This window comes from Microcoleus vaginatus PCC 9802 (assembly GCA_022701275.1).
GTDB lineage: Bacteria > Cyanobacteriota > Cyanobacteriia > Cyanobacteriales > Microcoleaceae > Microcoleus > Microcoleus vaginatus_A.
Genome location: CP031740.1, coordinates 5,611,715 through 5,669,385 on the forward strand (window position 1 = coordinate 5,611,715; position 57,671 = coordinate 5,669,385).

Below are 57,671 nucleotides of genomic sequence, written 5' to 3' on the forward strand. Positions count from 1 at the left end.
TGATGCAAAATCATTTTTAGAAATACGACAAATTTTTTCACCCCCACGCCTTCCGAAATGAATAACACTATCATCGCCACAGTCGATACCGTGATGAGTGTATCCAACGTGTTGAATGTAGATATGATCGCCTTTTGCCATACCTTGTAACTAGGTGAGGTTCAATAAGTATTGAATATCACAGATAACCAGGCTCAGTCAATACGGGAAAACACTTAGACCCTCTGCAAGAAGTTAAAAATAGTGGCAACAATGATTCAAGATTTATTTAGTGGCATCCTAGCGAAATTTTTGAGAGAAAATGCAATTATTTCGCTCGCACTTTTTGAAAGTGATGCAATCCTTGGGACGGCGTTCATTAATTGAAAAAATCCCGAAGGGCGATCGCACATTTTTCACTCTTGCACCGATACTAAAAGAGTATGTGAAAACTAACTATTCCCGCCCAAACATAGAAAAAGAAGCCCGATCGCCCTTTTAGTTAAATTGGGGTTTTAGCCGTTCGCACTTAAATTTGATAGAATTAGGTATCTGCCAAACATCTGAACGATCGCTCAATGCACGTTATCAGCCGCAAAAAATTAAGAGACTACTGCCAAAATCATGCTGATTCCTGCGAAGCCCTCGATGATTCGTACAAGATTGCTAGTCAAGCCAACTAAACTAAACTTATTGAAGTTCCAACTATTTATCCTCAAGCTGAAGCAGTTGGAAATTTTACAATTTTCAACATCAAAGGAAATAAATATCGCTTAACCGTAAGTCTTAACTATCAAAAGTAGATTGTTTATATCAAGTACATTTAGACTCAGGCAGAATATGACAAAGACAACTGGAAAAATGACGCTTACTTTTGACTCCGACAGGTACAGCAGCCTGCTATCTCAATATCAACCTCGACTTATTAAAAATGAAGATGAAAACGAGACTTTTTTAGAAATAGTTGAAAAGTTGCTCTCTCGGAAAAATCTAACTCCCGAAGAAGATACTCTGTTAGAACTTTTAGTCAAACTAATTGAGGATTATGAAGAAACTCACTATCAACTGAATGCTTCAAATCGCCACTCAAGACTTCTTCATTTGATGGAGGCTAGAAGTTTAGAACCAGCAGATTTAGTAGAAATTATTGGCACAGTTGAGACGGTAACTGAAATCGTTAACGGTCAGCTAGAAATTAGCAAAAAACAAGCTGAGGCTTTGGGAAATTTTTTTCGTGTAAATCCGGGTTTGTTTCTGTTTGATTAATCGTAAACCATTATATAATACGTTGAAACTTGTTACGATCGCCCTTTATCCCCCTATCATGCTTCAAATCCGCCGCCGTCCCCCCAGCACATCAGTCTCCGTCCTCTACCTCAGCTACCAAATCGCCGTACCCGACGCCGAACCCCAGCACATCCTCGAAGAAATCGTCTGGCAAAAAGAAGCGGAAGTGGCCCAAAAGCGCGATCGCACCCCGTTAGCCGATCTTCACAAAAAACTCCCCTTTGCACCGCCAACTCGCGACTTTCTTGCCGCCCTCAAAAACGGTAAAACCACACCCGCTATCATCGCCGAAGTTAAAAAAGCTTCCCCCAGCAAAGGCGTAATTCGCGAAGATTTCGACCCGGTGGCGATCGCCCTAGCTTACGAACAAAACGGCGCCAGTTGCATCTCTGTACTTACCGATGAAAAGTTCTTTCAAGGCAGCTTCGACAACCTAGCTAAAATCCGTGCCGCCGTCGATTTACCCTTACTTTGCAAAGAGTTTATTATCTATCCCTACCAAATCTATCTCGCCCGGATTCACGGCGCCGATGCTGTATTGTTAATCGCAGCTATTCTATCTGACAAAGACTTACAATACTTTGTAAAAATTGTCAAGACTTTGGGCATGACAGCTTTAATAGAAGTTCACACTCTCGAAGAACTCGATCGAGTATTAACCCTACAAGGCGTCAACCTAATCGGCATCAACAACCGCAACCTAGAAGACTTTTCCGTCAGCTTAGAAACCACCAGCCAACTATTAGCCGATCGACAAACCGAAATCCAAGCAAAAGGCATCCTCATCGTCAGCGAGTCAGGAATCCACACTCCCGACGACCTAGCTAAAGTGGCCAGCGCCGGCGCCCAAGCCGTCCTCATAGGCGAATCTCTAGTCAAACAGCCCGATCCGGGTGCTGCTTTAGCCTCGCTTGCCGATCGCCCTCCCAGCCTGTGAAAGGCGAGACCGCTTGACAAACCACCCTTAATTCTGATAAAAAATGATTAAGTAGGTAAATAATGAGAATTTCTAGCCTGCATCGACTCAAGCGCTTGACTGTAAAAAAAATAGCACTCAAAGCTATATTGCATAGAAATATTTTGCCAGAAAGCAATTAAATCTATTCTGTAAGCCTGTCGATCGCAAAATTTAGCGTTTCCAACGCACCCAGCCCCGAATATTCGATCGGCAAAGCAGGGGTTGCTGTACGGTTAGAAAACAAATAAAAAATCGGGCATCTAATGTTCACCTGTGATGCCTCATGCAATTGCCATGGGGTGTCGGTTCGCTGAGGTATATTAGCTTTCATGGAGCCAATTCCCCTTCCTTCGTACATTCATTATGAATTGCTACTTCAATTGTTAGAACGCAAAACGATGTTTGCTGTCAGTCCACAATCGCCGCAGCAGCAACAAGTTCACCAACTTATTATTACACTGCGTAAAGCCCTGGCCATTCAAAAGCAATTAGAACAAAGCTGCGAGCGATCGAACTTAGCGGTAGAACATCGCTGGTCTCTCAATGAAATTAACCAGAAGGGAGTTAAAAGTTAAAAAAGTTAGAGTAGCGACGTGACGTATCGTATTTGATTTATTCTATATAACTCCCACAGAAAAACTTAGGACAATATCATGGACAACAAATTAATGCTGATGATTCCCGGCCCGACGCCGGTACCTGAAGCGGCCTTGTTAGCGATGGCAAAACACCCGATGGGCCACCGCAGCAAGGAATTTGACGGGATTTTTGCAGAATGTACCGAAAATTTGAAATGGCTGCACCAAACTAAAAGTGACGTGCTGAGTTTAACCGTTTCCGGTACCGGGGCGATGGAAGCTGGGATAATTAATTTCCTGAGTGCGGGCGATCGAGTTTTAATCGGTACCAACGGCAAATTTGGCGAACGCTGGGCTGAAGTGGCCGAAGCTTACGGTTTAAATGTCGAAATCATCAAAGCCGAGTGGGGCCAACCTTTAGACCCCGAAAACTTCCGCGAAAAACTCGAAGCAGATACAGAGAAGCAAATCAAAGCTGTCATCATCACCCACTCGGAAACCTCTACCGGCGTCCTCAACGACCTCGAAACCATCAACCGCCACGTTAAAGCCCACGGTGAAGCTTTAATTATGGTCGATGCTGTCACTAGCTTAGGCGCAGTCAATATTCCGATGGACGCTTGGGGAATCGATGTCATTGCTTCGGGTTCTCAGAAAGCTTACATGATTCCTCCAGGTTTGGGTTTTGTGGCCGTCAGTCCCAAAGCTTGGGAAGCTTACAAAACTGCGAAACTGCCCCGCTATTATTTGGATTTGGGTAAATATAGCAAAGACGCTGCCAAAAATACCACTCCTTTTACTCCACCGGTAAATATGTTTTTTGCCCTGCAAGCATCGCTGCAGATGATGAAAACAGAAGGGTTGGAAAATGTTTTCGCAAGGCACAAACGCTTAATGACAACTACTCGCGCTGCAGTAAAAGCTTTAGGTTTGCCGTTGTTTGCCGCTGACGAAGCCGCGAGTCCTGCGATTACTTCGGTTATGCCACCAGAATCCGTAGATGCTCAAAAAGTGCGGACTTTGATGCGAAAGAGATTTGACATTGCTCTCGCCGACGGACAAGACCATTTGAAAGGTAAAATCTTCCGAATCGGCCATTTGGGCTTTGTGTCCGATCGCGATATTCTAGCAGCAATTTCCTCTTTAGAAGTGGTGTTGCGAGAATTGGGTCATGAAGGCTACACTCCTGGTGCCGGCGTTGCCGCTGCTGCGAAGCATTTGGCTGAATCTTAATCCCAGTTATGAAAGGATTTTGGATTTTTGATTATTTATATCTAAAATCTAAAATCCTTTTAATATGCTTGGGATAACCAATCAAAGATTTTATCCAATTGGTCGAGAGTGACTAAACCGTACTGCCACAGAACCATCGGCAAGGAATTCGGGTCTTGATAGCGCTGCCGCTGTTTGTCACCACCGACACGTTCGGCGACAGCAATTGACGCGGGAGAAATTGCCAAATCTTCTTGTAAAAATCGAATTAATCGAGTGTATGTAGCGGGTGCCATGTGATTTCACCTGTAAGTATAGGACACCATTTTCTGATGTGAACCTGATGTTTTTGATGAGTAATAAGCCAGTTTTAAATTTGTCTTGTAACCGTCGATAGCTGTGAAAACAGTATTAGCGGTTAAACTGCCAAACAGAATGCTGAGTGCGACTGTAAAGCGAACCTTTCCCAAAAAGTGAAAGGTTTTGCAATTTTGGTGATTTCTGCCCGAGCGACTTGCGATCGCGATCGAACCTAAACTGAATACCTCGGCATCTTTGCAGTGCGAATCAGAATTTATTCTGCTACCTAAAACTACTAAACCAGGTTCAGAGTTTAACTTCATCTGCCGAAATGCAGAATCCGCAAATCTACTTCGGCAAAATTAGTTAGATATTTCGATCAAACCCGAAACTGCTACCAGAAGTTAAGTTTGCCAAGTACCGCCAATTAACTTGGCTCGTAGCATATTACTTTAGATAGGGTTAGTAGATTTAGCTCGATCGCCAGAATTTCCAGAGAATTTCTTTTCGTGTTGCTACCTCTTGAGGCTGAGTATCGTCTCTCAGGATTGGTAACGAGTCGCTGACTCGTCTCATACCTGCGACCAACAATCAACAGCTTCCGGAAACAAGCTCAAGTCCAGACTGGCTGAGATCGACATCGTAGCAAATCTTTCGGTGTTTGTACTGAATGTTACATTAATATTTTAACGGATTTTATCAATTTTTGTAAAGTTTCTAAATTTTCTCCGGTCTTCCGAAGGCAGGGGGCAGTTCGCCAACCGATTCCGTAACGGATGTAAGGGATGGTAAAAAGAAGGAACAAGGAAACCGGGGGATTGTTTATTGATGCAGGTTTTCGTTCAAAAACTCTATTTCAACACGATCGCCCACTTTGAGACCGAGTTCAGCAGCCCGCCCGCCCCGGAGTTCAATAACTCGATCGACAGCAGTATTGGGCCCGTAGGTAGGACAAGGATCGGCAGTACAAGGAGGTGCAGAAACTTCGATCGCCTCAACCACCCCATCCCGCAGAAAAATCATATCCAGAGAAATCTTGCAATTTTTCATCCAAAAATTGACCTGCCGCGCCGCTTTAAACTCAAACAGCATTCCTCTGTCATCCGGCAAAGAAGTTCTGTACATTAAACCCATAGCCTGCTGTTCCACTGTTTTCGCCACTTCGAGTTCGATTGGGCGATCGCCTATCCGAGCTCTAGCAGAAACAGGCAGCACCTGACCCGAGGTTGTCGCCGTCGGAGACTGAGCCGCCACAATACCAGTAGCACCAGCATTCGCGACAGGTAAAGTCGGCGAACATCCCAGCAAAAATATACTTACTCCAATACCGAGCAAAGTAGCTAAATAATTCATATTGATTTTAGATTTTAGATTTTAGATTTTAGATTGGTAATTGACCATTGGACATTGGACATTGGAACTAGCCAACAGTCAACAGTCAACAGTCAACTGACTGCTTCAAGCTTCCCGCATCACATAGCCAACACCACGCACCGTTTGAATCAAACGCTTTTCGCCCTCATCTTCAATCTTGAGGCGCAGATAGCGGATGTAAACCTCAATTACATTCGACTCGCCCAAAAAGTCGTAACCCCAAACATTTTCGAGAATTTGTTCCCGAGTCAAAACCTCGCGGGGATGTTCCATCAAATACTTTAGCAGCTCAAATTCCTTCATCGTCAGGTCGATCGCCCGTCCGTTCCGCAGGGCCCGCCTAGAGGCCAAATCCAAAACTAAATCGCCAAACCTCAATTGTTCGTTGCTGCTGTTATCCGGCTGCAAATACAAGCGCACCAACTGCAAAAACTCCTCAGTGCGGTAAGGTTTAAGAAAATAATCATCCGCCCCAGCTTCCAGACAAGCTACGCGATCGTCAACTGTATCACGGCCGACGAGTAGCAGCACCGGCACCCGATTGCCAATACTTCTGAGGTAAGAACACAGTGACAGCCCCGACTCAGCGCCAAGTATCCGGTCAATTACAATCAAAGCAGGCTGCAATTCATGAGCTAAATTTTGGCCGGTGGCGGTGTTAGAAGCTACTACGGGTTCATAGCCGGAGGATTTTAAGTCTAGACTCAAGTGTCCGGCGAGAACTTCGTCTGTTTCAACTAGCAGGACACAGGGATTGCGATCGAGAGTAATTGCTGCCATTGAATTGACCTGTGAAGACCATAACTGTTCTAGCACGTCTTAAGGAAGAGAGGGAGAGGGGGAGAGAGGGAGAGGGGGAAAGTGGGAGAATGGGAGAATTACCAATTACCAATTAAGCTATTTGGCATTTAAATTGAAGCTTGCTCGCGCCGGGCTATCCTGCCCGCCCCACAAGAGTTTAAGTAAAAAGTAGTTTACAAATTAAATGCGCTACAGCTTACCAATTACCAAATTGAATAATTTATGAGCATCATTGTATTCGGCAGTATCAACATCGACCTAGCAGCAAAAACTCCCCGGTTGCCGCAGCCAGGGGAAACAATCATCGGTAGCAATTTTTTCACAGCAGGCGGCGGCAAAGGAGCAAATCAAGCCGTCGCCGCCGCCCGTCTCGGCACTTCTACCCACATCATCGGCCGCGTCGGCAACGATAAATTTGCTGAAGAATTATTGACAAATTTACAATCTTATGGTTTAAGTACAGACAATGTATTAATAGACCAAAACACTCATTCAGGAGTGGCAATTATCGCCGTAGACGAGACAGGTCAAAATAATATTATTGTGATTCCGGGCGCGAATAACAATGTCGGTGAAGCAGATCTAGAACGTCTCCAAAAACTGTTAACACCAGCTACATCCTTGCTGTTACAGTTAGAAATTCCCCTGGAAATTGTCCAAAAAGCTGCGAAAGCTGCTCGTCAAGCGGGGGTGCGAGTTATTCTCGATCCAGCACCGGCTAGGGCGGATTTGCCGATCGAACTTTATCCGCTAATTGACATTATCACGCCGAATGAAGTGGAAGCGGGTCAGTTAGTCGGTTTTCGGGTGAATGACACGGAAACAGCGATTGTAGCTGCCAAACAGTTGCAGGAGCGCGGTGTCAAGAATGTTATTGTCAAATTGGGCGATCGCGGGGCTGTTGCTGTTACGGCGGATGAAACCTTTTTTGTACCGGCTTTTGCTGTGGAGGCGATCGACACTGTGGCTGCTGGCGATGCTTTTAACGGCGGGTTAGCCTCTGCATTAGATGCCGGTCTGTCCTTGTCAGAGGCGGTGCGGTGGGGCGCAGCAGCGGGCGCTTTGTGCACAACTAAAGTGGGTGCTCAAGTTGCTATGCCCGATCGGGCAACTTTTGATAAATTTTTGCAGAATTTAATTTGAATTTGTAAGGTGCGCCGCAGAGCACCCTACTTTAACTATGTTTATTTAATCGTCGTCTTTGAATTCTTTGGCTAAGCGATCGAGTCTGTCGTTCGTTTCTTTAGTAAACTTGAGTAACCCAACGCTGACAATATTTGATGTTAATCCGCCAGCGGTGGCAACTGAGCCTTCTGTGACTTTTCCAGAAAACAACAGTCCGATGCCTAAAATACTGATGGAGGCACTTACTATTGTTAACCCAAGAATCACGTTAACAGTGAATTTAGCTTGACGCAAACGTTCTTGCATGACATCCCGCTTCATTTCTGGGTAATCATCCGAAGGGAATGGTTGGTTGGTATTGGACTTATTAAGAAGCATTTCATTTCTTTAAACTCTACAATGTCTATCTTCCACCTACTGAAACAGCTTTGGAACGATTCTGAAGACGATAGGCAGGAACTTTGTAGATTTTGAGTAATTAACTTTGCCATCTCAGTTCCAGCTAGCTTTTCAGCTTGGAAGGCTGAGATCCGAGCAAACTTGGTTTACTGGCTTAAGTTCATATAAACTATTACTATCTTCCTTAAGTTCGGGAATATCGTCACCCGAACGTTAAACTTCGCCAACTTATGAATTCACGGACGCTGCCGCGCGCTCGCGGTGTGATACTGACACCCACAGGACAGCAGAAACTTCAGGCTGAGATACATCGGTTAGGTATCCGCAGTCAAAAAAATGCCGTCAGTAAGATAGTTGAAAAAATTCAACTTGAGCTCAAGGATGAAACGTTAGGTTCTGATACAGTCAGGAAAATAGTGCACGGTGAAGGAGTCCAAAAAAGCTCTCTTGAACTTGTTTTTAGGGCGCTTCGGCTAAAACTGGAGGAGGGCGACTGTGATTTTGCTCCTAAAAATCAACTGCAAAATGCAGAAGATAGCGAAACTTCCTCGTTTGTAACTGGCACTCCCATCACCCATCCGCACCACTTTTTCGGGCGGCAGAAAGAACTCAAACGCCTATTCGACTTACTGAAACGTCGTCCCCTGCAAAATGCTGCGATTATCGGCAAGAGGCGCAGTGGCAAGACTTCTTTGCTGCAATACTTGAAAAATATTACCACCACCCCAACAGAACAGTTGCGTCCCGGTCAAAAATCTGACTGGTTGCCCCATCCAGAAAACTATCGCTGGATTTTCGTAGATTTTCAAGATCCGCGACTGCAGAGTCGGGAAGGGCTGCTGCGCTACATTTTAGAATGCCTAAAAATGTCAGTACCTAACCCTTGCGACTTAGAGAGATTTATGGATGTGGTTAGCAGTAATTTACGTCAGCGTACAGTCATCCTATTAGATGAAATTGGTGTAGGTTTACAGGGCTGTCCCGAATTAGATGATCGGTTTTGGGAGAGTTTGCGCTCTTTGGCGACTAACCAAACCAATGGGAATTTAGGCTTTATCTTGGCAACTCCAGAATCGCCGATCGAATTAGCGCGTAGCACCGGACATAGTTCGCCTTTTTTCAATATCTTTGGATATACCGCAACTCTGGCTGCTTTGACTGAAGCTGAAGCGCGCGAGTTGATAGCCAGTTCGCCCACTCCTTTTCCGGCTGAGGATATCGAGTGGATTTTGACTCAAAGTAAATGCTGGCCTCTGCTGCTGCAAATCCTTTGTCGAGAACGATTATTTAGTCTGGAACATGGGGAAATGGGGGATGATTGGCAGGAAGAAGGGTTACAACAGATGCAGCCCTTCACTCATTTATTGGAGAAACTTGTCTAGCGCTCGTTATATTTATGAAACAACTCAAAATTAAGTACCTAAAGCAATTTGATCGCAAGCCCTGGCATTTATCTGTGGGCTCAATCTAAAATCTAAAATCTAAAATCTAAAATCGGATGACCTCACCCAACGTGCCGCCCAACGCCTACACCGATTCACCGGAACAGCATCCCAACCTAATTCTTGGTAGCCTGCAACTGCTGTTTTGGATTTTCTTTCGTCCCTCAGCATTGCTTAATCATGCAGAGCGGATTGACCTCGATTTAAACTCTAACTCAGCTAGACGGAGGCCTTTACAGTGGGAGAGTCCAAAATTGTGGCGGTTCAGGCTCCAGACCTACTTGGTTCTGCCTTTATTAATTACTTTGTCGCTAGCTTTGGTGGTGTGGATATTGGGCCCGTTTATTCAAAAGACTATATTTCGCGTGGCGATCGGCTTTGCATATGGCTTGGCGCTATTCATACCATTTCAGTTAGTTAACAAAACACTCTATGTTGTCTTTTCTGTATTGCAAATCGGTGCGATTACCATCGAGCTAGTAACAATTTTCGGCTGGAAAGTTCTGTTCGGAGTCGGGGTGGCGCTAGCCCTAATGTGTTGTATTTTGTGTTGGATTTATGCAGGTTTTCTGTTCATGAATGATCAAGGAGAAGGGGTGAAGGCCAACCAGGGCAAACAATTAATAATGAACTCCGTTATCGCTATCATCTTTCTGCTATTCTGTACCGCCATCATCTCTCTCCTATTATACGCACGAATAATGTACGCAGTGACACCCAGAACAGAGGTTGCGGTACATTACATGAAAGTTCTGTTCGGAGCCGGGGTGGTGCTAGCCCTAATGTGTTTGATTTATGGAGGCTTTCTCTACCTAACAGATGGAGATAAGGGCCCAGAGCGCGGCAAAAACATAATAATCAACTCCGTTATCGCTATCATCTTTCTCCTATTCTGTACCGCCATCATCTCTCTCCTCTTATACCTAATAGTGTACGTAGTGACACCCATAACAGAGGTTGCGGTACATTACATGAAAGTTCTGTTCGCAGTCGGGGTGGCGCTACCCCTAATGTTTTTGATTTATGGAGGCTTTCTCTACCTAACAGGTGGAGATAAGGGCCCAGAGCGCGGCAAAAAAATAATAATCAACTCCGTTATCGCTATCATCTTTCTCCTAGCCTGTACCGCGATCATCTGTGTCGTATTATACCCAATAATGTACGCACTGACACCCATAATAGAGGTTGCGGTACATTACATGGCTGAAATCGTTGGGTTTAGCGTAGCCTTAATCTTGAATTTGTGGCTACCTGTGGTACTTTATCCCTTTCTGATAATATGGAATACCCTGCTTTATCAACTAGACAAAGGACGCACAGCTACTAAACCCAGTTTCTTACGTTGGCATTCTGCTTTTTGGGATGAGCGGCAGCGCCTTCCCCTACAAGGTTTAGACCAGCACGTTCTCTTAGTAATGGAGCGTAACCCAGAAGAGGGCAAAGCCGCACTCAACTATTTAAGTACCAGTCGTCAGCGTTGGGCTGCACAAGCTGTACAAATTGAACTTGATGTACAGGAATTAGAAGGTTGTACGGATGTAGCTGCTATCGGTAACGCCTACCGCAATCTAGCCCTTGGAGGACTGAATAGTCCAGTTAGTTTCCTCCTAACTAGCTTTAGTCGCATCAGCGAGGATGTAGCAGCAGCCCTCAACCAAAATAGTGCTTACAACCAGCGTTTAGCCCTCAGTGCTGTAGCAGAAAGATTAAATGGTTTAATTCGAGAATTGACCCGCAGTGGTGACAAATATGCAGTACGTTTTCGCCCTATTGCATATAGTTGGTATGAAATTGTCACTGACTATGTGCGGGAACTAGCAGAAGTTGTCGAACTGCGACAAGAAATCGACAACCCTTATATAATCGGCGTACCCCTGACAGAACAACAGGAAATCTTTGTCAAACCCGTTGACTTAAGTGGAACTTACATCAGTACGCGCATCGAGCAATTACTGCTAGACCGCCGCCGCCTTCCCTTGCTACTCTACGGACAGCGGCGCATGGGCAAAACATCCCTCCTCAACAATTTGGGACGCTTGCTACCCAGCACTATCATTCCCATGTTTGTAGACTTACAAGGGCCAGTTTCATCAGCCAGTGATTATGCTGGTTTTCTCTACAATATCGCCAGGAGTATGGCAAACTCATCCCAGCGCCAAAGCGCCTTCACTCTCCCATCTCTTAACCGCGAAACACTACAAGATGACCCTTTTACCCGCTTTGATGAATGGCTGGACGAAGTAGAACAAGCGCTACAACAAAATATTGCCCTGCTTGCCTTGGATGAATTCGAGGCGCTAGATAATGCCATCACAAAAGGACGCTTTGATCAGGAGGATGTTCTGGGAATGTTGCGTCACCTGATTCAACATCGTCCCCGCTTCAAAGTGCTGCTAGCCGGTTCCCATACAATAGAAGAATTTCAGCGTTGGGCTAGCTATTTAATCAATGTCCAAGTCGTTCATATCAGCTACCTGAAACAAGCCGAAGCGCGTCAACTAATTGAGCAACCAGTCCAAGATTTTACCCTCCGTTACGAACTCAATGCGGTCGATCGAGTTTTGCAACTCACCCGCTGTCACCCTTTCCTAATACAACTCCTCTGCGCTGAAATTATCGCCCTAAAAAACGAGCAAGATCCATCTATCCGCCGACTGGCAACTTTAGCCGATGTAGAAGCAGCAATACCAGAGGCTTTAAGTGTTGGCAGTTTCTTTTTTGCCGATATTCAAAGCAATCAAGCAGATGCAGCAGGATTAGCTCTTTTGCAGTTTTTGGCAGCACAAGGAGAAGGGGCAATAGTCAGCAGATTAGCTATTTTGCAACACTTTCCCGATAAATCCGATGCTCTCAATTTACTTCTGCAACGCGAATTGATTGAGGAAGTTAGTGAAGGCTACCGTTTCCAAGTAGAATTAATTCGCCGCTGGTTTGCATCATCTCTGTCTGTCATTTAGTCTAGGGCGAGATAAAGAAGATATTGCCTGTAGGGACACAACAGTGTTGTGTCCTTCATAACTTTAACTACTTTAGCTTTAACCCTGCGGCCGCTGAATAATTGTTTCAGCTACCCGCCGCTTGACTTTTGGATCGATACCAATCAGCCGCACGTATTGGCCGCCGTGTTCGGCCAAACAAGTTTCTAAAGATGCAACCACATCTTTTTCCTGTGCATTGTTAATCGTCGCGCAACTTTGCCAAGAACCAGTCTTAAATCGGCGATTATCTGCATATTCCATGCCAATTTTGCAGCCTCTTGCTAATAACTGTTTTACTTGTTCCAATACCTCGGAACTCAGCCGCGCCGCATGACCGTTACCACCTTCAGAACTTGGCTCAACGTAAGCCTTATAATATTTGGAGGACGGGTCGTTTAATTCACTTTGCGTGGGCGCAGCAGCAGGGGCCTTGGGAGTTCCTTGAACGTTAAACAGGCGCGATTGGTTGTATTCATCTACTAAGCGCATTTCCTGAATCCGCTTTTGTTGACCCACCATCAAACTGCCCATTTCTAATAAATGAGCGAGGCTGAAATTCGGGTTCTGGAAATCTGGCGCTGCTTCCAAAGTGTTTACCAAACGCTTGGAAACTCGCTCAATTCCTATTTTGTGAATGAATTCGCGGATTTGTTCGTCGTAAATGCGCGATCGCAAAGCACTAAAAAAGTCGATCGCCTGATCGGGAAAATTATCAACCAACCCCACAATCTCGGTTTTTGACAATTTGTCCGACTCAAAAATTCCTCCAACAATCCCAATTTTATCATCCCGGCTGGGTTCCCAATAAAACTTTTCCATCCGCCCGTCGCGAATCAGCGGCGCGTACAGGGTAGAAAAATCATTTCCGGTGACAATAATCGGCACTCGATCCAGAGGCGTACTGTCATAACTTCCCGGTAACTGCACATTAGTTGGATTATCAGCAATATTCATCAGAGTGGCATTGACCATCTGAGTATTGACAGTATATTGAGTAGTCGAATCGAACCTGCCAGCACCAGCATCCAAATCGTTAATAAAGATGGCGCACATCTCGCCGCGCACGCGAATTTGCTCCGCAGCTTCCCGGTAGCGCAAGCGAATTAAACGCGCCGGATCTCCAGCATCCGGGCTTTCTAATTCCCCGCCAGATATCATCACCGGTTCAAAGCCCATCCGCCGAAAAACCAGTTCGGTTTGAAAAGTTTTGCCTTCTCCTTTGCGGCCATGAATTCCCAAAATTAGGGGGACTCTTACTCCGGGCAAATTTAAAAAGTTTTTAGTGATGTGCACCGCAACTTTATCGAGAAAGTTAGGAGAAATGTAATAACTCATCAGTAGATTTGTGAGGGATTAATTGAGTTTACTGTTATGATTTTATGACAAAACTAACAGCCTGCACCGCTAACCTGGATTTTTACCGTACAATCGAGGTCTGCATATTATGTGTTAAGGAGCGATTCGTGAGTCCAGAAACCTTACTAAAAGAACCAAACGTGCAAGCCGAAGCCAGTCCCTTCAGTTCTGAGAGCTTCGACAGCTATGTAATGACAACTTACGGGCGTTTTGCGATCGCCCTAGAACGGGGCCTTGGCTGCCGCGTTTGGGATACCGAGGGCCGCGAATATCTCGATTTTGTGGCTGGTATTGCTACCTGCACTCTGGGACACGCCCACCCGGCAATGATTGCAGCGGTAACTCAGCAAATTCAGACCCTACACCACGTTTCTAATCTTTATTACATCCCCGTACAGGGCGAGCTGGCGAAGTGGCTTGTAGACCATTCTTGCGCGGACAGAGCCTTCTTTTGCAACTCCGGCGCGGAAGCGAATGAAGCGGCAATTAAACTCGCCCGCAAGTACGCCCACGAAAAATTAAATATCTCGAATCCGACAATCATTACCGCCGTTGCGAGTTTCCACGGGCGGACTTTAGCGACAATTACGGCAACCGGACAGCCTAAATACCAAAAGGGTTTTAGCCCTTTGGTGCCGGGATTTCACTATGTGCCCTACAACGATATTAGTGCGATCGAAAGTGCGATCGAGCAACTCGACAAAGACGAACGCCAAGTAGCAGCAATTATGCTCGAAGCGCTGCAAGGCGAAGGCGGAGTTCGCCCCGGAGAGCTCGCCTACTTCCAGCGCATTCGGGAAATCTGCGACGAAAAAGGCATTTTGCTCATTCTCGACGAAGTGCAAGTCGGGATGGGACGCAGCGGCAAATACTGGGGCTACGAAAACCTTGGCATTGAACCCGATATCTTTACGTCTGCCAAAGGATTGGGCGGCGGTATCCCGATCGGCGCTATGCTGTGCAAATCTTTCTGCGATGTATTTGAACCGGGAAGTCACGCCAGCACTTTCGGCGGCAATCCTTTTGCTTGCGCTGTAGCTTTGTGCGTTTGCCAAACTTTAGAACGGGAAAACCTTCTAGAAAACGTGCAGCAGCGCGGGGAACAGTTGAAAGCAGGCCTCAACAAGTTGGCGGCCGCATATCCGCATTTAATTGCTGAGGTGCGCGGCTGGGGTTTGATTGTCGGGATGGAATTGCAAGCTGACATCGAACTGACATCGGGCGATATCGTCAAATCTGCCATCGCCGCAGGAGTGCTCTTGGTTCCCGCAGGGCCGAAAGTGCTGAGATTTGTCCCGCCGCTGATTGTCACCGCCGCAGAAGTCGATCGAGCTCTGCTGGCAGTGGAGTCAGCGTTGGGCTCTCAAGCGGTACAGTAAAATCTACTGAAAAATCTACTGAGTTGATTTTTGTTAGCTGTAGCGCTGAAGCTCGCCCAATATCCTAAACTCACTTAGTCTAGGACACACTCTTCCTCAGAAACCGGGTTTATTTCGAGATTTCTCGTTACTAAACCCCATAGTTTCCCAGAAACCGGGTTTCTTAGCCTAAGTCCGATCGGGGTAAAATTAAACCCGTCCCGCTGCAAATCTGTCGGGGCGGGTTTGTCAAGTTTAGAACTGTCTGTGAAACCCGCTCCGACAGACACACGGCGCCTTTAAGCGATTGTAGGTGCTACTTTCGCTATCTGCGTGTCTGTTGGGACTTGTGAATCCTGGTTTAACTATTTCGCGCCCTTCCCACTAAACGAAGTACCGTTATAGTGGGAAGGGCGGGTGACGACGAGCGCATCTTTGAGCAGTTTTTGGGACAGCTTTCAAGACATACAAGATGCAATCGTCATCACCCAATTTTTCCCTAATGCTGTGCTCGTCAACTGTATATTGTGAGAGAATAGAAGAACCAAGGAGGTGATGTTGAGTGCTACACAGGGCTATCCAAGTTCGTTTGTATCCTACCCAAAAGCAACAAATACAATTAGCTCCCGCTTTGGGTTGTGCGCGTTGGTGCTCTAATTATGGTCTAAATAAATCAATTGAATTTTATAAAAAAACTGGTAAGAAACTTGGCTGCTCCGAACTCAACACACTTTTACCCGATCTCAAAAAATCATATAGAAGTGCATGGCTAGGTGAGTGTTACAGCCAAGTTTTGCAAGCTACTACGCTCAAGTTAACCACTGCCTACAAAATTATTTTTCATAAACTTGTTGGGTTTCCTAAGTTCAAAATGCAGCCTAAAAAACAGTCTGTTCAGTATCGTCAAAACGTCAAAATTCTTGAGGATAGTGTCACAGTTGGTCGCAATAGTGGAATAGCTAAACCCAAAATATCTAGATTAATTGAGGGTAAAAATAAGAGTGTAATTATTAGGAAAAATTATTCCAAAAAATCTCTGGCATCTATTATCCTGAATGAAATTGAGTGTGAGAACCAGACAACAAAAGAAGGTAGGATTTATGGCATTGATTTAGGAGTGAAACACTTTGCTATTGTCACCGAGGGGGAAAAAAAATCTAAATATGACAAGGCTAAGCATTTTGGCCAGCACGAGAAGAACTTGAAGCGCCAGCCGCAAAAGTTAAGGCGCCAGCAGACAATAAATAATTCTTGGTACAAATATAGAAAAGTTGTTGCCAAGCTATACGAACAGTTTAGGAATTCGCGGCAATATTTTCTACATAAACTTAGTTATAAGTGGGTCAGCGATCGCCTCGCGGTCATAGTAGAAAACTTTCATTTCTGGAACAGGAGTCGCAATCAAAATGTGGCGAAAGCAAGATCGGATGAGGTTTGGGAAAGTTTTACCAACTTCTTAGCCTACAAGTTGGAACGCAAAGGCGGGAACTTAGTCGAGATTGATAGAGGGGTTTCCAGTTCCAAACTTTGTTCTAATTGTTTCCATCAAATGACCGAGATGCAATTAGATATGAGGGAAGGGACTTGTCCTCACTGTGCTACCGATCGCGATCGGGAGCGCGAGAAGAAAGCAGGGATAAAGATAAAAGCAGAAGGTATCAAAATACTAAAGGCGGAAGGTTCAGCCGTTTCTGCTTTAGGATGCGAGGTAATACCCAAGCAGGGACGAAAGTCTAAGCTAAGGCACTCGCCTATGAGTACAGAAGCCCCTACTATATTCGGTACTACGATTTAGCGGTGGGTAGTTCACTTGGTTGCACGGAAGCAGCGCTCCTATGGTTAATAGTTTGGCGGAATGCACGATGGACGAACAGCGTCGCAAAACTGATGTTAATATGCTCCAAGCGCTGCTGGAAAATCCTGGCGACTCAGGAATAGATTTGATTTTGAGGACGAACCCAAAGTCGATCGACTTTGGGTTCGTGCAAACGCTTTATTTGGAAGAAGTGGCACTGACGCGAGAAAGCTTGCTGAAAGCTGCAAAATTTTTCCAAAGGGCGATCGCACCCTTAGAATCTGCAAAGGGCACTTCTAAACTGCCCGCAACCGGGGCAGCCTATCTGGCTTTTTTAGCAGAAGTATTGCAGGCAGTGGCGCGCGGCGCTGATTCGCAGCACCTGTACTCGCTGCTGAGAAACAATTTAGACAAACTCGACCAGAATTTCGCACAACTGCTGCGCGGATGGGCAACTTTGGTGTTTTCTGCAGCCAAAGAATCGGAAACTAGGCGCATTGCAGCCCTGATCGGCAATCTGAGCAACAAAATTGGGCGGTTTCCCCTCGGCAGCAAGGCTAATAACTTGGAAATCGAAATTGCCGGTTACGAAACAGTGGCTAAGGTGTTTACCCGCAAAGACTTTCCCCAAGAATGGGCGGTGATGCAAAACAATCTGGGCAACGCTTATAGCGATCGCCCCAAAGGTGATAAGGCTCAAAATATCGAACAGGCGATCGCTTGCTTTGAAAATGCCCTACAAGTACGCACGCCCGAACAGTACCCGGAACAGTGGGCGACGCTGCAAAACAATCTAGGCAACGCTTATAGCGAGCGTCTCAGGGGAGATCCGGCAGACAATTTAGAACAGGCGATCGCCTGCTATCAAAACGCACTGCGAGTTCGCAGCCGCGAGGCTTTCGGGCAAGAGTGGGCGAGCACTCAAAACAATCTAGGCCGCGCTTACAGTCGCCGACTGCGGGGCAACCGAGCTGAAAATCTGGAACTGGCAGTCGCTTGCTACCAAAATGCTTTGCAAGTCTACAACCGCAAGGTGTTTCCCCGGCGTTGGGCTACAACTCAAAATAATTTGGCAAATGCTTACTGCGAGTTGCTGCGGGGCAACCGAGCTGAAAATCTCGAATACGCGGTTACGTGCTATCAGAGAGCTTTGCAGGTGCGGACTCGGGAAGCTTTTCCGCAGCAGTGGGCGACTACTCAAAGGAATTTGGGTCGGGTGTTTGTCGATCGCATCAAAGGCGATCCGGTGGAAAATTTGGAAATGGCGATCGCCTGCTATCAAAATGCTTTACAAGTCTACACCCGCATCAAATTTCCCGAAGCCTGGGCTTCGATCCAAACTTACCTCGGTAGGATCTACAGTCGGCGGGTGAAAGGGGAAAAAGCCGAAAATATGGAAATGGCGATCGCCTGCTATCAAAATGCTTTGCTGTTTTGCAACCGCCAAAAAACTCCCGAACGCTGGGCGATGCTGTGTGCCTACCTCGGCCGCGCTTTCTGCGAACACCTGAAAGGGGAAAAAAACCGCAACCTCAAAAGCGCGATCGCCTGCTATCAAAATGCGGGCGAAGTCTACACCAGGCAGGCCTATCCCAACCGCTGGGCAATGCTGCAAATTTATCTCGGCAGGGCTTATTCGCAACTGACGGAGGCGGAAAACTTGTCCCACATGGAAAGTGCGATCGGCTGCTATCACAGCGCCTGTCAAGTCTACACTCGCGAAACCTATCCCCACCGCTGGGCTGAAATTTTATTTTATTTGGGTCAAGCTTACCGAGTTCGAGGCGACTTGCTTCGCGCCTACGGAGTTTTTACTGCTGCGGTCGATACTGTTGAATTCTTGCGTTGCGAAGTTGGGGTTGATACAGTCGATTTTGGCGATCAGACGAGTACCGCAAAAGTCAAATTAACCCGCACTTGGGCTGGACTCTATAAATGCCTGGTGCAAGTTTGCCTGGAGCTCGGCGCTAGCCAACCTGAATATTACGCTAAGGCTCTGGAATACGCCGAACGCCACAAAAATCGGAATTTGGTAGAACTGCTGGTTAAATGCCACTTGACTCCGAAAGCCGAAATTCCTGCAGCGGTGCGAAGCGAGTTGGAGTCGCTGCGACTGGAAATAGCGGGGGAACAGCGGCACCAAGAACAGGGAGAACCTGAGCCGAACACGACCTTGATTTCTGAGGGCGATAGCCAAGGTTGGAACAGCGGTTCTCTGCTGCCGAACTCGGACTTCATGCACTTAAATCGATTGTGGAAGCAGTTTGATAGGTTGATTGCGCGGGAGGTGCAGGCAAACGATCCTTTCTTCAGCCTAGCTCACAAAGTTGAACCGATCGCTTTCGAGCAAATCCGCCAATTGTTACCTGATGACAATTGCGCTGCTGTGGTGTGGGCGAGTTTGGGGGAGTTGCTGGTTGCTTTTGTGGTGGTAAAGAGTGCACAATATCCCGCCGTTCACCTGTGTTCCCCGCAAAATGCTTTGGCTGCCGAAACTTGGGCCCAGGAGTACCTCAGCGCTTATTCTGAACAAAAAGGTCGCTGGATCAATCATCTCCCGGCTCGCCTCAAACGCTTGGCTACGATGCTGGAAATCGATCGAGTGGTGGCGCTGATTCCCGATAATTGCGATCGGCTGATTTTTGTGCCGCACCGATTTTTGCACGCTTTGCCACTCCACGCTTTGCCTGTGGGGGGGAGAGACGGGTTTGAGGACGGTGGGGGAATTTTTAGGTCTGGGTGGAGCGATCGCAGCGGTTTTGATGTGGAAACCTACAGCCTTTCCGATTTTTCTCAAAGTTCGTCTTTTGGCGACGTTGCAGCGCCTGCTGCTTATTTGAGCGATCGATTTGCCGGAGGAATTCGCTATGCTCCTAGCTGTCAGCTATTGCTATTGAGACAAAGTGCGCGCGGAGCAGCTATTGGTCGGTACAGACCCCGTTTGGATCACCTTTTGGCAATTCCAACTTTCACCAGAGATGCGTTCTACAGCAACATTGAAATCGGCAATATTTCCCAGTATTTTTCCAGTGCAGAAGTGGTGCGCCATAAGCCGGCAATTAAAGAGGCTTTTTCCCAAGAAATGTCTGCTAATAATGGGAATTTGCCCCAGCAAATAGGGCAGTTGCAGCAGAAAAAATGCGCTCACTTTGCTTGTTTGAGTTTGCTTAATTTGGCTTGGCCTCTGAAATCCGCCGTGTTTTTGAGGAATGATTCTCTGAGTTTGGAGGAAATTTTTAATCTGGATTTTAGACAATATTTTTTAGTTACTTTATCGGGTTGCGAAATTGCCGCTGGCGGAGTTAGTGGTGCTGGAGGAGATTTTGTGGGTTTGTCGGCGGGTTTGTTGTATGCTGGCACCTCTAGTGTGGTTAGCAGTCTTTGGAAGGTGAACGATGTTTCTACGCTGCTGCTGACGAGCAAGTTTTATGAAAATCTGGGACGGTTTTCTCGGTTGCAGGTGGGAGATGTGGCGATCGCGCTGGGGGACGCTCAAAGGTGGCTGCGGGATTTGACTAGCGAGGAATTGGAGGTGTTGCTGGCGGATTTTCAACCTCAAATTTCGCAAATGTTCGATCGGCTTTCTCAAAGTTCTCGCCTGATTGCTGAGGCATCTTTGCAGCAAATTCGCAACCGCAAACCCTATCCTTTTGCCAATCCTTATTATTGGGCCGCTTTTACGGCTGCTGGGGTTTAGTGATTAGTTATTAGTTATTATTCATTAGTCATTTAAAAACCCGACACTGACAACTTATTTAAAATTGTCAGTGTCGGGTACAAATTCAACAAATTACAGCAAAAGTTTAGGATTTTTTGCCGAAAACTTGTTCTTTCAAGGCTTGAATTTCTTGACCTAATTGTTGCCGGTTGGACGATCGCAGCAAATAGCGGTAGACAAACCACCCGGTGTATCCGATACCAATTAGCTCGAATGTGGGTGCTAGCAGGGGGATGTCGTTGAGTTCATCTATTATCCCCAAAAGCACTTTCAAAGAGATAATCGACGCTACAATTACACCGATAACAGTCAGGGGACTTTTGTACTGCTCGTAAAAGCTGCCGATGTAAGCCGGAAACTCGGACAAAATTGAGAGAATTTGTTCTTTGATCTGCTGGGTCTGACTTGGCGGTTCGTCGGTAATTATGACTTGTGTTGTACCCATCGAACTTTCTGCTTCATTTCCGGCAGGAATTTCGGTGATGATAACGGTTGTTTCTGGTTCGTTTGATGAAGTCATTTCTCCACTCGCAATAGTTTTTTGCTGGTTGGCGGCAGGTATTTCAACTGCTGCTGCGGCTGTTTCAGGAGTCGATATATCGACTGCTGAAACCTCGGTTCCGACTGTTTCCACAGGCGATATTTCGACTGCTGCGGCCTCCGTTGGGAATATTTCGGCAGTCGGTATTTCGACTGCTGAAACCGATGCGGAGATTGCTTCGGTCGTCGGTATTTCGACTGCTGAAACCGAAGCTGCGACTGTTTCTGGAGTCGGTATTTCGACTGTTTCTGGAACCGGTATTTCGACTGCTGTCACCTCGGGCGCTGCTGTTTCAACAGTCGGTGTTTCGACTGCTGGCTGTTCTGTAGCAGGAGTTTCGGCAACTGTTTCTGCGTTTGGTTGTTCTGGGGTAGGAGTTTCGGCTGCGACACCAACAGCCGGCAAATTCAAGTTGCTAATGGCATCAAGCAAGCGGGTTTTAGCCGTCCCCCGCTGATGAAGGATTACCCACGATTCTATCAGGTCGGGGCCGTGCATTGCACCTGTCAGAGCGGCTCTGAGCGATCGCATAATTAGCCCTTTGTTAAGAGTTTTCTCTTTACTGAGCTTTTTAGTGATTTTCTGAGCTTCCGCTGATGTCAGGGACGAATGACTTTCCATCGCTTCTACAACTGCTTGTAAAGCCTGTGCAGCCCCTTTTTGCTGCAACTGTGCGAGTGCTTCTTCTTCGTATTCCACCGTGGTGGAGAAGAATACCTTACACATATCCACAGCATCGGTTAAGCGAACGAGACTCGGGCCGATTAAAGCAGCTATTTGTTCGAGCCAGGGGCGGTCTGCCTCCAAGTCAAACTCATAACCGCCTTTCTGCCACCAATAAGGTATCAGCAAATCTGTCAATTGCGGCACTGGCATTTTGTGCAGGTATTGACTGTTTAGCCAATTGAGTTTATCCCAATCAAATTTTGCACCAGCTTTGTTGACTCGATAGAATGTAAATAATTCTGCTGCTTCCGACAGTGTAAATATTTCCTGCGTTGAATCCGGCGGAGTCCAGCCCAGCAAAGTCATGTAATTAACTAGAGCTTCGGGGACGTAACCCATATCTTTGAAGTCAGAAATCGAGGTTACGCCGTCGCGTTTAGAAAGCTTTTGCCCTTGCGTGTTTAAAATCAGTGGCGTGTGGGCAAATTCTGGGATTGTCGCGCCCAAAGCTTCGTAGAGCAATATTTGTTTCGGAGTATTGCCGATGTGATCTTCGCCGCGGATGACGTGGGTGATGCCCATGTCGATGTCATCGACAACTACGGCGAGGTTGTAGAGTGGTTGGCCGATGACGCCGCCGCTGGATGCCCTGGCAATTACCATGTCGCCGCCGAGGTCGCTACCTTTCCAGGTTACGGTGTCGCGCACCATGTCGTTCCAAGAAATTGTGCGATCGTCGTCAATGATAAACCGAATCACAGCTTGTCGCCCTTCGCCTTCAAAAGCTGCGCGCTGTTTGCTTGTCAAGTTGCGGTGCCGGTTGTCGTAGCGGGGGGCTTGTTTGTTGGCTTTTTGTGCTTCCCGCATTTCGTCGAGTTCTTCCGACGTGGTGTAGCAGCGGTAGGCGAGTCCATTGTCTAGAAGGGTTTGGACTGCTTGGCGGTATATTTCCAGACGTTGGGACTGAAAACTCGGGCCTTCGTCCCAGTTCATCCCCAGCCATGTGAGTCCTTCGAGGATGTTATCGGTGTATTCGCTTTTAGAACGTTCTACGTCTGTGTCTTCTACCCGCAGGATGAATTGGCCGCCTTGGTTGCGGGCAAACAGCCAGTTGAATACGGCGGTTCTGGCGGTACCGATGTGTAGGTTTCCGGTGGGACTGGGGGCTAGACGGACTCTGACATTCATGTAGATTTTTGCTTTTAGATTGGGCGATTTACGGGTTGGGGGAATAGCTGATGTTTAAGACTTCAAATTTTATTATATTTTGTTGTCGACTTAAAATTTGTGCTTGGCAGGTGCTTTGCCTCGAATTGCTTGATAATACGCGATCCTCTTCGAGGGCTGTCCTTCGGATCGCGGAGTTAACGAGCTATCGGGCGAAAGTCTCCGGCAAGGCACTAGAAGGCATCTTGATGATATTAGCATTGCGGGCGGCCAAGACTGGATTCACCTTTGGGACTATTTTTCACACCACAAATAACTGCTTTAGGAGTACCCAAGGCGCACCTGATAACTATGGATGCTTGTAAAATGTTTGTGTGCGATCGACGACATTAAAATATATTTCCCTATGTCTGCTGCTAAAACTGAGTTTTCCGAATCTGTTGCGCCCTCACCCGAGTCTGTTGCGCCTGCTTGGCAGATTGAGTTGCTGTACGACGGTGAATGTCCTCTGTGCGTGCGGGAGGTTAATTTATTGAAAAAACGCGACGCGGGGCGAGGTTTAGTGTCGTTTGTGGATATTGCGGATGATGGCTACAACCCGAAGACTCACGGCGGAATTGACTACGAAACGGCGATGGGCCGGATTCACGCGGTGTTACCCGACGGTACGACGGTTAAAAATGTAGAGGTTTTTCGCCGCACCTACGAGATTTTAGGTATGGGCTGGGTTTATGCTGTGACTAAGTTACCAGCGATCGGGGCGATCGCCAATTGGCTGTACGGAATTTGGGCTGACTGGCGGCTGAAGCTGACGGGAAGGCCGGATTTAGCAACAATTATGAGCTCACGAACTCAGCGGATCGAGTGCGAAAGTCAAGGCCGCTGCCGACCCAACTCGAAATGAGTCATATTTAATAAGTGCGATCGACCTATTAGAAGATGTCACCAGAAACAGACTGCAACTAACATTCAAGATGGACTACTATTAAAGGTCAAAAAAAATGCAAGATGCAGGCTATACAGTCTTCATGGGCTTCGGTGGTCTCTGGATACTTATGGGAATTGCTGCTGTGATTTTCCTGTTCAAATCCGACGGTCAAAAACTTAGGTTTGGCAAATGGGGACTGCTAGTTGCTATTCCGATTCTCGTGCCTATAGTCCTGGTTCTGACATATCAGATCGCCAGACCCTTTATTTCCTCGCACCTTTGAGCGCTGCTGGGAGTCGCTCGTAACTGTAAGCAGGAGTTTTTTGGCCCGCCTTTTCGGGTAAACTTTACCGCGTAGTAGTTAGTTTACCTAAAACACTTTCTCCATCGAATTCCTAAGCCAAGTAAGCCGACAACTAAAGCTCCGACTGTACTCGATCTCTTCTGCGGTGCAGGTGGGATGAGTTTAGGTTTTCAAAATGCCGGCTGTGAGATTCTAGGGGGTATTGATAAAAATCCCCATGCCATCAGAACTCATCATAGAAACTTCCCTAACTGCCAGCTCAAGCTTGATGCCCAACCGATAGAATCTCTGATTAACTTGAGTCAACTAGATATTCAGCCGGGAGAAGTTAATATTTTAATTGGTGGGCCGCCTTGTCACGTATTTTCATTAGTTGGTAAAGCCAAAATGAGGTCTTTAGGCAAACAGATAGAAAGCGATATTAGAAATTTTTTATACGAACAGTTCATCCGCTTTGTAGAATATTACAAAGCGCTATTTTTTGTAATTGAAAATGTTAATCATCCCCGCAACCACTGGATATTCCATACTTTGATAGGAGATTTGGAAAAAAGATTGCATAACACAACAAATTGCAATTATCCACGCTATAATATTAGCAAACTTTCCCAGAGCGCTTTGTATTTGACGCACCTATGACTAGGAGGTGGGAGTTAGTTGGGAATTCTGTGCCGCCTCTTTTAGCACAGGCGATCGCCGTCAAGTAGCTGAAGTAGTAATAAATGACTTTAGGAAAGCGTTGGACACGAGATGAACTCATTATCGCAATGAATTTATACTGCAAGCTACCATTTGGACAGCTAGATCGTCGCACGCCAATTATTATTGAAGTAGCTCAAAAGCTGGGAAGAACACCAAGCAGCCTATCAATGAAGCTTTGTAATTTAGCTTCATTCGATCCTGTACTGCAAGCCCGTGACATTAAAGGCCTTCGCGGTGCAAGTAACGCGGATCGCGGCATTTGGCAAGAGTTTTATACAAATTGGGAAGAACTAGGAGTTAAAAGCGAAGAACTATTACAAGAACTATTTGATAATGTAATACCTGAAGAGTATCAGCTACCCCGACAACCAAAATCTCAAAATGTCAGGGAAATCAAAATACCTAAAAGTCAGCCAACTGGCGATACCGAAGTAGAAGCTAGTGTAAAAGCACGAATCGGACAAAGTTTTTTTCGCCAAACTATTCTAGCTAACTACAATAGCCGTTGCTGTATTACTGGTAATCCAATTCCACAACTTTTGATCGCGAGCCATATACTACCTTGGGGCGATTACCCAGAACATCGACTCGATCCTCATAATGGTTTGTGCCTTGCTCGTACTCAGGATGCAGCTTTTGATGGGGGAATGATTACATTTGATGAAGATTATCGACTGGTTCTTAGTTCATATCTTGAAAGTTTCTTGCCGGAAGATGTATTAGAGCATGACTTTGTTGCCTATCACGGGAAGCAAATGCGTTTACCTGAAAAATTTCAACCTAATCCTAACTTTCTCCGCCGTCATAGAGAAGAAATTTTCCTTGACAATTAAATTAACAGGTAGACTTGCACATTTTTTGCATACCCTTGACAAACAAGATTATTATTTTTTTCTGCGACTGCTTGCCCGCGATCGAATGCGCCTTGTACCTCGCTCTCAACTTGGTCTTCTGGGGGACTGCGGGTTGGCAGTTCAATTTGTGATCGCCTGTCAGCCCAGGCACCAGAACAAACCGAATCCAAGTCGGTTTATTAATTTTACTCAAATATGTTGCGAGAATTAGTGTTGGTTCGATATCGAGGCTGATGACATTCCGATACGTTGCAGGAGCCAAAGATTTAATATCGAGTAGAAAGAGCTAGGTAAATTCTAAAACGGGTTTAGCTGCCTGCAAGTCGCAGTATCCAGAGCTATCTAATCCCGTGTGAATTCCTAATGTTAGACAACGCTTAAAAATTTAGGTGACGAAGTGAGCTTGAAACAATGCCTCACCTCCACTAATGGTAACTCGACCTCCCGAATAATTCATGTAAGACCTGTATTTCTGAATTTCTTCGATTAGTTCATCAACACTGACCTTTTTAAGGTTTTCTAGATATCGGCAATGTGGATTAGAACAGTAAAGGCCACGTAGCAGACAGCCTGCTGTTTACCTTCTGAGGTTGATCTAGGCTTTGTAAAACAAACGCTTGTACTGTGCTAACTCAGTACAAGCGGTTATTTTTCAGCATATCGCCTTTTTCAGCAATCTGAACATTTTCTATTTTGAACGGGACAGACGGGGCTCGAACCCGCAACTTCCGCCGTGACAGGGCGGTGCTCTAACCAATTGAACTACTGTCCCTCGTTTTGCCGTTTTTTCAGGCACAATTTCTATTATGCCTATAACTTCACCTTTTGTCAAGAGGTTTTTTGAACTTTTATTTGGAAGCCCAAAATTTGAGTCTCTTGCAGGGGACTGAAGTTGTTGTCGCTCACCAAAATCAGACCTCTGCTAGCATCCGCCAGGGCGGGGCCAAATGTCAACCCCTCAATGTTGTCTAGGGGAATTTTCAGCGTTTCCAAATCCAGCAGCAGGCGTTTTTGAGCGGGAGAAACCTCGCTGAGACGGCTTTGGAGGCTTTCGAGTGCTTCAATACGATCGCCCTTTTCCAGAGAAATCTCAAAAATTCTGATAGTTATGCCGGTTTCCAGGGAGAAAGCACGCTCTAAACTCAGCAAGCGGTTATCGTCGATCGCCAACAAATCCACTAAACCGTTGCTAGTTAATTTTCCCACAGGATTCGCACCAGCCGGTAGCGGTTCGGTGATGTAGAGAAACGATGCTTGTGGATTGCCGCTGACGGCATCGTAGCGCAAAATCCGGCACGGGCTCCCGGTTTCCAGGGAAGCTACGGCGCCATCTTGAACCAAGGCGTTTTCGGTAGCGGTGAATAGGTATTTGCGATCGGGCGTTAAAGTTAAACTTTCAAAAGCGAGATTGTTGCGGATGCCTTTAGTGCCTTTGTCATCCGGCAAAAATAGTTCAGGAATTGGCAGCGTTTTCAGCAGTTTACCATCGAGGGAGAACTCTTTGATAAAAGGATTTATTTGGCGCTCGACATCTCCCTCAGAAGAAACAAACACGCTATTGCCAGTAAAAGCTATCCCTTCCGGATCTAAACTTAATTCAGGAAAACCTTTGCCGTTTTCATCTAATAAAGTAGTGACACCAGTAAAAGTAATTTGCTCTTTTTGCAGTTTACCAGATTGCAAGTTGATTTTGAGAGTATAGAAGCGCGCCGGAGCCTTGCTGCTGCGGTCATCAGAAATGGCATAATAAACTTGTTTTTCGGCATCATAAGTAATGCTCGATAGTCCGCCAATTTCCGTCCCCTGAAACGGAGAACCTGTAGGAAATATTGCTCTGCCGATAAAATCTATTTTCGTAACGGCGAAAGATTTGGCTGACTGGTTTACCCAAATAGCAACAGTTGCTGCCATCAAAAAACAGACAATAAATATAGTTGCTTTTCCTAGCTTTCGCATTTTACCAATAAATACATTATTACCTATCTTCCTCTTCCCTTTCTTCCTTCGCGCCCTACCCTTCGGGAACGGCTTCGCCGAACGCGTCTTCGCGGTTCATTACATCTAAAAATCACGGCTCATGATTCAGCAAAAAATTGGTCAACCAATCTTTAACTATGTATGTAGCGCGACAGTCGTCCTCATTGTAGCGGACGATCGCCTCTAAGAGCGATCGATCGCCGGTTTTAAGCCAATCCTCGTACCAGCAGACGCACTGAGCACCATTAGCCTTAGCATCTCGCCAGTCAAAACCCAGCCAGCGGGCAATTGGTTTGAGTGCGTAACTTTCCACCGGCATAATCGCCTTTTGCGTCACTTGTTTGTGAATATCTACAAACCGTTTCAGCACGGGTTTCCACAAATAAGCTGGAGTATTGTAAAGTTTAGCCAGTCGCTTAAAAGTCTTGACTTCGTAGTCGCAAAAATGGAAAATCGGAGCAATGGGATAAGCCCACATTAATTCTAAGAATTGCTCCCAGATTGCACCTTCCTCTGCTGCTGATTCTGCTAAAAAACCGTGGAATTTTTCCGTATTGTTGGATCGGTCAACAACTAAGACTCCGTGGAGGTAATCCAAGTTTAACTCGGGTTCGGCTTCAATATCAAAGTAGAGTTCGATTGGGGCGATAGGCAAAAAGACTGATTGGGAATAGGGAATTGGTTTCTTGCGGAGAATTGGCGCCGGTATAGAAGATGTGGCAGGTTTATTTTCTCTAATTTTTACTTCCTCAACTGCGATGTCATTCAAGATATGGTCTACAATATCTGGTACTATTTCAGATGAGTTAACTTCTTCTGAATTATCACTTCTACGTTCTTCTCGATCGTTACTCCCTGTATCCGTGTCGTGCCTTCCTTCTTCCCTTCTTCCTTCTTCCTTCTTCCTTCTTCCTTCTTCCCGCAACAGCGGTTGATTTAGCAAGTGCGATTGAGCTTGCTGCACTACATCAAAAGCAACTCTGTCGGGGAATTCTGGATACTCAGCTAGCAGTTCGGGACTAGCATTAGCGAGAGCTTCTACATCAGTAATTTCGAGAGTTTTTAGCCTAGCATAGCGGCTGGCAGTAACTCCCGGCAATAACGAAAGATGTTTAATAGATTCGGCTTCGGCGTGACAGATAGTATACCAACCGCAAAGATTGCACTTTTGCCGGGAAATAAACACCTCTGGTTTATCCCGATTTTCTATCATCTGAATGCAGTTGTCTAAAATCTCGAACATCTCAGGAGTTCGCTGGTCTAGATTCACCGACCACAGCCCTTTTTTTCGCAGCATCAGCCACGCAGTCTCGGGGATTGTTTCCTGCAGGGAAGCTAAAACTTGGGCGTGAAAAGCTGCGATAATTTGATACTCTAGTTTTGGTCGCTTGCTAAGCCAAATATCCGCAGTAATATAACTCCAATCGCCAAATTTTGATTTTCCCGGCTGTTTGATTAATAAATGGGGGCGGCCGATCAGGGTAATGTTTGAAGAGGGAAGATTGGAGGATGAAAGATGAACGGGAGTTTCGGGGATTTCGCCAAATTCTGGGAAATATTGACCGTCAATTCCTACCAGAGAAGTTGTTGCGCCGTTGGCTTGGCCGAATTCGCCCTGGATGAGAACTCCTCGGTAAATGCGATCGACCCCTTGCTGCATTAAACTCAATGTAGCGGCCGCGCCAGCTTCCCAATCCCCTCTAGGATAATATGGTTGTTGGTAAGTCTCGTGTTCCAAAGCTTGCTGCTGGTATGCGGCGCTGTCGCGCATCAGTTTCAGCAGAAAGTCGCTGGGGGGGTCTTGTTGTTTCCAGTCTCCGCAGGTATCTAAAAATGCTCGGAGATGGCATCGTTGATAGGAAAGTAGCAGTTTGTCAGTTATTAACATTTAGTATTCGCAAGGCATAGAATAATTAGAAGGAAAGCACCACACGGATTTTGACACGGATACACGGATTGATTATTTAGCTTGAGGCACAAGTCAAAGGATAGAAAGTTCACACCATCAGTTATTCAATATTAACGCTATCAATAATTCGCCAGAAAAAATGACAAAGGACAATCACCGGCAACAATTCCCAGCTTTGGCCAATAAAGCTTATTTTAACTACGGCGGACAAGGGCCGCTGCCTGAGCCTGCTTTAGAGGCGATTTATGAGGCTTACAAACGGGTACAGCTTGGAGGGCCGTTTTCGGCGGAGGTGGGGGCTTGGGTGGTTCAGGAGGCGATGCTGACGCGACGTGCGATCGCATCTGAGTTGACCGTACCTCCTGAAACCATTGCCCTGACTGAAGATGTCACCGTCGGCTGCAATATTGCGCTGTGGGGCATTGACTGGAAAGCTGGCGACCATTTGCTGCTTTCTGATTGCGAACATCCGGGCATTGTAGCTAGTGTAATGGAACTTCAGCGCCGTTTCAACATTGAGGTTTCGGTTTGTCCGTTGGCGGCTACTTTGAATGAGGGCGATCCGGTGGCGGTGATTGCTGATAGTTTGCAGCCAAATACTCGCTTGTTGGTTATCAGTCACATTTTGTGGAATACTGGCCAAGTTTTGCCTCTGGCTGAGATTGTGAAAGTGTGTCATGAACGCCCCCTAGCCCCCCCTTGCCAAGGGGGGGGACAAGAGGATTTTTCGCTGATTCAATCCGCCGAGGAGGAAACAGATATAAAACCCCCCCTAACCCCCCCTTGCCAAGGGGGGGGACAAGAGGATTTTTCTCTGGTTCAAGGGGAGGGAAAAGAGGATTTGTCCCTGATTCAAGGGGGGGAACAAGAGGAATTGCCTGCCAAGGATTACAAAGTTAGAGTGTTAGTTGATGCGGCTCAATCTGTGGGGGTTTTGCCTTTAAATTTGATTGAATCGGGGGTTGATTTTTATGCTTTTACTGGTCACAAATGGTGGTGCGGCCCGGAAGGTTTGGGGGGGCTTTATGTGAGTGCTGAAGCTTTGGCAGATTTGCATCCGGTGTTTATCGGTTGGCGGGGAATTGTGACGGATGCTAATGCTAAAGTCCTTGGGTGGAAGTCGGGATCGCAGCGCTATGAAATTGCGACTTCGGCTTATCCTTTGTATGCGGGTTTGCGGAGTGCGATCGCCCTGCAACATGAATGGGGTACGATCGAGGAAAGGTATGCAGAAATTTGCCGTTTGAGTAAGTATCTCTGGGAGCGTTTATCGGAACTTCCCGATGTCGAATGTTTGCGAAAATCTGCGCCGGAAGCGGGTTTGGTTTCGTTTCGATTAACTAATGGGATGCCGCACAAAAAGCTAGTTGATGTCTTGGAGAAACAGGGGATTATGGTGCGGACAATTCTTAATCCTGATTGTGTGCGGGCTTGTGTTCACTATTTTACAACTGAGGCGGAGATGGATAAGTTGGTTGGGGCGATCGCAATTCAATTCGTATAGCCGGGGCAGGTTTATCTATAGTCCTGGACGCAGGGGTAGTCAGAAACCGGGTTTTTGCGAGAATACTTGGTTACAGCCTTTGAACCGGGCAAAAAACCCGGTTCCTTTTTTTGGCATCAATATAATAAGATGGATTCGGTGTTATTGGCTACAGGCTTGCCATGTATGAGTGGAATTGACCGTGAAGTTACTCTAGAAACCCGAAGCAGTCTCATTGACAAACATCTCCCCGGAACCCAAAAAGCAGAAAGCGAACTTGAAAGCGAAGGAATTGTCCATCTCTTTAATGATAGAGAAACAATGGAAAGAGTCGCCGCAGAAATCAAGACAAGAGGCGAACGCACAGGAGCGGACGATCCAGAGGATAATTATGAACGCTATGGATTGTACTTTTCAGAACAAATTGGTTATATACTGAAAGCAGACGGTACTCGGATACCACTAAACTACGGTGAAATAAAGATTAAGAAAACCACAGGTAAATATCATGTCATACCTCGCACAAGACCCCGTACAAGCTACTAAAATCAGTCAAGAATCAGAGCAAGAGAGTGAGTGGGAGTTTGCGGAAATCTGGGCTGATACTCTGATATCTCCTCCTTATATCCTGATGTTAGTTAAGGAAAAATCAGGTAAGTTTTGCATCCATAACCCGGCACAAAATTATAAAATTATTTTTTCTAGTGACAATTACGAAGCTGCTAAAATGTGGCTCCTAGAGGATGAATATGAGCGTTTGAATAGTCGCATTTTACAAGAAGTATAAAGTAATGTCGCGAAGAGGGATTTGATTATTTATGTCACCAAACTTCGTTCCCCATAGCAACTCCACTGTCAATCTCATTATGAAGATTCTCAGGCGCGATCGCCTCAACCAACTCCTCAAGGGAATACCGCCGACGAGTTACGGATTCGATAATTTTCTCAGCGTCAATAGAGGCATCTATTTCCTGAGAGTGGGCGGCATAAAAAGCGAGAACATCGTTCACTTGAGCTTCACTTAAGTCATACTCAGCCGCAATTTGGTTTGGCGAAAAACCCCATTTCTGGGCTGCGATGACTATTGTTTGCACCCGCAAGCGAGTGCCGCGCAAAACTGGAACGAGTTGGCCACTAGCGCCGCGCACATAGGTAATTTCAGGAAAAGTGCGATCGTCATTCTGTTTCATGGAAAATTGGTATTAATTAACGGTTAAAAAATCGGATACCAGGGGAATTTTTGCTTTGCCGATTCCACATTTTAAAGTAGTCAAAAAGTTTAGGCTTGTAGGCTTCTTTGTCTTCCTGTATTCCATGATAGCCTTGGCAGCGTTTAAGGCATCAACCTTGCCAAAACTAGGCTGTTGAGCTTTGATGCGCTCTAGTGCTTCCTGTATTTCTTGCTCGGAAGCGACAAGGATGTTAGTTGCTACTGTAGGCGGAGTAATAACCAGCCCAGCTTCTATTTGTATCTGTTCCAGCATTGGCTCATCAACAATGATACACCAGACGAAATCCTTTTTAGCTAAACGGGCTGCATCTAATATCTGAGTATTGAAAACTGATTGGTAGTTGTCTTCATCTAAGGGCTTAACTACAATAGGCAAAATGTTTTTTTCCGTTTTACTCAACTGCTCTGCTATGGCTTCGATTTGTTTGGCAGCTACATTTGACTTACCCTGAATAAACTTACATGGTAATTGCAAAACTTGTCCTAGTGGAATGTCAGCCGAGAATTCTTCTTCTTGAAAAGGTGCCATAATTGCCTGCTAATTATCGATAAAGTTGTGCTGGAGAAATACTTCTTGGGCGAGGTTTTTGTAGAGTTTGGTGATGGGGGATTTGTGCCAGCAAATTACTGGTCGTTGTTGAAATTCTGCAACCTTAGTCTGAGCGTAACTTTTTAACTCAGTTTTGTAGGGCTTTCCAGTGAAGTTTAGTTGTGTGATTGTATCGTTGATGTGATTCTGGAGGATGCTGCCCTTTTCAGCAGGACAATTGCTGAACACTAAACCAAGGTTCCAGGGAGCAACAGGCAATTCCCCCTTCTGAACCCTAGCATTTCTCCATCTAGGAATGGCCTTGTCAACTCCTGCTGCATGATGCAGTGATTTTTTGTCAAAATCCACAGGGATTAAAACAGTGTCGCAAGAAGCTAGCATCGCCAATGTCAAGATATCTGCTGTAGGGGAAGCGTCAATGAATATGTAGTCGTAGTCATCACTCAGCAGGTTAATAATTGTCTTGACGAATGACCTTTTGAGCGAGTCTGGAAAGTTGGTGCTATCTCGAAAAGCTTTTAACTCCTCCGTCTCTCCCGGCAAAACTGACAAGGAAAAAGGCTTGCTGTCAGTGGTCGGGAAATTGCGGAGTTGGACTGCATTGCTCAAAATCTTCTTGGTAGTTTTGTCGTTTTTAACTTGAATTTGATCGCTGCAATCCTTCAAGTAGTTCTTAACTTGAATCTTGGCTTTCAGCCCTCTGGTTAAATCAGTTTGCGGGTCTAAGTCAATCAGCAAAACCTTCTTGCCTTCTGTCGCGAGTGCTGCGCCTAGATTGATGGTGTTAGTTGTCTTTGCTACGCCTCCTTTCTGATTCCAAATGGCTGTTACCAAAGCCCGCTGAGGAGTCAAGCAATACTCTAATTGACGCAAAAGCTTATGAAAATTTGCTGCTGTCACTTTTAGCACGGGAGTTAAAGGGAAAACCAGCCCTTCAACTCGCCGCCAAACTTGAAAGAAGTCACCATTAAATACCCATCCGTAAGCAGCTAGATAGTCAAGCGGTACTTTTGTATTGTCGAGGTACTGCTTAATTCCATTGTTACCTGTACTATTATAGCCTACCGCATCTTTATACAACTTTTGCTGCTGGCAAAAATCGGAGAACCCTTGCTCTGGAGCGTCATAAAATAAGCTACTACGCTTTTTAATCTCAACAACTATTCTAGGTGGCTTGTCTAATTCGTCATATATTAAGTAATCGGGTTTTAAGCCTGTTCCAGAACCTAAACTTCCAGTCGTTATCTGCTCGAACTTAAGACCTATAACCTCCCATATCAGGGGAATTAAGTGTGCTTTCAGATCGGCTTCTGAGTAGTTACTTGGTAGAGATTTCCAGCGCTCTATTAACTTACTGATACTGGTTCCCATTTTTACCCCAACAAGATTGTGGCTATCATTGTTAAGTTTTACAGTACCATAAATAAGCAAAAAAATCGCCCTTTCTCTAAAACAAGCAAAGGGCGATCGACTTTTTAACTCAACTAATTAATGACTGTGCCCGTGCCCGTGAGAATGGCCATGCCCGCCATGAGAATGACCGTGTTCACCATGAGAATGCCCGTGCCCGCCATGAGAATGCCCGTGATCACCATGAGAATGCCCGTGATTACCATGAGAATCCCCGTGTCCGCCATGAGAATGCCCGTGCCCTTCATGAGAATGCGCGTGCTCGCGGTGCGCTGAAGCCAAACTCGGATTAACAGCAACCGCAGTTTCACTCAACAACGCTTCAATCTGCGGATTTGCCCACTCAGCGGCCATTTTCAGAAACTCTGGATGGTCATTCACGCAAGGCAATTTGCGGTAAGTAACTCCTTGACGCTGTTTCTGCAAAGACTCAATAATGTGGTCTACATCTAACAATGTTTCGTGATTTTCTGTCGCAAATCCGATCGGCATAAAGACGATCGCAGTTGCACCCAAATCAATCAAATTCTTCGCAGCCAACGTCGCATCCGGCTGTGTCCATTCAATCAGCGGTGTGTCGTGATTCAGCCAACCCACCGAAATCAAAGGATAGCGATACATCAAACGTTCCCGCACGCGATCGTACAAAGCTTGACTTTCCACAATTCCCGAAGTAAAGCCCTTCGCCTTGTGCGGACAACCGTGATTCATCAGCACAATCCCAATCTGAGAAGGCAAATGCGCTACAGCTAAATCGTTCTTAATTTCCTCTTCAACCAAATCCGCCATTAGCTGGATGTAAGCAGGTTCATCGTAAAAAGAAGGAATGTAGCGTTGTCCTTTTACCCAATGTTCCTTACCATCAAAGGTTTGTGCTAAAGCTTTATTCACCTGTTCGACTGCAATGCCGCTGGTGAAAACAGAATCAACTACCAACAGGGGATAAATCAGAATTTTGTCAAATCCTTCTGCTTGAATTTGAGGGATTACTTGTTCCGGCAAAAACGGGGCGCAAAAGTTAAAAGCTTTGAACACTTTTACTTTATCGCCCCATTTCTCCTGTAAATTCTTTTCAATCCCAGCGCGCTGCTGTTCAAAAATTGCATTGTGCGGCGAAACGAATTGACCGTGTTGGTGACTCCACTCGTGCAAGTCAAAGATTGCCAAAATCTTCGCCAGCGGCGGATAAATCCAAAGCGGTACTGGCGCAAACTTTGCCGTAAGCAAATTTAAAGCTTGTTCGTTGTAGTTGGCAAAATCGTCGTAGCTTTCGACTTCGCCGTAACCCATCAGTAATACAGCAACCCGATCATTACTTGCGGGTGCTGCAGATGTTTTGGACTCGATTTTTTCTGGAGAAGCAACCACTTTGTATTCCTCAATTTTATTTATTCTAAGAGATCCAGGCAGGATGAAGGGTGAATCGGAGATTTTTCATTCTTTGCGATCGCACGACTGGCCCGCGCGGGGCTGATTCCCGGTTTCTGCGCCCATACTTCCCGGTCAAACCTCTTATTTATCCTAGAAACCGGATTGATGAGCATCAGTCCTAAGTCGGTTTTTTGACCCTGACCCGAAATTCGTAGGGCAGCTAAGCTGGCAGGCCTCTAATTTTCACAATCCTGTTTCTTTAAGCTTTTGTGGGGTCGGCTTCGACGCCGCCAGAAAAGTTAAATCTAAATACAGAACAGCTTAAAACTAGAATCAGGCTTTGCTAAGCTTGACAGGGAATGGGGCCGGGGGGGATAAGTTTTATGTTTTCTTAAGACTCCCTGACCTTGCCTCAGATTAAAGCTGTTTGGAGCGTTCCCAGCATTTAACTTGGGGGGATACTCTTCAAACTTGACTCTATTATCAGTTTAACACCCTATCCCCAGGGGTAGTATATGATATAGTAGGCATATGATAAAGTTATGTTGCGAACTATATTAACTTTCTTGACGAACTATGAGACTGGTAATTTGCCCCGGAGTGCACGAACCAAAGCTAACCGACTGTTTCCTGGCGGGACTTTCGGGGCTTTGGGGGCTGGCAGCCGATCGCCAAAACCAGCAAATAGTCGAGCCTGTCAAGATTTTTCCCGCTCATAAATATCCGCCTTTTTCTGCTCTTGACATATTGCACTTTTTGTACAGCGAAGAGTTAGCAGGAGAAAGTCTAGTATTTGTCAGCTTTTCGGCAGGAGTAGCCGGGGCGATCGGGGCGGCTTGGATGTGGCAGCAACTCGGCGGCAAAGTCGGGGCTTTTTTTGCCTTAGACGGTTGGGGAGTACCTCTGGTGGGCAATTTTCCCATCCACCGAATCAGCCACGATAGCTTTACGCACTGGAGTTCGGCAATTCTCGGTGGCGGTGGAGAAAGCTTTTATGCAGATCCGGCGATCGAACATTTGGATTTATGGCGAACTCCCGAAACGGCAAAAGGCTGGCACGTCAGCCAAAGCGCCGCCGGCATTGAGACTGTCGCACCCACAACCGCAGCAAAATTTTTAGTCCACCTATTGAAACAATACGGAGTCCAATCAGTTGTTTAATCTTAATTTAGTATCCTCAGCGATCGCACCTATTGCCACCATCGCCCGCCTCGACAATTCTGTCACTTCAGGCACAACAAACACCATCAAACAGTGGTTAATATTTAGCGCCTCAGCATTTTTAGTCTCAATTCCAGTATTCGTGCAAGCACCGTTAGTGCGTTTATATCCAACCATCAGTTTGCTATCAACTATCCCCTGGTTCGTACTTAGTTTAATCCTAATTTTTCGCCCTAAAACCCAACTTTGGGGAGATTTATTATTAGGATTTGCCGGATGTTGGCTGGCAGGTTCTATCTATTGGGGCTGGTTTAGATGGGAACCAATTTTACATCTACCTATAGAATCAATTGGCTTGCCTTTTGCTATTTGGTGCTTGGGCAAATCTTGGGGAAAAGTTGGCGGATATTTTTACTTGGGTTCGCTATTCGGTACTGCCATTACTGATTTATATTTTTATTTAACAGGGTTGATGCCCTACTGGCGGCAAGTGATGCACGCAGAACCGGAATTAGCTATGCCGATTTTTCAAAGTGCGATCGGTCAAATCGAAACTCCTTGGGGCATAGGTTGTGCTTTAGTGTTGATCGCTGTGTTGCTAACAGTCGGTTTGCTGAGTTTGCGCGATCGAGAACTGCACTGGCGCGCTTTCAGCGGAGCTGTGTTAAGCACGCTTTTGGTAGATGGTTTATTTTGGCTGGCTGCTTCTGCGGCTTAAGATTTATGATTCGTTCCTATGTTGGTAATTTTTTACCGCAGATGTGGGCGGATTGACGCAGATTAACGCAGATTTTTTTGATAGATGCAATATTAAATTGCTTTGTGATTTCTGGTGGTTTCTATGGGTAGGATTTTTTACCGCAGATGTGGGAGGATTGACGCAGGTTAACGCTGAGTTTTTTGATGGGTGTAGTCTTAAGATTCCTGACTTTTTAAAGAAGTCGGGAATTTGGGTATTTAGTGAACAATTATGAGTTAAAATCTAAAATCTAAAATCTAAGAATCCCAAATCAATATCATGTCTTTCATTTCAATTCGCGGTGTAGAACATTATTACGAGTGGATAACGGCAGATAACACGGTTCAACCTAGCGGGAAACCAGTGATGGTATTTCTGCACGGCTGGGCGGGATCAGCGCGCTACTGGGAAAGCACGGCACGGGCTATGGCTGATGATTTTGATTGTTTGCTTTACGATATGAGAGGTTTTGGTCGATCGCCTTTGCCAAAAGAGCCTCCTGAGTCCAGCTACGAACTCGAAACCTATGCCCGCGACTTAGCGGAATTATTAGAATCTCTGAATTTAAGCCGCGTCTTTCTCAATGCTCACTCCACAGGTGCATCAATTGCTACTTTATTTCTGAACCTTTACCCCGAAAAAGTAGAAAAAGCAATTCTCACTTGCAGCGGGATTTTTGAATACGACGAAAAATCTTTTACAACTTTTCACAAATTCGGTGGCTATGTGGTAAAATTTAGACCCTCTTGGCTGGCATCCATCCCGTTTGCCGATCGGCTATTTATGGCCCGGTTTTTGCGCCGTTCCCTGCCCAGAGAGGTCAGTCTGGCGTTTCTCAAGGATTTTTTAATGGCAGACGAGCAAGCTGCTATAGGTACAATGGTGACGGCCGTCAGCAAAAGAGCAGCCGAGGAAATGCCCCAAGAATTTGCGCGGCTGAGTGTTCCCACACTGCTTGTTGCCGGAGAATTCGACCAAATTATCCCCGCCGTCATGGGAGAGCAAGCAGCCTCCCTCAGCAAAAAAGTAGAATTTGTTATAATTCCGAATACGGCTCACTTTCCGATGCTGGAGGATGCCGCAACATATTTGCAGCGAATTCGAGAATTTTTGCCAGCAGCGGCTTAGCTGAGTTATTGTTCATCTAATGTACGATCGGACAAGCAAGCTTTGAGAACGGCTTTTGCTCCGATCTTAATTTTTAATTCCTAATTTCTTAAAGCGAAAGGTGGTACAATGAACGACCTCGACCAATACTATAAAGTGCTGGGACTGTTGCCGGGAGCTTCCAGAGAAGAAATTAGCCAAGCCTACAAGGATTTAGCGTTCATTTGGCACCCCGATCGCATCCCCAAAGACAATCCCAGACTACTACAGAAAGCTGAAGAAAAGATTAAGGAAATTAATCAAGCTCGCGAACAATTGCGATCGATTCAACCAAGAGGTCAGAATCAGAACGTTCAGCACAAACATACTCAGCACAAACACACCCAGCAACAAAACGCTCAGTACAGAAACACTCAGCAACAAAATACCCAGCAACAAAACGCTCAGTACAGAAACACTCAGCAACAAAATACCCAGCAACAAAACGCTCAGTACAGAAACACTCAGCAACAAAATACCCAGCAACAAAACGCTCAGTACAGAAACGCTCAGCAACAAAATACCCAGCAACAAAATACCCAGTACAGAAATACCCAGCAACAAAATACCCAACAACAAAATACCCAGCAACAAAATACCCAGCAACCCAATACTCAGCAACCCAATACTCATTACCAAAACACTCAGCAACCCAATACTCAGTACCAAAACACTCAGTACCAAAACACTCAGTACAGAAATAGTCAGTATCCAAACACCCAGCACCAAAACACCCAGCCACCATCGGCCACCCCAAAAGAACCCCGCTACTCTTCTGAACCCTCTTCAGGAAAATATGCTGGAAATTATGCGGGAAACTATGGGGGAAACCCTGCAGGGCCCTATTCAGAGGCGTCCCGCTACCAATCACAGCCACCGCCATCTCAGTCTTACCGCCAAGCTGGGCCGCAAGCTCCCGATTTGAGCGGTTCTAACTTCAAAGGAGCTTCCTTAAAAGAAAAGGATTTTTCAGGAAGAAACTTGAGCAATGCAAACCTGAGTGAAGCCGACTTAAGTGATGCTTTTCTACACAATGTCAATCTCACAGGCGCGAATTTGCACCAAGCAAACTTGTTCAGGGCCAATTTGTTAGGAGCTTGTTTGATCAATGCCAACTTGAGAGAAAGCAACTTAATCGGAGCCGATTTGAGCGGTGCTGACTTGAGCGGTGCTGACTTAACAGGAGCGAAAATCGGTTACGGCGATCGAGTTATGGTCAAGCTCACCCGGACTACATTAACAGGTACAATCTTACCCGACGGTACCGTTCATAGCTAAAAGATTTAGTTTTTAGTCAGTTGTTGTAGAGGCGGGTTTTACCCAAAATATTTGCTGCAACTCCAAATACAAAAAAATCCGCCCTTCGCGAATTTTGGATCAAAACTTATATTCTGTCCGCTAGAACAACCGCAATAAAATTGGTTCGTAGTGAGGGCGTTCGTCGTCAGAATTGTATGAGGACTTGCATTCCTCGCTGCGTACCCATAATGGTTAAATTACTTGACATGATATTACGCGATCGCGATCGCACAAACCGAGTTTTTTACCCCCTTCAAAAACTGCAACGAGGTCTTTTCGTTCATCAAACCCCGTTTCTGTCTCCAACACGGCTAATCGAGATTCATATTACAGCAACCGCCAAAATGGTTCCTGTTCTGTTTCTTCCTTCTTCCTTCTTCCTTCTTCCTTCTTCCTTCTTCCTTCTTCCTTCCGTTATTAATTACTTCCGCCACGGCGATTGCGTAACTTTCGTCCAGCAGCCAGCATAGCGCCTCCCGCCATCAAACCCCCCACAGTCATCGGTTCGGGAACCGGCTCAGGTTGAACCGTCCCCACAGAACCGCCTTTAATAAATACAGCAGAATCTAAATTGCCATCACCCACATCTTTAATGCGAATGCTGAGAACATTCGTCTGATTTTGCTTGAGCAAACCCTCAAAACCTAAAACTTTAGTAAAACCGTCCAGCTTAATGATGTTAGCAGCAATACCTGTAAAACTTGGGTTGTCAATATAGTCTGGGTGATCTGTAGAGCGATTATTTGAATTGGGAACAAGATTATTAATCGTAACTGTTTTTCCGTCGCTCAATTTGGCCAAATTAGTGCCATTCAGCAGCAGTTCAAAATCATCATTAAACTTAGGATAATCGCCGAACTCAGGAAACTCCTCCGAAGCAAATACATATTCAAAGAACAACTTTTCCACCGTGCTATTAGCAAAAAAGCTGAGGTTTAGCTGAGTCAAATCCCCCTTTTCACCCTTAGCGCCAAAGTCCGTGTTTAAATCGCTGTCCTTTGTCGTGAAGTTATCTTTCCGATTCTGACCAGGTATATCGGCAACTTTACCAGTGCTGAGAACAACGCCTGATGTCAAACCGAAGGGGTCATTAGTGAAAGTACCAAAAGCAGCGGAGTTACCCGTAATTGAAACAGAGAAATTACTCAACCCGGCTGTATTAGCCCCCAATAAATTATTTTTTAAAGTCTCAGTTTTATTAGTTGCCCCTACCGAAAATGCCATTGCTGGCGCTGCCAACCAACTCAGAGCAGTAGTTAATGTAGCTGTTAAAGCAGCAAATTTGTGAGTAATTATCATAAATTTTTCCTGGAAGATACAGACCTGATTTTATGCCCAACTTCATTTTTACATTAAATAAGTATCAATGTCTAGTGCCTTTACAATAACTTTACACATAAGTGAATTTACGCTTTTTGTGATTATTTGTTTTGGTAATTGTTGGCAGTTAGTCAGCCAATAAACATCAGCGCAAAAATACGGATGCAAAAATAAACGTACACAGACTAATAATTTCAGGACTTACGCACTGGAGACAAAAGAAACCAGGTTTTAATACCGTTTGCGAGATCCAAAATGACTAATGACTAATGACTAATGACTCATGACCTCGCCCAAAAAACGGATACCAGCCCCCCAATCCTGTCGTAGAGATATCAAAATTTTTGACCCTAGTTCAACCTCGCAGATTCATCTCTGGAGTAAATCTAAAATCGTTGAGTCGCCGAAGTCTCACCCCCGTCTGAAATCTAAAATCTCTAATCGACTGACTGTTGACTAAAACCCCCTTGCTTCTCCTTCGCCGCGCCGATCGGCAGCCCCCTCCAACCAACCATCCGTAGTCAGCACGATCGCATTGGCATTGCCCCAGCCGTCACCTTCGACAATCTGGTGTCCCCGCCGCCGCAACTCCGAAAGCGTCGCAGCCTCAACACCTCCCCGTTCCACCATCAGGCGATCCGGTTTCCACTGGTGGTGTATCCGAGGTGCAGACACAGCCTCGCCGACATTCATGTCGTAAACCAACACATTCAGCACTATTTGCAACACCGTAGTAATAATCGTGCTGCCTCCGGGAGCCCCCGCTGCGAGGCGAAATTTGCCATTTTCTGTGACGATGACCGGCGTCATGCTGGATAAAGGAGTTTTCCCCGGGGCGATCGAATTTGCCTCCCCGCCCACCAAACCAAACAAATTCGGCACTCCCGGCGCCGCTGCAAAATCATCCATCTCGTTGTTGAGCAAAATTCCTGTACCCGCGGCCACCACTCCAGCCCCAAAACCGCCATTCACCGTAAACGTTAAGCTTACTACATTGCGCTCTTTGTCAACTACCGTCAGGTGGGTAGTTTCGGGAGACTCCCACACAAAGCGGTTCAAAGTTTCAGCGTCAATAGCCTTTACCTCGCTAGAGGGTGTGGCTTTTGACATTTGGATTTGCGATCGTCTCCATTTGCCATAATTGCTGCTAGTCAGAGCTTTGACCGGTACCCTCACAAAATCCGGGTCGCCCAAATACTGTGCCCGGTCAGCATAAGCAATCCTCATGCTCTCCGCCAGTAAATGTAGCGTATCTGGACTTTGCCTCCCCAACCTCTTGAGATCCGTATCTCCCAGAATATTTAAGATTTGCAACAAATGAACGCCGCCGGAAGAAGGAGGCGACATGGCGCAAATTTCGTAAGTGCGAAAGTTCCCGCAAACCGGATTCCGCCAAATCGGCGTATAGTTTTTCAAATCTTCCAGAGTGATAATGCCGCCGTTTTTAGCCATGTCGGCGGCGATCGCCCGCGCAATGTCCCCGGTATAAAAACTCTGCGGATTTTGTGCAATCTGCCGCAAAGTCCGCGCCAAATCCCGCTGCACCAAAAGCTCACCCGGCTGGTATAAAATGCCACCACGAGTAAAAACCTCCCGCGCCGCCCCGTTTTTTTTGATCACATCCTGTCGTCGCCCGGTAGCCGTGGTAAACCGCGAACTTACCGGAAAGCCTTTTTCAGCCAGGGCGATCGCCGGCGCCACCACCGCAGCCCAAGGCAACTTACCATACTCGCGGTGCACCGTGTAAAGTCCAGCAACAGTTCCCGGAATACCCGCCGCCAAATGCCCGTCCAGACTTGCCCTTTGGCGCACCTTGCCTTGCTTGTCGAGGTACATATCCCGCGCCGCCCGTTTCGGAGCTCGTTCCCGGAAATCCAGCGCTTGCACAGTCCCCGTTTCCGCCCGCCGCAGGAGCAAAAAACCCCCGCCACCGATACCCGCCGAAAAAGGCTCCACCACCGAAATCGCCAAAGCCGTAGCAGCCGCCGCATCCACTGCATTGCCTCCCTGTTGCAGCAGGGCCAGCCCCGCAGCGCTCCCCAGATGGTGAGCCGAAACTGCCATGCCCTGTTTGCTGCGCTGCTGTTGCAAGTTTGGCTGTAGCTGCTGCTGGCAGCCGCCCAACACCAAGACTGTTAGGCAACAAGTATAAATTTCCACTTTGCTCAAGAAATTTGGCAACATTTTTTACGGGTGATTCCAGGATTTTTTACAGTATAGTTTTACGATCGTCTTCCCTAAGACCTAGCGGCACAAAGTTCAATCGCAGATAAATTACCTGTTATGACAGACGGGAAAACAATTTGACCCTGGGAGGCTCTCGCGGTACAAGAGGAAGAGAGAAAGGAGGGACAGCTTAGGGTAACTTAATAATTAAACAAGTTAGAAAAAGCATCTTTTTTGAGAAAATACTGATTTCACAAAATCTGATGAACGCAGAAAAACGGCGTTTGTGATTTACTGTAGGAAAAATTAAAGAGGCAAATCATATAAACAGTATTCATAAAGCTTCGGACTTTTCAATTTATTTTTTTTCATATCCTGATTAAGCAGCAGCAAAACAATCAGTATTTTAGGTGATTGCTATGGTCATGCAACACATAGCAGACTTAGCATAGCAGTTTTTGGGCAGTGGTTCGACTGGTAAGTGAATCAATAAAAAAGGATTTACCCAATCTTGCCCTCAAGTGGGATTAAATAATTATAATTAGGTTTGTAGTGAGGAATCAAAGTCCTTACTCGCCCCCCCCTGGCACATGACAAACAATTTTATGCTCAGCGATTAACCGGAATCAATGTGAGTCAGAAACCCGGTTTTTTAGTAGTTCTAGAGTTCTCAAACCAATAATTTTGGGTGAGGCTGGCTTTTTCTGGGTAAGCCGTATTAAAGCAAAAATATCCGCTCAAATTTATGACAACTCCAGTCCCCGGAAAAAACCCTCAATCCCTCGCACCCGTCGCCTTTGTGTCAGACAAATTGCCCGCCAAATAATAGTCTGCACTCCGGCTGCTAAGGGCTGTCCCATCCTTATGGTAGATAACACTGACATCGGTAAATCTGTTATATTGGCAGTATGTAGGCAAGTTTCCTGACTACAGGTACTTGCACGTAAAGGAGTTAGAGTGTCTGCTGAGAGACTATACTTCGGCGAACAACTACCAAACCACACCTTAATGCAAGTTATGAACAGCCAAAAAGTCAGCGTAATCATTCCTGCATTCAATGCTGCCGACACTCTGGCCGAGACAGTTGCCTCCGTACTCAATGGTACCCACAAGAATCTAGAAATTTTAATTGTTGATGACTGCTCTACTGATGCTACTGACAAAGTGGCTGCTAAGCTGGTAGAGCAAGATTCGAGAATTCAATACTTCAGGAATTCCCAAAATTACGGGGTTTCTAAGTCGAGAAATTTAATGATATATCGCGCCACGGGCGAGTATGTAGCGTTTATCGACAGCGACGATACCTGGGAACCCAATAAGTTAGAAGTTTGTTTGAAGATGCTCGCAGACAATCCCGAAGTCAAAGCTGTGGCTCACGCTTTGCGATATTTAGACAAGCACGGTAAGAAGTTGAGTTATATTCCCACCTATCCTACCACTAAAGCAGAAATGCAGGCGATTAAGGAGACAGGGGAAAGTCCTTGGGTTTTCCCGTCTTCTGTTGTAGTTGATCGCTCCATTCTTCTCAAAGAAGGCGGGTTTGCAGAAGATTGGCAGGTAGGAGAAGATACAGAGTTATTTACCAAACTTGCTCAAAAGTATGGCTTGCTAGCGGCGACAGAACCTTTGGGGAATTATCGAATTAGAGGGAAATCTCTCACAGATAAGCACTGGCTGAAAAAGCGCATAGCTTCTGAGTGTGTCAAGGAAAACCAACTGCGCCGGCTGCGGGGAGAAAAAGAGTTATCACTCCACGAGTACGAACAGTTATGTTTTAAGAATTTGCCGCTTTTGCAAAGGCTTAACAAATTTCGAGAAGTTTTGGCCCTGCACTACATGAGAAAGCTGGGACAAAGTTGGCTAAATCGGGAGGTTTTGCCTACTATTGTTTACGGCATCACTACCACAGTGCTCAATCCTAAAGCTACTGTGGACAAGTGGAAATGGATGAAGAATCACGAAAAGTTGAGTCATCACACCGCAGAAGGTATTGCTCATTCGCCAGAATTAAACCCCCAGCGATCGTCTGAAATCGGGGGGCTGTCCTAAAGGATGCTATAGTTGTATGCGGGTTTAGTCAAGAAATTAGGTGCTGCCAATACAGCCGAATCGAAGCCGATCGCCAAGGGCTGGTTAATACGCCATATTCGGGTTTTTAGCCGTATTTGACTGTTAATATTCTGTCTGAGCAATTACCGGCAATACTAATTACAAGCGCTTGCAGCCGTGCGATGGGAGACAATATAAAAATTTTATGAAAGTCGCCAGCCGATGTCAGCCTTGATTTATTGAACCGCCAGCTTCAACCCTATACAGCGTGCAAATAGCAGCGTGCGCCCGCCGTGCTATTTGTGGCCAAAACAGTTACACTAAATATCATACATAAGTAAAGAGCAAAGTTTATTGAATGAAAAAATGGGTAGCCCACCCTTTTTTCCCACATAAAATAAAAACAAAACTTTAGCAAAAATTCTGCTTTCTCCCTTCAGAGGAAGAGCGCCTTTTTATTTGGAATTAGATTGAATTTATGGACTGGCAAGAAATTTCTGGCAATTGGGTATTAATTCCCTCAAGACCGATCGGGATCGTACATTTTCTCGGCGGTGCATTTGTGGCGACAGCACCGCAACTCACCTATCGCTGGCTGTTAGAGGCTTTGGGGAATCAAGGATATCTTGTAGTCGCAACGCCGTTTGTCAATACTTTGGATCATATTGCGATCGCCCGCGATGTGCTCAACAAATTTGAAAATGCCCTCGATCGCCTGCGGGGCAGTAAATTGCTCAAATCTTCCTATCTCCCCATTTACGGTATGGGACACAGCATGGGATGCAAACTGCACTTGCTGATCGGTTCTGTATTTGACATAGAAAGGGCAGGCAATATTCTGATTTCTTTCAACAATTATGCGGCATCCGAAGCAATCCCCATTGTCGAGCAAATTTCCCCCGTCTTTAACGTCGAGTTTACCCCTTCCCCGCAAGAGACTAATCGCCTCGTCCAAGATAGCTATCAAATTCGGCGCAATCTTTTAGTCAAATTTAACGGCGACAACATCGACCAAACCCTGCTGTTGACAAAACTGCTAAAAGCACGATTTCCCGAGATGATTACAGTTCAGACTCTGACTGGCAACCATCAAACGCCCTTGGGGCAAGATGTTAGCTGGCCTGTGGGTCAAATTTTTACACCCTTCGACGCGATCGGGCAATGGGTCAAACAAGAAGTGTATCGAGAATTAAATGAATTAAAACGGACAATTCTGCTGTGGCTTAATCCTCTGTCCCGCGTTTAAAACCCGATGAACCCATTAATCAGAAATTTCCTCTACCACTTCCAAAATATCATCTTCATTGTTCGGCGTTGAGACAGGAGTATAATTTTTGACCATCGACAAACAGTTCCGTCCATCAGCCGTTCTCACATAACTAATACTGTCTGCGATGTCTTTAATCAATTTTAGACCCCGCCCGCCCGGAGAGTTAATATCGACTTTTTCCGAAATATCTTTGATTTTTTGCTCTAAATCAAACGGATCGCCCGAGTCCCAAATTTTAATCTCTAAAGATTCAGCGAACACCGCCACCTGAATCTCAACACGCAAATCCGGTGGTTTGCCCTTGTGGGCGTGACGCACCGCATTCGTAAAGCCCTCAGCCAAAGCTAACTGACACCGTATCCACACACTTGTAGGAATTCGCGAGTCGTACAATTGTCCAAACCACGACAAAACCCAGCTTAATCCACTCAGACCTGTATTGACTTGAAGATCCGCTTTTTTTAGCATCGGCAACTTTTCGGAACCCTTTAATTCAATCACGCTCACCACAGAAGTTCTTCATCGGCCCGTGGGCAAAATACAACCAGAAAAAATACGATGAGACAAAATACAACGGCGGCAAAATTGAATGGTAGTTTGAGGATACTAGCTTTGGTGGGCCGTCGAGCGATGTCTAATCCACTAATCGGTTAGTCACTATACCATAAATAGCACTTTCATGTCAACCAGCGACTGTGGCAAATAAAAGTCTATAAAAATTTATATTCTGAGTATAAACTGAGTGAAGTTCGATCACGCCAAATTTTCCTCAAATTTTAACGTAAATTGAACTCAACAACCCGCTGTCAAAAGCAATTACCTCGAAAGCGATGTCAATAAACTATACTCAATCTCAGACAAGGGCGCTGACAGGATATATTTTAAATGACCCCCAGACCTTGAAAAACTTGTAGTACCTAAGTGCCCATGTTTCAAATTCTGGTTATTGACGATGATACGGCTGTTCAAGAACTGCTGAGAAGAACCCTGAAAAAACAGGGTTACGAAGTAACAGTAGCAAGCAATGGCGAAGACGGTGTAGCCCAGGCGCAAAAATTGCGTCCGGCCCTGATAATTTGCGATTGGATCATGCCGCGCTTGACCGGCATCGATGTCTGCCGTCGAGTCAAGGCAGATCCGGATCTGTCAACTACACAATTCTTTTTGTTGACTTCTTTGGGTTCGATCGCCGATCGAGTCAAAGGCCTCGACGCCGGTGCCGACGATTTTATCTCCAAGCCGATCGAACTCAACGAGTTACAGGCGAGAGTACGCGCGGGATTGAGGCTGCACCAACTCAGCCGAGATTTGAAAATAGCCAAGCAAAGTCTGGAAGCAGAGTTAGCCGAGGCCGCCGAGTACGTGCAATCGCTGCTGCCAGATCCGATGACGGAACCTTTTAGCATCGAGGCAAAATTCATTCCCTCCCGGCAGTTGGGGGGAGATTGCTTCGACTACAACTGGCTAGATGCCGATTATTTGGCGATTTACTTGCTCGACGTAGCCGGTCACGGTTTGCGGGCGGCGCTGCCTTCGGTGGCCGTGCTGAATTTGCTGCGATCGCGCACGCTCCCCAACATAGACTACTACAAACCCAGCGACGTTTTGCGCGCCCTGAACACCACCTTCCAGATGAGCTACCAAAATGACAAGTATTTCACCATCTGGTATGGCGTTTACAACCGCATTTCTCGCCAGCTAGTTTATGCCAGCGCCGGCCATCCACCGGCCGTGTTGATTTCCCAGTCCCCTGCGAGCACCGCTAAAATCCAGCGATTAAAAACCCCCGGAATGCCGGTCGGGATGTTCCCCGACGCCCCCTATGTCGATAATTGCTGCGATGTCGAGGATTTGAGCACTCTCTACATCTTTAGCGACGGGGTATACGAGATCCACCAACCTGACGGCAATATCTGGGGGCTTGACCCTTTCGTAGATTTGTTAGCAGCTTACAACGGTGCAAGTGCCGACCAGTTAGAGCTGGTTTTGAACTACATTCAAAAGTTGAACGCTAAAGCAGTTTTTGATGATGATTGGTCTTTACTCAAGGTAAACTTTGGCTAGCTGACTTCTTGCATTGCATCTGCGACCAAATAGCAAGAAGGCAGCAGCCCAAAGATTTAGTTAGTTGAGGGAATTTTGCTATTAAAAGCATCGCGGGTCGGAAATATCTCGAAAACTCGATCCATGCTGGTGAGTTCAAATAAGATGCGGATTTGCTCGTTGATAGAACAGACAACTAATTGACTCCCAGCGGCCCGGACTGTTTTGAGCGCTAAGACTAAAGCGCCCAAACCAGAACTATCCATAAATGTCACATCAGTGAAGTCTATCAATACCACATCGGCTCCCGCTTCCACTAGGTCGCTAATCTCTTGGCGGAATTGACTTGCCTTGGTGCCGTCTAAAATGCCAGAGGGCTGAATAATTTTAACTACAGGACTCATATTTTGCGGTGGGAATGTCAGAATTTCTAGCCAGACTAGGCTAGTATAGCTGCGAGATGGACTCCGATCCAAATAAGAGAGTGGGATTTCTAAGACATTTTCACTCTTAAAGGCAGCGCCCAGCAGCCTCTAAACAGTCCAAGAAACTGATTCAGCTTACTTGTATGCTTCCTCAATATCTTCAGAGCGCCCTTAGCATCGGCGTTGACTGCCCACCCAATAGCTGTGCGGTAAAGTCCACAATGGATACGTTTGCGACTGAATTTATAGGTATTGGGCCTGTCTGCATTCCATAGGGGGAGATTGACATCTTCGACTTTTCATCGACTTAGGATAATTTTCGATTTCAACACCCACCACAGCGACAGAGCAGATACCATAACAATCAAAGCGGAAACAGCCGGTATGCCAGCGATCTGGCTCAAACCACCCATCACTGGAATACCGCCCACAATAATCGCGAGTCCGAGTGCAAAACCTGTGGCTGTGGCTGGCTGTTGTGGCATAATTTTGGCTGTGGCGGCGAGGGTGACAGGAATACTCGACTGGAGTAGTGCTAAACCAAGAATTAAAGTGAGGTAATTTGGTGGATAAAATAATAATAAAACTGCGGCAATTGTGAGGGAAACAATTGTGTAGCGCCTCCAGCCCCAGCGCTGTGCGAAAATACCGCCAAAGACTTTGGCAATACCGGCGACAAAGGCGATCGCAACGAGCTGATTGAGATGCCTTTGTAAGAGGAACTGGAAGCTAGTCCAGACGGTGGAAGTGAGCGCGATCGCGCTCAGTAGTACCAATAACACCCAGTCATCTAATTGGATATATTCGATTGTTTCCTTCCCAGACAGAGCCTGGTCATGGGAGAACATATCATATTTTGACAAGTCAATTATGGCAACGATCGCCATCATGAAACCGAGTAGTATTACTATTGGCAAGCTAACTTTGTAACCCGTCCATCCCCACGCACCACCTAATGTTAAACCGATCACTCCTGGTGCGGCAAAAATTCCCGGGCCAGTAGTACGATTAGGAGTAGCAGTTAATGCTAAAGCGCCGCCACCTACATGAAAAGCCGCCGAACCAATTCCTGCTAAAATTACAGCTAGTTGAGAATGCCATTGAGCGATCGCTAATCCCAATAAAAGCGAAAACAATCCCCCCAAAACAGCTAGACGAGGACGTTGGAATTTATCTGTCAGCATTCCCGCCAATGGCTGATAGCCAAAACCCAGAATGTTGTAGAGAATAATCAGCCAACTTGCTTGCTCTAAAGACATCGTGCGGGGCAAACTTCCTAACAGAAACCCCGCGGCTGCATCAGCTAAACCGTGAGCAATACCAAGAATTAAGGAGAGGGAAATAGCAGAAAGGTAAATAGTTGGTTGGTGCAACCGGAATTTATGTTGATAGTTTGGCATTGGATTAGATATAGCACTTGACAGTTTTGGTCATAAACCTCGTTTCTTTGCGCCGTCGATATCTTATCGTTCACGCAATCAAAATCGAGCGCTTTTATCTGAGCAACCAGGAGGACATTGAAAAGCACCATCAACCAATTGCGGTATTTCAGGAGCTTTCATAGATGGCTTGTCAGTTTCACAAATGCCTTGCATGAATTTGTCATGCTCCTTGTCTTTAACAATAAATATTGTAACTTGGTAACTTTTGAGATCGTTTATTTTGCTCGTGGCTGTGAAATTAGCTTTCGTTGCATCTCCCTGAAAATCATATCGATAAAATCCATATCTAGTTTTTTTTTCGGGATTTTAATTATTCCCAATTATTAGCCAAGCGCTTTTTCTCATAGTAGAAGTTTCTCTGCCAGCTAATATAACTTCGTATGTCACTTCTCACTTCCCAGGATATCATTGGAGGATTAGATGTTACAAAGGGACTTCCACCATTGTTATAGCCTCAAGTAGAAATAAGAGCCAAGCAAAGAATTATGTAACTCGCCAAATTGCTGAAGCCTGAAAATAGGACGATTTGGCATCTCGGAATATTGTTAGTTTTGAAAAAAATGCCATAAATTAAAGATTCAATATAAGAAGAAAGCAGGAAGCTGCTAATTAGTAAAATTAGTGTTTCACTCCCATCTCTAGAAAACGGATCGTTAAATAATAAAAGAGGAAGTCCTACAATAGAGGTAGCAATATTTGCCACTAAAACTGGGACGAACAACCTGGAAAAACCAATAGCAATTTCCGACGATTTCAAACAGAGAAAAATAACTAGCACCTCAACGGGAATAATGCTGGCAAAAACCAAGATATTACCAGTTTGTGACAGAAAAAAAGGGGCCGCTACATCGGCTACAATTACTTGAGCCATAGGGTTATCCTTGTTATTCAGAATGACAACTAATGGACAAATTACAATAGCTCAAACCAAGCTAACTTTGGCGCGGTAGAGGAGTTTGTCCCCTTGTCTGTAGCCTGTGTAGCGGACTTTGACGGGTTCTCCGGGCTCGGCTGTTCCTTCCATGAGCTGGTGCTGTTGGGGGTTGTAGGGAATCTGGGCTCCGACTGGGGCGATCGACTCCACTCCCCAATGCTCCAATAACTGCTCGACGGGCCGCAGCAAGGGCAGTAGTTTCTGAGCCCGCAAGTTGTGATTTTCCTGAGCTTTGCTCGCAGCAGTCGGCCACTGCAACATCCAAGATTCTAAAATTTGCACGCTAGATAGCTGGAATTCCTGCAGCAAAGATTCTCGCTGCTGTTCGAGCGAAGCTTGCAGGCGCTGATATTCTTGTTCTACGGCTGTCGGTGGTGCCTGTTCTAACTCTACATAGTCTGGCGCCAAGGTTGCGAGCAGTTCGGTTAAGGAAATTTGTAAAGCTTGACTGATTTTGAGCAGGATGTCGGCTCGGGTTTGCAAAGCTAAGCCGCGACGCAGACGACTTAGCTGGATATCGGAAACTCCTGCTTTTTGGCTGAGTTCTCGATCGCTCGAAAGCCCCGCCTGTTGCATCAGGCGTTGCAGTTGAGGAGAATAATCTGGAATATTGGCAGTCACGAAAAACTCATCCAAATTAATAAATGGACATATTCTCGATCCTAAGCTGTCAGGAGCATTAACGAAATACATTTTTGGGGCGGGCTGTTGGGCCCGCCCCACAAGAGTTTCGCAATTTATTCCGATGCAAGTTCAATTATTGAAAGCTTGCTATTAGACGGCTACTTTTTCCCGGGCGGTGGCTGTTGCAGTTGTCGCAGAACCTTGCAAATGCGCTTCTAGGAACCACAAACGCTTGTCAATTGTCCGCGAAATTTCGGTGTACAGATCCGCTGTATCGGCGTCGCCGAGTTCGTCTGTTTTGTCGATGGCGACTCGCAGGTGTTTGGCGTAGGGTGCGTAGCGATCGGCCAAAGCCGTCACATATTCTTTCCCATCTAAAATGTCGAACGGAAACTCTGGCAGGATCGAATCTGCGGCGGCTGTGCGGGCTGTTCCTACAGCCAAACCGCCCAAAGCAGTTACCCGTTCGGCAACCAAATCGATGTATTCTTCGAGTTCTGTTGCCATTTCGTCAAATAGCAAGTGCAACTGGTAGAAGTCCATGCCTTTAACGTTCCAGTGAGCTTGCTTGACTTGAGTTTTTAAGTCCAGAGTCGTTGCCAGCGTGGCGTTTAGCAGCCCCACTACTTGAGAGCGGGTGGCGGCTGACATATCGATGCGGGTGGGGTAAAGATGTTGTTTGTGATTGTTGGTAGTCATAGGTTTTTAGCTTGTTATTAGTGATTGTCGATCGAATATCTTAGAAAGCTTTGGGCGATCGAATATTTGACTGTTGTGAATTTCTGTTGAGAGGCTCAGGCTAGGTGCATCTGCAACACGGCACGGGGAGCTCGGCGTACTTTACAGCGGATAGTTTCTAAACCGAGACGCTGGCAAGCTTCGTATCGGTGGCAGCCGGAAAATCCGTAATACTGGCCATCTACTTCTAGCACATCGATGGGTTCGCTTAAACCTACCTCGCGGATGGATTCCATGAGGGCGGCGACTTTGGTTTGGTCGTTGACTCGCGGCAGGGGGCGGCGAATCTGGTTGAGGGGTATTTCTTCGATCCTCATGGCGGCTGTCTGTTTTGCTTCTTGTTAAATCATACTCGTAATGACTTCGACTTGGCAAGAGAAATCAGGACTTACGCAAAAACCTGCTTTCGAGATGATTACTCAGTAAGATGGAGACGAACAAAGCAACTTACAGGCAACCCCTGATGAACTCAACGACTGGCTTGTTAACTCGCATTACCCAAACCCCCGGTCAGTGTGGTGGTCGTCCCTGCATTCGAGGAATGCGAATTCGAGTCACCGACATCTTAGAAATGCTGGCTGAGAACGTCAGCGTTACTGAGATTTTAGAAGATTTCCCGGACTTGGAGCTTGCAGATATTCAAGCTTGCTTGCTGTTTGCTGCACGACGTACCGATTTCCCAAGACTGACGGCATGAAGATATGGATCGATGCTCAACTGCCACCAACTCTGGCAAATTGACTGACAGATAACTTTAATTTAGAAGCGGTTGCGTTGCGAGATATTCAACTGCGAGATGCCCAAGATACCGAAATTTTTGAATCAGCACAAGCCGAAAAAGCTGTGATTATGACCAAAGACAGCGACTTCATCGATTTGGTATGTCGATTAGGAGCGCCCCCTCAAATTTTGTGGTTGACCTGTGGCAATGTAACAAACCGTAACCTGCGACAATTGTTAAGTGCCACTTTACCTGATGCAATAGAACGATCGCGTCAACGAGAAGCGATCGTAGAAATCAGCAACAACCCTTGAAGCCGATCGCTCCCCAAAAAGCCCAAAGCACTGTCTTACAGATCAGATTACGGTAGCTTGATCTCGAAGGCTGATAAATAGTATTTAAATGCTGCTCTCACCGAGAGATTAAGCTACTTAACGACTAAGATAAGCGGCGGCAGGCAGCATTTGCAATATCACCAATACCTTTGGCCCGTCCGCCGAGCGGGTTGTTAGACCGCGTATTTACAGTTGCTTCTGCCATTACTAAAAGGCTGATCGTGGCTTCGTAGAGAGGAAAATTCAATCATGATTATTGCTTGATGATATAGTGGTACGTAAACATTTACCGAGAGTAAGGCTTAAATATGGAGTATCAATCCTATTCTATCAGGCAGTTGCTGGATGCTGTAAGTAGTGGCAGTGTTCGGATTCCTGCTTTCCAGCGAGGTTTTGTCTGGGATATGGATAGAGTTGCATATCTAATGGACAGTATCTACAAAAATTATCCTTTTGGCTCATTACTTTTTTGGCGAACTAAATACAAGCTTTCTGTAGAGAGAAAGCTGGGTCAATTTGAACTTCCACAACCCAAAGAAGATTACCCAATTGATTATGTCTTAGACGGTCAGCAAAGGCTCACATCAATATTTTCTGTTTTTCAGACCGAACTAAAGCCAACTTTCGATAGTGCATGGCTTGGAATATATTTCGATTTGGGAGCACAAGAGGATGTACAAGAAAGTCAGTTTTTGGCTCTTTCGGAGATCGATGTTGATTCATCTAAACACTTTCCTCTGAGCGTTTTATTTGACTCTGTTAGATATAGAGATGCAACTACCAAATTTACTATTGAGCCAATTATACGTTTAGATAGAATTCAAGAGAAATTTAAAGAAGTATCTATTCCTGCTCAAATTTTAAAGACGGATGATAGAGCAATTGTTGCAATTGTATTTGAGCGCGTTAATAGACTAGGGATGGAACTTGATACTCTTCAACTCCTTGCAGCCTGGACTTGGAATGACGATTTCGATTTATTAGAGAGTTTCAAAGAATTGAAAGAAGAACTTGAAGAGTTCGGATTTTCTCAAGTCGGTGAGGATGCTGATTTGATATTGAGATGTGCGGCGGCTATATTAATGAAAGATCCTACTCCAGATAATCTCTTAGAATTGAATGGTCAACAAATCAGAGCAGCATTTCCCAAGGTCAGGAATGGGATTTTGGGTGCTATCGACTTTCTAAGAATACAGTTGAAGGTTATGTCCCTTAAGAACTTACCATCCTCTGCGTTGATCATTCCTCTATGTACCTTCTTCGCAGAACCTGATGGCAAGCAAGTGTCCTATGACTCAAACGTTAATGCCAGATTAAAAAAGTGGTTTTGGCGATCTTGCTTTACCAACCGATATGGTAGTAGGCCTAAAAGAACTGCCATAACTGATATAGAAGAAATACAAAAGCTTAAAAATGGTGAGGTGAATACTTTTGGAGATATTTCTCACGATCTAAGTAAGGATTTCTTCAAAACTAATTATTTTAGGTTAGCTAGTGCAAATACTAAGACATTTATATTGATGTTAGCAAACAATAATCCAAAGACTTTTTTGTCCGGTTCATTAATTGATTTAGATAAAGTTTTGCAAAAGTACAACCGAGCAGAGTTTCATCATATTTATCCCAAAGCTTACTTGAGAGATTTAAACACTTCTGACGAAAAGATTAATTGTCTTGCCAACTTCTGTTTTTTGAACAGTTCAGAAAACAAGAAAATAGGGCGAAAGAAACCGTCTGAGTATATCACTATCATGCCCAATGATGATGTGTTGAAAGAAATTTTAACAAATGCTTTTTGCCCACAGGAATTTTGCAATGATGATTTTGCTGATTTTGTGAATAAGCGTGCAGAACTGTTAGCGACTTTTGCAAAACAGTTGATGCAAGATGTGTAGAACCAAGCTCGAGATTTAACCAGCGCCCAAAATTAAGATCCGATCGCCAATCAACAAAAAAATGCAGCATCTGCTACTGAATCCTATCCATTCAATCCAGCAATAATATTCACGCTCATAGCCAAAATAACGGTGTTAAAAAAGAACGATAGCACGCTGTGAAAAAGCACGAGATACCTCGTCGAACGAGAAGTGGTCTGCACATCTGCAACGTCGGCAAGTCATGCCAACGCCAAAGGAGAAATATAAAAAATCTTTGTAGTGAGGTTCCTCGTCACTCGGAAAATCCCAACCCCCCGGCTGGAAGTAGCTGCCGTGCAGTTTGCTCCGCTTTCCGTAGTAGCTGCGGCCATACTGCATGGTGAAGATAGTAGACTTATTGCATAAATCTTTGATTGATAGGGAAACCGCAGATGCAACGCGGATAATTTGAAGATAGGAGAGCGAATGCTTGCAATTCAAGTCTACTGTGTACCTGCATCCAAGACCCAATATAGGTTAGGCACAGTAAGGGTTAGAAAATCCCAACTACGGCCATCTTCGCAGCAACTCCCAAAAAATAGCTATGAATTGGCAACACTCAGCACAGGCAGGATTTTTCATGCCTTTCGATAGATCGATCGACCTCAACCTTCTAGCTACAGTGGGAGAAAAGATAAATTGTGGCTTGAAATTATGGCATCCTCCCAACCCCTCAAAGGCATTGAATTGATCGACTGCGCTAAAGCTAACGCCCAACAAGGAATCGCCACAGCCGCGGATCTTTGCGGCTACGGGAGCGACCTCAACACCTTCGAGCGGGAACTGAAAAAGGCTTGCCAAGACATCGGCGTCGAAGTCAAGGAGTTAAGCGACTTGATTACGGCTCAGCAGATGATGCAACAAGGAATGGGTATTGAAGTCGCTCCAGATACTCCCTCAGAACTCTAGGCTCAATCTCCACCGCACCAGTTTTAGAGCTAAAATTGCCCCAACACCAGTATTTTGAGTCTGCTAGCTGAGGCAGGCTAGAATGTTTTGCATGGGAGCTTCCGACTTTAGCCAGGAGTCGCGTTCTCTCCCGCGAAGAGGGTGCTTTCTGGAGGGTGCTGAGATTGTTAGGAGGACTGTCGTGTCAGATCAGCAAGACCGAATTATGCGTTTGTTTATAGAGGAGGCTAAGGAGCACCTCGATACTCTAGAAAATGGTTTAGTGGATTTGAAGTCCACGATGAAAGACCCCGAAAGCGTCCAAGAGATGTTTCGAGCCGCCCATTCCGTTAAAGGAGGGGCGGCTATGCTCGGCTTAGATAGTATTAAAACAACCGCTCACCGCTTGGAAGATTGTTTTAAGGTGCTCAAGGACGGGCCCGTCAAGCAGGTTGACCAAACGGCAGAATCGCTATTTTTAAAGGGAGTTGATACGCTTAAGGACTTGCTGGGGCGACTGGAGGGGCCTTTCGGCTTGAGGAATGAAGAGGGAGAAAAACTCGTGCAGCAGGTGATGCCTGTTTTTGCTCAACTGGAAACTCACCTCAATAAATTGGCGTCGGGCAAAGTGCAGGCGGTTGCTGCTAGGTCTGGAGCGCCCGCCGCTCCAACAGCGGGCGCCGTGCCGGCGAATTTTGCTGT

Annotated in this window: 55 protein-coding genes, 1 tRNA gene and 4 pseudogenes (2 of these 60 running past the window's edge); 32 read left to right on the top strand and 28 right to left on the bottom strand. The window is 45.8% G+C overall.

The window, feature by feature from the left end:
- A protein-coding gene (locus D0A34_23160; GenBank protein UNU21359.1) for an NC domain protein crosses the window boundary here: on the bottom strand, nt 1-141 show its 5' end (the start). The gene continues 621 nt to the left of window position 1, outside the view; the window shows 141 of its 762 coding nt (coding positions 1-141); the start codon lies at nt 139-141; its stop codon lies beyond the left edge, outside the window.
- Nucleotides 142-301: 160 nt separating this feature from the next.
- Between D0A34_23160 and D0A34_23165 the strand changes: the two genes are divergently transcribed.
- From D0A34_23165 to trpC, 4 genes and pseudogenes are all read left to right on the top strand, one after another.
- Nucleotides 302-481, top strand: coding sequence for a hypothetical protein (locus tag D0A34_23165; protein ID UNU21360.1), 180 nt, complete (start codon nt 302-304; stop codon nt 479-481).
- A 76-nt stretch (nt 482-557) separates the two neighbouring features.
- Nucleotides 558-806, top strand: a pseudogene (locus tag D0A34_23170) (type II toxin-antitoxin system HigB family toxin).
- 34 nt (nt 807-840) lie between these two features.
- The gene (locus D0A34_23175; protein UNU21361.1) at nt 841-1,245 is read left to right on the top strand and encodes a transcriptional regulator; all 405 of its coding nucleotides are present in this window, start codon (nt 841-843) and stop codon (nt 1,243-1,245) included.
- A gap of 58 nt (nt 1,246-1,303) precedes the next feature.
- Nucleotides 1,304-2,203, top strand: a complete 900-nt coding sequence (trpC, locus tag D0A34_23180; protein UNU21362.1) for an indole-3-glycerol phosphate synthase TrpC — start codon at nt 1,304-1,306, stop codon at nt 2,201-2,203.
- Nucleotides 2,204-2,366: 163 nt separating this feature from the next.
- On the opposite strand, the gene D0A34_23185 is transcribed toward trpC, so the two are convergent.
- Nucleotides 2,367-2,555 (bottom strand): hypothetical protein, encoded by a 189-nt coding sequence (locus D0A34_23185; protein UNU21363.1) that lies wholly within the window; start codon nt 2,553-2,555, stop codon nt 2,367-2,369.
- Here D0A34_23185 and D0A34_23190 point away from each other — a divergent pair.
- Together D0A34_23190 and D0A34_23195 are read left to right on the top strand one after the other, a co-directional pair.
- The gene (locus tag D0A34_23190) at nt 2,554-2,799 is read left to right on the top strand and encodes a hypothetical protein (protein UNU21364.1); all 246 of its coding nucleotides are present in this window, start codon (nt 2,554-2,556) and stop codon (nt 2,797-2,799) included. The genes D0A34_23185 and D0A34_23190 overlap by 2 nt on opposite strands.
- 78 nt (nt 2,800-2,877) lie before the next feature.
- Nucleotides 2,878-4,035, top strand: a complete 1,158-nt coding sequence (locus D0A34_23195) for an alanine--glyoxylate aminotransferase family protein (GenBank protein ID UNU21365.1) — start codon at nt 2,878-2,880, stop codon at nt 4,033-4,035.
- A 59-nt stretch (nt 4,036-4,094) separates the two neighbouring features.
- Here the strand turns inward: D0A34_23195 and D0A34_23200 are convergent, their stop codons facing one another.
- From D0A34_23200 to D0A34_23215, 4 genes are all read right to left on the bottom strand, one after another.
- Entirely contained in the window at nt 4,095-4,310 is a 216-nt protein-coding gene (locus D0A34_23200; protein ID UNU21366.1) for a DUF2949 domain-containing protein, read from the bottom strand.
- A gap of 6 nt (nt 4,311-4,316) precedes the next feature.
- Nucleotides 4,317-4,637 (bottom strand): hypothetical protein, encoded by a 321-nt coding sequence (locus tag D0A34_23205; GenBank protein UNU21367.1) that lies wholly within the window; start codon nt 4,635-4,637, stop codon nt 4,317-4,319.
- 499 nt (nt 4,638-5,136) lie between these two features.
- Nucleotides 5,137-5,667, bottom strand: coding sequence for a DUF192 domain-containing protein (locus D0A34_23210; GenBank protein ID UNU21368.1), 531 nt, complete (start codon nt 5,665-5,667; stop codon nt 5,137-5,139).
- Between the two features lie 105 nt (nt 5,668-5,772).
- On the bottom strand, nt 5,773-6,468 hold the full coding sequence (locus D0A34_23215; protein ID UNU21369.1) for a DNA-binding response regulator: 696 nt from the start codon (nt 6,466-6,468) through the stop codon (nt 5,773-5,775).
- A gap of 243 nt (nt 6,469-6,711) precedes the next feature.
- Here D0A34_23215 and rbsK point away from each other — a divergent pair, with 243 nt between their 5' ends.
- The gene (gene rbsK, locus D0A34_23220; protein UNU21370.1) at nt 6,712-7,632 is read left to right on the top strand and encodes a ribokinase; all 921 of its coding nucleotides are present in this window, start codon (nt 6,712-6,714) and stop codon (nt 7,630-7,632) included.
- A gap of 45 nt (nt 7,633-7,677) precedes the next feature.
- Here the strand turns inward: rbsK and D0A34_23225 are convergent, their stop codons facing one another.
- Nucleotides 7,678-7,992: a hypothetical protein gene (locus D0A34_23225; GenBank protein ID UNU21371.1), complete on the bottom strand. Its 315-nt coding sequence runs from the start codon at nt 7,990-7,992 to the stop codon at nt 7,678-7,680.
- Between the two features lie 251 nt (nt 7,993-8,243).
- Between D0A34_23225 and D0A34_23230 the strand changes: the two genes are divergently transcribed.
- Nucleotides 8,244-9,395, top strand: coding sequence for an ATP-binding protein (locus D0A34_23230; GenBank protein ID UNU21372.1), 1,152 nt, complete (start codon nt 8,244-8,246; stop codon nt 9,393-9,395).
- A 686-nt stretch (nt 9,396-10,081) separates the two neighbouring features.
- A complete protein-coding gene (locus tag D0A34_23235; protein UNU22429.1) occupies nt 10,082-12,412 on the top strand; it encodes an ATP-binding protein in 2,331 nt (776 codons plus the stop codon).
- Between the two features lie 78 nt (nt 12,413-12,490).
- On the opposite strand, the gene D0A34_23240 is transcribed toward D0A34_23235, so the two are convergent.
- A complete protein-coding gene (locus D0A34_23240; protein ID UNU21373.1) occupies nt 12,491-13,768 on the bottom strand; it encodes an AAA family ATPase in 1,278 nt (425 codons plus the stop codon).
- Between the two features lie 128 nt (nt 13,769-13,896).
- On the opposite strand from D0A34_23240, the gene D0A34_23245 reads away from it, so the two are divergent.
- The 3 genes from D0A34_23245 to D0A34_23255 all read left to right on the top strand — a co-directional run bounded on the left by D0A34_23245 (nt 13,897) and on the right by D0A34_23255 (nt 20,639).
- Entirely contained in the window at nt 13,897-15,168 is a 1,272-nt protein-coding gene (locus D0A34_23245) for an aspartate aminotransferase family protein (GenBank protein UNU21374.1), read from the top strand.
- Nucleotides 15,169-15,709: 541 nt separating this feature from the next.
- Nucleotides 15,710-16,942 (top strand): transposase, encoded by a 1,233-nt coding sequence (locus D0A34_23250; protein UNU21375.1) that lies wholly within the window; start codon nt 15,710-15,712, stop codon nt 16,940-16,942.
- Nucleotides 16,943-16,982: 40 nt separating this feature from the next.
- The gene (locus tag D0A34_23255; GenBank protein UNU21376.1) at nt 16,983-20,639 is read left to right on the top strand and encodes a CHAT domain-containing protein; all 3,657 of its coding nucleotides are present in this window, start codon (nt 16,983-16,985) and stop codon (nt 20,637-20,639) included.
- Nucleotides 20,640-20,745: 106 nt separating this feature from the next.
- On the opposite strand, the gene D0A34_23260 is transcribed toward D0A34_23255, so the two are convergent.
- Nucleotides 20,746-23,055: a glutamate--tRNA ligase gene (locus D0A34_23260; GenBank protein UNU21377.1), complete on the bottom strand. Its 2,310-nt coding sequence runs from the start codon at nt 23,053-23,055 to the stop codon at nt 20,746-20,748.
- A gap of 385 nt (nt 23,056-23,440) precedes the next feature.
- Between D0A34_23260 and D0A34_23265 the strand changes: the two genes are divergently transcribed.
- From D0A34_23265 to D0A34_23280, 4 genes are all read left to right on the top strand, one after another.
- Entirely contained in the window at nt 23,441-23,938 is a 498-nt protein-coding gene (locus tag D0A34_23265; protein ID UNU21378.1) for a DUF393 domain-containing protein, read from the top strand.
- Nucleotides 23,939-24,035: 97 nt separating this feature from the next.
- On the top strand, nt 24,036-24,245 hold the full coding sequence (locus D0A34_23270) for a hypothetical protein (protein ID UNU21379.1): 210 nt from the start codon (nt 24,036-24,038) through the stop codon (nt 24,243-24,245).
- 177 nt (nt 24,246-24,422) lie between these two features.
- Nucleotides 24,423-24,905: a DNA cytosine methyltransferase gene (locus D0A34_23275; protein ID UNU21380.1), complete on the top strand. Its 483-nt coding sequence runs from the start codon at nt 24,423-24,425 to the stop codon at nt 24,903-24,905.
- Between the two features lie 128 nt (nt 24,906-25,033).
- The gene (locus D0A34_23280) at nt 25,034-25,801 is read left to right on the top strand and encodes an HNH endonuclease (protein ID UNU22430.1); all 768 of its coding nucleotides are present in this window, start codon (nt 25,034-25,036) and stop codon (nt 25,799-25,801) included.
- Nucleotides 25,802-25,952: 151 nt separating this feature from the next.
- On the opposite strand, the pseudogene D0A34_23285 reads toward D0A34_23280, so the two are convergent.
- The 4 genes and pseudogenes from D0A34_23285 to D0A34_23300 form a co-directional block, all read right to left on the bottom strand.
- Nucleotides 25,953-26,399: pseudogene (locus tag D0A34_23285) on the bottom strand (radical SAM protein).
- A 121-nt stretch (nt 26,400-26,520) separates the two neighbouring features.
- A tRNA-Asp gene (locus D0A34_23290) sits at nt 26,521-26,594 on the bottom strand.
- 56 nt (nt 26,595-26,650) lie between these two features.
- Nucleotides 26,651-27,778, bottom strand: a complete 1,128-nt coding sequence (locus D0A34_23295) for an esterase-like activity of phytase family protein (protein UNU21381.1) — start codon at nt 27,776-27,778, stop codon at nt 26,651-26,653.
- Between the two features lie 112 nt (nt 27,779-27,890).
- A complete protein-coding gene (locus D0A34_23300) occupies nt 27,891-29,687 on the bottom strand; it encodes a TM0106 family RecB-like putative nuclease (GenBank protein UNU21382.1) in 1,797 nt (598 codons plus the stop codon).
- A gap of 160 nt (nt 29,688-29,847) precedes the next feature.
- Between D0A34_23300 and D0A34_23305 the strand changes: the two genes are divergently transcribed.
- From D0A34_23305 to D0A34_23315, 3 genes are all read left to right on the top strand, one after another.
- Nucleotides 29,848-31,212 (top strand): aminotransferase class V-fold PLP-dependent enzyme, encoded by a 1,365-nt coding sequence (locus D0A34_23305; protein UNU21383.1) that lies wholly within the window; start codon nt 29,848-29,850, stop codon nt 31,210-31,212.
- Nucleotides 31,213-31,377: 165 nt separating this feature from the next.
- The gene (locus D0A34_23310) at nt 31,378-31,737 is read left to right on the top strand and encodes a hypothetical protein (protein UNU22431.1); all 360 of its coding nucleotides are present in this window, start codon (nt 31,378-31,380) and stop codon (nt 31,735-31,737) included.
- 1 nt (nt 31,738) lies between these two features.
- Nucleotides 31,739-31,978, top strand: coding sequence for a hypothetical protein (locus tag D0A34_23315; protein UNU22432.1), 240 nt, complete (start codon nt 31,739-31,741; stop codon nt 31,976-31,978).
- Between the two features lie 34 nt (nt 31,979-32,012).
- Here D0A34_23315 and D0A34_23320 read toward each other — a convergent pair whose 3' ends face one another.
- The 4 genes from D0A34_23320 to D0A34_23335 all read right to left on the bottom strand — a co-directional run bounded on the left by D0A34_23320 (nt 32,013) and on the right by D0A34_23335 (nt 35,750).
- A complete protein-coding gene (locus D0A34_23320) occupies nt 32,013-32,381 on the bottom strand; it encodes a DUF433 domain-containing protein (GenBank protein ID UNU21384.1) in 369 nt (122 codons plus the stop codon).
- Between the two features lie 12 nt (nt 32,382-32,393).
- The gene (locus D0A34_23325) at nt 32,394-32,951 is read right to left on the bottom strand and encodes a hypothetical protein (protein UNU21385.1); all 558 of its coding nucleotides are present in this window, start codon (nt 32,949-32,951) and stop codon (nt 32,394-32,396) included.
- 9 nt (nt 32,952-32,960) lie between these two features.
- Nucleotides 32,961-34,343 carry a ParA family protein gene (locus D0A34_23330; protein ID UNU21386.1) on the bottom strand — a complete coding sequence of 461 codons (1,383 nt, stop codon included), beginning with the start codon at nt 34,341-34,343 and terminating at the stop codon, nt 32,961-32,963.
- 117 nt (nt 34,344-34,460) lie between these two features.
- The gene (locus D0A34_23335) at nt 34,461-35,750 is read right to left on the bottom strand and encodes a ferrochelatase (protein ID UNU21387.1); all 1,290 of its coding nucleotides are present in this window, start codon (nt 35,748-35,750) and stop codon (nt 34,461-34,463) included.
- Between the two features lie 579 nt (nt 35,751-36,329).
- On the opposite strand from D0A34_23335, the gene D0A34_23340 reads away from it, so the two are divergent.
- From D0A34_23340 to D0A34_23360, 5 genes are all read left to right on the top strand, one after another.
- Nucleotides 36,330-36,914, top strand: a complete 585-nt coding sequence (locus tag D0A34_23340; protein UNU21388.1) for a hypothetical protein — start codon at nt 36,330-36,332, stop codon at nt 36,912-36,914.
- Nucleotides 36,907-37,632 (top strand): DUF3120 domain-containing protein, encoded by a 726-nt coding sequence (locus D0A34_23345; protein UNU21389.1) that lies wholly within the window; start codon nt 36,907-36,909, stop codon nt 37,630-37,632. The genes D0A34_23340 and D0A34_23345 overlap by 8 nt, the downstream gene beginning before the upstream one ends.
- 43 nt (nt 37,633-37,675) lie before the next feature.
- Nucleotides 37,676-37,888, top strand: a complete 213-nt coding sequence (locus D0A34_23350; GenBank protein ID UNU21390.1) for a hypothetical protein — start codon at nt 37,676-37,678, stop codon at nt 37,886-37,888.
- A gap of 44 nt (nt 37,889-37,932) precedes the next feature.
- Nucleotides 37,933-38,781 (top strand): alpha/beta hydrolase, encoded by an 849-nt coding sequence (locus tag D0A34_23355; protein ID UNU21391.1) that lies wholly within the window; start codon nt 37,933-37,935, stop codon nt 38,779-38,781.
- Nucleotides 38,782-38,889: 108 nt separating this feature from the next.
- On the top strand, nt 38,890-40,077 hold the full coding sequence (locus D0A34_23360) for a molecular chaperone DnaJ (protein ID UNU21392.1): 1,188 nt from the start codon (nt 38,890-38,892) through the stop codon (nt 40,075-40,077).
- A 438-nt stretch (nt 40,078-40,515) separates the two neighbouring features.
- Here D0A34_23360 and D0A34_23365 read toward each other — a convergent pair whose 3' ends face one another.
- Both D0A34_23365 and ggt read right to left on the bottom strand, forming a co-directional pair.
- Nucleotides 40,516-41,397 carry a PEP-CTERM sorting domain-containing protein gene (locus tag D0A34_23365; GenBank protein UNU21393.1) on the bottom strand — a complete coding sequence of 294 codons (882 nt, stop codon included), beginning with the start codon at nt 41,395-41,397 and terminating at the stop codon, nt 40,516-40,518.
- A gap of 477 nt (nt 41,398-41,874) precedes the next feature.
- Complete coding sequence (ggt, locus tag D0A34_23370) at nt 41,875-43,602, bottom strand: gamma-glutamyltransferase (GenBank protein ID UNU21394.1); 1,728 nt, start codon at nt 43,600-43,602, stop codon at nt 41,875-41,877.
- Between the two features lie 990 nt (nt 43,603-44,592).
- On the opposite strand from ggt, the gene D0A34_23375 reads away from it, so the two are divergent.
- The gene (locus D0A34_23375) at nt 44,593-45,633 is read left to right on the top strand and encodes a glycosyltransferase family 2 protein (GenBank protein ID UNU21395.1); all 1,041 of its coding nucleotides are present in this window, start codon (nt 44,593-44,595) and stop codon (nt 45,631-45,633) included.
- Between the two features lie 478 nt (nt 45,634-46,111).
- On the top strand, nt 46,112-46,879 hold the full coding sequence (locus tag D0A34_23380; protein UNU21396.1) for a DUF1350 domain-containing protein: 768 nt from the start codon (nt 46,112-46,114) through the stop codon (nt 46,877-46,879).
- 15 nt (nt 46,880-46,894) lie between these two features.
- Here D0A34_23380 and D0A34_23385 read toward each other — a convergent pair whose 3' ends face one another.
- Nucleotides 46,895-47,404: an ATP-binding protein gene (locus D0A34_23385; GenBank protein UNU22433.1), complete on the bottom strand. Its 510-nt coding sequence runs from the start codon at nt 47,402-47,404 to the stop codon at nt 46,895-46,897.
- Between the two features lie 426 nt (nt 47,405-47,830).
- Here D0A34_23385 and D0A34_23390 point away from each other — a divergent pair, with 426 nt between their 5' ends.
- Complete coding sequence (locus D0A34_23390) at nt 47,831-48,967, top strand: response regulator (protein ID UNU21397.1); 1,137 nt, start codon at nt 47,831-47,833, stop codon at nt 48,965-48,967.
- Between the two features lie 56 nt (nt 48,968-49,023).
- Here D0A34_23390 and D0A34_23395 read toward each other — a convergent pair whose 3' ends face one another.
- The 7 genes from D0A34_23395 to D0A34_23425 all read right to left on the bottom strand — a co-directional run bounded on the left by D0A34_23395 (nt 49,024) and on the right by D0A34_23425 (nt 53,426).
- Entirely contained in the window at nt 49,024-49,350 is a 327-nt protein-coding gene (locus D0A34_23395; protein ID UNU21398.1) for an anti-sigma factor antagonist, read from the bottom strand.
- Between the two features lie 320 nt (nt 49,351-49,670).
- Nucleotides 49,671-50,771: an MFS transporter gene (locus D0A34_23400; protein UNU21399.1), complete on the bottom strand. Its 1,101-nt coding sequence runs from the start codon at nt 50,769-50,771 to the stop codon at nt 49,671-49,673.
- A gap of 78 nt (nt 50,772-50,849) precedes the next feature.
- Nucleotides 50,850-50,966, bottom strand: coding sequence for a hypothetical protein (locus tag D0A34_23405; protein ID UNU21400.1), 117 nt, complete (start codon nt 50,964-50,966; stop codon nt 50,850-50,852).
- A gap of 301 nt (nt 50,967-51,267) precedes the next feature.
- Nucleotides 51,268-51,684, bottom strand: a complete 417-nt coding sequence (locus D0A34_23410) for a hypothetical protein (GenBank protein UNU21401.1) — start codon at nt 51,682-51,684, stop codon at nt 51,268-51,270.
- 51 nt (nt 51,685-51,735) lie between these two features.
- The gene (locus D0A34_23415; GenBank protein UNU22434.1) at nt 51,736-52,368 is read right to left on the bottom strand and encodes a helix-turn-helix domain-containing protein; all 633 of its coding nucleotides are present in this window, start codon (nt 52,366-52,368) and stop codon (nt 51,736-51,738) included.
- A gap of 153 nt (nt 52,369-52,521) precedes the next feature.
- Entirely contained in the window at nt 52,522-53,070 is a 549-nt protein-coding gene (locus D0A34_23420) for a DNA starvation/stationary phase protection protein Dps (protein UNU21402.1), read from the bottom strand.
- A gap of 95 nt (nt 53,071-53,165) precedes the next feature.
- Nucleotides 53,166-53,426 carry a chromosome partitioning protein ParB gene (locus tag D0A34_23425; GenBank protein ID UNU21403.1) on the bottom strand — a complete coding sequence of 87 codons (261 nt, stop codon included), beginning with the start codon at nt 53,424-53,426 and terminating at the stop codon, nt 53,166-53,168.
- A gap of 146 nt (nt 53,427-53,572) precedes the next feature.
- On the opposite strand from D0A34_23425, the gene D0A34_23430 reads away from it, so the two are divergent.
- The 3 genes and pseudogenes from D0A34_23430 (at nt 53,573) to D0A34_23440 (ending at nt 56,060) form a co-directional block, all read left to right on the top strand.
- Nucleotides 53,573-53,806: a DUF433 domain-containing protein gene (locus tag D0A34_23430; protein ID UNU22435.1), complete on the top strand. Its 234-nt coding sequence runs from the start codon at nt 53,573-53,575 to the stop codon at nt 53,804-53,806.
- Nucleotides 53,803-54,144 (top strand): annotated as a pseudogene (locus D0A34_23435) (hypothetical protein). The gene D0A34_23430 and the pseudogene D0A34_23435 overlap by 4 nt, the downstream one beginning before the upstream one ends.
- 329 nt (nt 54,145-54,473) lie before the next feature.
- Nucleotides 54,474-56,060: a DUF262 domain-containing protein gene (locus D0A34_23440; protein UNU21404.1), complete on the top strand. Its 1,587-nt coding sequence runs from the start codon at nt 54,474-54,476 to the stop codon at nt 56,058-56,060.
- Between the two features lie 83 nt (nt 56,061-56,143).
- On the opposite strand, the pseudogene D0A34_23445 reads toward D0A34_23440, so the two are convergent.
- Nucleotides 56,144-56,432: pseudogene (locus D0A34_23445) on the bottom strand (DUF1345 domain-containing protein).
- 303 nt (nt 56,433-56,735) lie between these two features.
- Between D0A34_23445 and D0A34_23450 the strand changes: the two are divergent.
- Both D0A34_23450 and D0A34_23455 read left to right on the top strand, forming a co-directional pair.
- Nucleotides 56,736-56,990 carry a hypothetical protein gene (locus D0A34_23450; GenBank protein ID UNU21405.1) on the top strand — a complete coding sequence of 85 codons (255 nt, stop codon included), beginning with the start codon at nt 56,736-56,738 and terminating at the stop codon, nt 56,988-56,990.
- 181 nt (nt 56,991-57,171) lie between these two features.
- On the top strand, nt 57,172-57,671 hold the beginning of the coding sequence (locus tag D0A34_23455; protein ID UNU21406.1) for a histidine kinase. 508 nt of this gene lie beyond the right edge of the window; the window shows 500 of its 1,008 coding nt (coding positions 1-500); its start codon is at nt 57,172-57,174; its stop codon lies beyond the right edge, outside the window.

Coding starts and splice junctions, on each gene's coding strand:
- D0A34_23215 (UNU21369.1), bottom strand. CDS start 6,468: ATGGCAGCAATTACTCTCGATCGCAATCCCTGTGTCCTGCTAGTTGAA.
- D0A34_23325 (UNU21385.1), bottom strand. CDS start 32,951: ATGGCACCTTTTCAAGAAGAAGAATTCTCGGCTGACATTCCACTAGGA.
- D0A34_23185 (UNU21363.1), bottom strand. CDS start 2,555: ATGAAAGCTAATATACCTCAGCGAACCGACACCCCATGGCAATTGCAT.
- D0A34_23320 (UNU21384.1), bottom strand. CDS start 32,381: ATGAAACAGAATGACGATCGCACTTTTCCTGAAATTACCTATGTGCGC.
- trpC (UNU21362.1), top strand. CDS start 1,304: ATGCTTCAAATCCGCCGCCGTCCCCCCAGCACATCAGTCTCCGTCCTC.
- D0A34_23355 (UNU21391.1), top strand. CDS start 37,933: ATGTCTTTCATTTCAATTCGCGGTGTAGAACATTATTACGAGTGGATA.
- D0A34_23305 (UNU21383.1), top strand. CDS start 29,848: ATGACAAAGGACAATCACCGGCAACAATTCCCAGCTTTGGCCAATAAA.
- D0A34_23190 (UNU21364.1), top strand. CDS start 2,554: ATGGAGCCAATTCCCCTTCCTTCGTACATTCATTATGAATTGCTACTT.
- ggt (UNU21394.1), bottom strand. CDS start 43,602: ATGTTGCCAAATTTCTTGAGCAAAGTGGAAATTTATACTTGTTGCCTA.
- D0A34_23330 (UNU21386.1), bottom strand. CDS start 34,343: ATGGGAACCAGTATCAGTAAGTTAATAGAGCGCTGGAAATCTCTACCA.
- D0A34_23400 (UNU21399.1), bottom strand. CDS start 50,771: ATGCCAAACTATCAACATAAATTCCGGTTGCACCAACCAACTATTTAC.
- D0A34_23275 (UNU21380.1), top strand. CDS start 24,423: ATGAGTTTAGGTTTTCAAAATGCCGGCTGTGAGATTCTAGGGGGTATT.
- D0A34_23425 (UNU21403.1), bottom strand. CDS start 53,426: ATGAGGATCGAAGAAATACCCCTCAACCAGATTCGCCGCCCCCTGCCG.
- D0A34_23265 (UNU21378.1), top strand. CDS start 23,441: ATGTCTGCTGCTAAAACTGAGTTTTCCGAATCTGTTGCGCCCTCACCC.
- D0A34_23310 (UNU22431.1), top strand. CDS start 31,378: ATGAGTGGAATTGACCGTGAAGTTACTCTAGAAACCCGAAGCAGTCTC.
- D0A34_23390 (UNU21397.1), top strand. CDS start 47,831: ATGTTTCAAATTCTGGTTATTGACGATGATACGGCTGTTCAAGAACTG.
- D0A34_23380 (UNU21396.1), top strand. CDS start 46,112: ATGGACTGGCAAGAAATTTCTGGCAATTGGGTATTAATTCCCTCAAGA.
- D0A34_23270 (UNU21379.1), top strand. CDS start 24,036: ATGCAAGATGCAGGCTATACAGTCTTCATGGGCTTCGGTGGTCTCTGG.
- D0A34_23260 (UNU21377.1), bottom strand. CDS start 23,055: ATGAATGTCAGAGTCCGTCTAGCCCCCAGTCCCACCGGAAACCTACAC.
- D0A34_23405 (UNU21400.1), bottom strand. CDS start 50,966: ATGCAAGGCATTTGTGAAACTGACAAGCCATCTATGAAAGCTCCTGAA.
- D0A34_23340 (UNU21388.1), top strand. CDS start 36,330: ATGAGACTGGTAATTTGCCCCGGAGTGCACGAACCAAAGCTAACCGAC.
- D0A34_23225 (UNU21371.1), bottom strand. CDS start 7,992: ATGCTTCTTAATAAGTCCAATACCAACCAACCATTCCCTTCGGATGAT.
- D0A34_23255 (UNU21376.1), top strand. CDS start 16,983: ATGGTTAATAGTTTGGCGGAATGCACGATGGACGAACAGCGTCGCAAA.
- D0A34_23210 (UNU21368.1), bottom strand. CDS start 5,667: ATGAATTATTTAGCTACTTTGCTCGGTATTGGAGTAAGTATATTTTTG.
- D0A34_23410 (UNU21401.1), bottom strand. CDS start 51,684: ATGGCTCAAGTAATTGTAGCCGATGTAGCGGCCCCTTTTTTTCTGTCA.
- D0A34_23420 (UNU21402.1), bottom strand. CDS start 53,070: ATGACTACCAACAATCACAAACAACATCTTTACCCCACCCGCATCGAT.
- D0A34_23365 (UNU21393.1), bottom strand. CDS start 41,397: ATGATAATTACTCACAAATTTGCTGCTTTAACAGCTACATTAACTACT.
- D0A34_23360 (UNU21392.1), top strand. CDS start 38,890: ATGAACGACCTCGACCAATACTATAAAGTGCTGGGACTGTTGCCGGGA.
- D0A34_23300 (UNU21382.1), bottom strand. CDS start 29,687: ATGTTAATAACTGACAAACTGCTACTTTCCTATCAACGATGCCATCTC.
- D0A34_23430 (UNU22435.1), top strand. CDS start 53,573: ATGAACTCAACGACTGGCTTGTTAACTCGCATTACCCAAACCCCCGGT.
- D0A34_23195 (UNU21365.1), top strand. CDS start 2,878: ATGGACAACAAATTAATGCTGATGATTCCCGGCCCGACGCCGGTACCT.
- rbsK (UNU21370.1), top strand. CDS start 6,712: ATGAGCATCATTGTATTCGGCAGTATCAACATCGACCTAGCAGCAAAA.
- D0A34_23235 (UNU22429.1), top strand. CDS start 10,082: ATGAACTCCGTTATCGCTATCATCTTTCTGCTATTCTGTACCGCCATC.
- D0A34_23205 (UNU21367.1), bottom strand. CDS start 4,637: ATGAAGTTAAACTCTGAACCTGGTTTAGTAGTTTTAGGTAGCAGAATA.
- D0A34_23175 (UNU21361.1), top strand. CDS start 841: ATGACGCTTACTTTTGACTCCGACAGGTACAGCAGCCTGCTATCTCAA.
- D0A34_23165 (UNU21360.1), top strand. CDS start 302: ATGCAATTATTTCGCTCGCACTTTTTGAAAGTGATGCAATCCTTGGGA.
- D0A34_23280 (UNU22430.1), top strand. CDS start 25,034: ATGAATTTATACTGCAAGCTACCATTTGGACAGCTAGATCGTCGCACG.
- D0A34_23395 (UNU21398.1), bottom strand. CDS start 49,350: ATGAGTCCTGTAGTTAAAATTATTCAGCCCTCTGGCATTTTAGACGGC.
- D0A34_23295 (UNU21381.1), bottom strand. CDS start 27,778: ATGCGAAAGCTAGGAAAAGCAACTATATTTATTGTCTGTTTTTTGATG.
- D0A34_23240 (UNU21373.1), bottom strand. CDS start 13,768: ATGAGTTATTACATTTCTCCTAACTTTCTCGATAAAGTTGCGGTGCAC.
- D0A34_23375 (UNU21395.1), top strand. CDS start 44,593: ATGCAAGTTATGAACAGCCAAAAAGTCAGCGTAATCATTCCTGCATTC.
- D0A34_23450 (UNU21405.1), top strand. CDS start 56,736: ATGGCATCCTCCCAACCCCTCAAAGGCATTGAATTGATCGACTGCGCT.
- D0A34_23230 (UNU21372.1), top strand. CDS start 8,244: ATGAATTCACGGACGCTGCCGCGCGCTCGCGGTGTGATACTGACACCC.
- D0A34_23440 (UNU21404.1), top strand. CDS start 54,474: ATGGAGTATCAATCCTATTCTATCAGGCAGTTGCTGGATGCTGTAAGT.
- D0A34_23200 (UNU21366.1), bottom strand. CDS start 4,310: ATGGCACCCGCTACATACACTCGATTAATTCGATTTTTACAAGAAGAT.